We start from the raw sequence: 57,671 nt of genomic DNA, 5'->3' as shown, positions 1-57,671 counted from the left end.
CGCAAACAGCTGGGTGAAAAGGTCCTCTCGGCCCCCATCGAGCAGATCGAGCGCTACCGCAGCCATCGCCTGATCCCGGTGCTGACCCACGACGTCGATACCATCAGCGACTTCGCCTTCGCCTTCGCGCCACTGGCCATCTCGCTCACGGTGACCCTGGGCTGCATGGGTTACCTGGCCATCCTGTCGTGGCCGATGTTCCTGATCATGGTCGCCGCGATCCTGATCGGCACGGCGATCCAGGCTTATGCCCAGAGCAAGGGCGTGCAGGGTTTCATGGCTGCCCGCGATGCCGAGGACGAACTGCAAAAACACTACAACGCGATCGCCGAAGGCGCCAAGGAACTGCGCATCAACCGCCCGCGCCGCCAGCGCATGTACGTCTCGGGCATCAAGGCCACCGCTGAATTCATCTGCAATACCCAAGTGCGTTCAATCAACACCTTCGTCATTGCCAAGACCTTCGGCTCGATGTTGTTCTTCGTGGTCATCGGCCTGGCGCTGGCGCTGCAAACTTTCTGGCCCAGTGCCGACAAGACTGTAATGAGCGGCTTTGTGCTGGTGCTGCTGTACATGAAAGGCCCGCTGGAACACCTGATCAGCACCTTGCCGATCGTCAGTCGCGCGCAAATTGCTTTCCGCCGCATCGCCGAGCTGTCCGAGCAATTTTCCACCCCCGAACCGCACTTGCTGTTGAGCGATCAGTGCCAGGTCAAACAGGCGGTGCACGAGCTGAAACTGGCCGATGTGCGCTTCGCCTTCCCGGCCGCCGAAGGAGCCGCGCCGTTCCAGCTCGGGCCGGTCAACCTGACGATCAAGCAAGGCGACATCACGTTCATCGTCGGCGAAAACGGTTGTGGCAAGACCACGCTGATCAAGTTGCTGCTGGGCCTGTACACCCCGCAACACGGCGAGATCCGCGTTAATGGCGAGGTCATCGACTCGCAGAATCGCGACGACTATCGCCAGCTGTTCACCACCATCTTTGCCGACTACTACCTGTTCGACGACGTGATCCAGGGCGACCAGCACATCCCCGAAGACGCCAACAAATACCTGCAACGCCTGGAGATCGCGCACAAGGTCAGCGTCAAGGATGGCAGTTTCACCACCACCGATCTGTCCACCGGCCAGCGCAAACGCCTGGCGCTGGTCAATGCCTGGCTCGAAGAGCGCCCGGTGCTGGTGTTCGACGAATGGGCCGCCGACCAGGACCCGACCTTCCGCCGAATCTTCTACACCGAGCTGCTGCCGGACCTCAAACGCCTGGGCAAGACCATCATCGTGATCTCCCACGACGACCGCTACTTCGACGTCGCCGATCAACTGGTGCGCATGGAAAGCGGCCGGGTGGTCACCGAGCTGGCAACCGCCTGACCAGGATCACCACCCTGTAGCAGCTGGCGAAGCCTGCGTGCGAGGGCGAAGCCGTCGCAAACCCATTCGATGCGGTGTGCCTGAAACTCCGCGTCGTGGCATCCAGCGAGCGCTTCGCCCTCGAACGCAGGCTTCGCCAGCTGCGACAAGGGCGTGGTGCCAGCGCATTTTCAGTGGCTGATTAGCCAATAAAAAGCAGTCATCCATTTATTTTCTCGATTTCTTTCCGGTTTTACCGCCGAGCCCCGTCTTAATAATCATTCTTATTAACAAAAAACTCTGCACAACACTTTTTCAGGAGCTCAGGTAAGTAATGCGACCTCTCACCCGCCGCACACCTCTCGCGCTGGCCGTACAGCGCCCGACTCTGCATCGCAGCCTGTTTACCAGCGTACTGCTGACCGCCACCTTGCTGGGGAGCTCGATGGCCAATGCTGCACCTGTAAAAGTAAGTATCCCGGTCCAGCCGCTGTCCAGCGCGCTGACCGAGTTGGGCATGCAGACCAACCTGCAAATCCTCTACAGCCCTGACCAGGTCGCCGGGATCAAATCCCGCGCGGTCTCCGGTTCGCTGGAACCGTCCCAGGCCCTGTCGGAACTGCTCAAGGGCACCGGCATCTCGTTCCAGATCAACGGCAACACCGTGACCCTGGTGTCCGGTGGCGGTTCGAGCCTGCAACTGGGCGCGACCACCATCTCCGGCCAGGCACTGGGTTTGACCACCGAAGACACCGGCTCCTACACCACTGGCGCCACGACTACCGCGACCAAGCTGCCATTGACCCTGCGCGAGACGCCGCAATCGGTGACCGTGGTGACTCGCCAGCAGATGGACGATCGGGGTGCGCAGAGCGTGGGCGACGTGCTGCGCAACACGCCCGGGGTGACTACGCAAAAGTACGACAGTGACCGTACCGAATTTTCCGCTCGCGGCTTTGCGATCACCAACTTTCAGTACGATGGCGTCAACCAGCCTTACGACGGTGTCTACGGCGAGAACCCGAACAACAGCGACGACTCGGCCAGCCTCGATCGGGTCGAAGTCATCAAGGGTGCCACTGGCCTGATGACCGGCGCGGGCGACCCGTCCGCCACCGTCAACCTGGTGCGCAAGAAGCCGACGAAGGACTTCAAGGCATCGGTCAGCGCCACTGCGGGCTCCTGGGATAACTATCGCACCGAAGGCGACATCTCGGGCTCGTTGAACGATTCCGGCACCGTGCGCGGCCGTTTCGTCGGCGCGCTGCAGGACAAAGACTCGTACATCGACCACTACAGCCAGAAGAAAGACCTGTACTACGGTGTGTTGGAAGCCGACCTGACCGACGACACCCTGCTGACCCTGGGTGTGGACAAGTCCAGCGCCACTCCGCGTGGCAGTTCCTGGACCGGTAACGCGCCCTACTTCACCGACGGCGGCCGCACCGATTTCTCTCGCAGTTTTAACCCCGGTGCAGACTGGAGCCGTCGCGATTTCGACAGCGTCACCTACTTCGCCTCGCTGGAACAGGCGCTGGCCAACGACTGGAAATTCAAGGCCAGCTTCGACCAGAAAACCACCGATCACGACACCCAGCTGGCCTCCGCCAGCGGTGGCTACGCCGACCGCGCCACGGGCGAAGGCAACTTCCTGTACTGGGGTCGCTGGGAAGGTCATCGCGTGCAGAACACCGCTGACGTGAGCGTTTCCGGTCCTTTTACCCTGGGCGGCCGCGAGCATGAACTGGTCGCCGGCTTCATGGCTGCCCACTCGCGCCAGACCGGGTCGACCTATGACACCAGCGCTTTTGAACTGGTACCCGGCAGCATCTACGACTGGAACGGCACCCTGCCGAAACAGGACTTTCCGAAAAACGGCAAGTACGAACGCACCCAAAGCCAGAACGGCCTGTACCTGGCCACCCGCCTGCGTCCGACCGACGACCTGTCGTTCATCCTCGGCAGCCGCCTGAGCACGTTCAAGTACAACGAAGATTATTCCTACTATCCGGGCGGCTCCCTGACCGACACCCATGCCAGCTACAAGGAGCATGGTGTGGTCACGCCTTACGCCGGTGTGGTCTACGACCTCAACGACACCTACTCGGTCTATGGCAGCTACACCAAGATCTACCAGCCGCAGATCAACAAGGACATCAACGGCTCGACCCTGGCACCGGTGGAAGGCGACAGCTACGAGACCGGCCTGAAGGCGGCTTACCTCGACGGCCAACTGAACGCCAGCCTGGCGTTCTTCCGCATCGAGCAAGACAACGTCGCGCAATCGGTCGGCACCGATCTGAACACCGGCGACGGCATTTTCGAAGCCACCGACGGCGCCACGACCAATGGCGTGGAACTGGAACTGGCGGGCGAACTGGCCCCCGACTGGAACATATCCGCCGGCTACACCTACGCCCGCACCCGCGACAAGGACCACCAACGCATCTACGGTTTCCCGCTGGCCACCAGTAAGCCGGAACACGTGATCCGCACGTTCACCACCTACCGTCTGCCCGGCGCGCTTAACCAGGTCACCGTCGGTGGTGGCATCAGTTGGCAGAGCGCGTTCTACGGCCAGAGCTACAGCCCGGACGTGGGCGGCGGCGAAGGCGGCGAAACCTCGCTCAAGCAAGGCGGCTACACCCTCGTCGACCTGATGACCCGCTACAACTACGACGATCACCTGAGCTTCACCGTCAATGCCAACAACGTGTTCGACAAGAAGTACCTGTCGGGGCTGGGCAACTTCGGCACCACGTTCTACGGCGAACCCCGCAACCTGCAGCTGACCGCGAAGTATGATTTCTGAGCGATGAGCTGAAATGAAAAATGCCCGCTTCGAAAGATGCGGGCATTTTTTTGGACGATGGTTGTGAGGCAAGATCACCTGCGCAATTACCAACAATGCGTTGCGCGAGCTGCCTTCCAGATGATCTACCAGATCGGTAGCCATTACATTGGCCGACGCTAGCGAGTCATAGGCATAAGCCAGCAAAGTTTCAGTATCGAATTCGAGGTTGACGCTGAACAGCGTGCAGATTTTGCGCGGGGTGGCTTTTATGTCGGCGATCGAGGGTGGGTGGTCGGCGGTGTTGTGGGGATGATTGGACTCGCAATTTTCAGCGACTGACGACTGCCAATAAAAGCGGAACAACCCCTCTCGCTCAACGCTTGAATGCTGTTGGATGCCCTCCTTCTTCAAACCCGAAAAAAATCCTACAGATCCAATCCTCCTCCATCTCGGACGCTTCCTACACGTCAATCAGAAGCATCCTATCTCAACCTTGGGCAGTTTGTTGAAAGCTGTCGCGCACCTGAATGCCGGTGGAAAACCAAGCCTTCCGGTAGGCCCCTCCACTGTGAAGGGCGCCTAAGCCAACTCATCGTGCTGAACAATCAGAGAAGAACGTCGCCTGGTTCGATTTTGGTTGCCGCGATCCCAAAAACTCAAGGACTGATATGAACGACGCCCTGCACCGTACGGACACACTCAACCCTTTCAAAGACTTTATTTGCGGCAAACAGATAGATTACTGGGTGGAATTCCAATTACTGGACGAACAGGGCGAGCCTGTCGCGAACATGCCCTATCGGGCGATTAATGAGGCCACCCGCACCGGATATGTGCCTGAATACGCTGGCCAGAGCGATGTTCAGGGCGTCATCCGCCTCGACGGCCTGCACCCGCTACCCATCACTCTCAAGATCGAGGCCGGTCCTCTGCTCGAGCAGATGCAGACACGCCGCCTGCGTGCCGAACGGCCCGAGCCATCCCGGCCAGGTCTGGGAAATCGCACTCCGCTGTATGGACCACAGCGTTCGGGATTTTCGCCAATCGAGGAACAGGCGCTTGCGGTTGGTCACAGCTACCACTATTTGCGTATTGGTCAGCTATGCGATCAAGAACCTACTTTAGATCTGCCCTTGGCTGATCCGAAGCAGCTTCCGGCCTTTCATTTTCCGGACCTGTCATTCGGCGGTTTTACCCTGGGCGATGATCAACTGGATCGTCGTCATGTGCTGGAGATCTGCCCATTTCGTGCCTGGTCGCTGACGTTGCACCACCAGGCTAAATACAGCCTCGCCAATGCTTACAACCTGGGGCTGATGAGTATTCTGGCTTACAGCAATCGGCCAGAAAACGAACTGGGTTCGGCCAAGGAACTGTTCCAGCAGCAGTGCCTGGACTTGTCGCGCACTCCTCGAGTTTGGGACAACGGCCAGGCGTGGCCTTGTTTGGTCAGCGATGTTCCCTTCAACGATCGCTATACGAAGGTCGAGTCCTTGGACACCGGCAAGGCAGACCAGCCGCAAGGTAACACCCAGCTGATTTACGCAATCAGTGGCTCTCAGGTGTTGGTGGCTTGGCGCGGTACAGAGATGGATGGTTTGGCTGACTTGAGCACGGATTTGACTTTTCGCCCGGTGAAACCGCAGGTCGCGGCCAATTGCGAACCCAAAGTGCCCTGTGCGGACCTGACTCCGGAGGGCAGTGTGCATTTGGGTTTTCGCGATGCGTTTGATACAGCCAGGAGGATATTTGGCACGGATCTAGGCGGCACGATTTCTGTACATTCCCGAGATAAAGAGCTTTTTATCTGCGGCCACAGTCTGGGTGGTGCCCTCGGATTGGTTCATGCCGCCTCACTGAAAGAGCGTAATCCCCTGCTTTATACCTACGGCATGCCACGCACGTTTACCCTCAAGGCCGTTCAGTCCTTGAGCGAACTATGGCATTTCCGCCATGTCAACGACACCGACCTCGTCCCCCGTGTGCCACCCGAAGCGGCACTGGACAATCATTTTTACGACGTCTACGGCTCAATCGGTACGGTAGTGGGTTTCAGTTGGTCTTCTGGCCGGGCACTGGCAAGTACGCTGTTCAAACACGGTGATCCGTTCAGCCATCACGGTGAACTCGCGATGTTTCTCAAGGCCGAGCAGCACCGGGGACAGCAAATCACTCCGTATCCTGCTTATGGCAAACCAGACGGTGCGCCCTATCGCAGCAACATCACGGTGAGCTTGCAGGAAAAGGCCAAGCTGTATCTGGTCCCCAGTCTGAGCGAGGCCGAAGACAATCACGCAGAGCAGGCTCAGAAACGATTGATCACGTCCTTGAGCGCCGACAGTCTTGCCCGATTTTTTCCGAGCCACGGTCACCCGGATATAAATCGCATACTGAGTATTGGCGATCACCTTATGTCGCAGTACCAACCTTATATCCACAATCAATTACTGGAGTCGATCAACCCAGAGCGCAATCCGTTGCTAGAACGCCAGGTACAACGGAACAAGTTCAAGCAGCAGATGAAGGACAACTACGCAACCATTCCTGCGGATGAATACGAGCGTAACAGCGTATTCCTGGAATTACAGAAGCTGGTTGACCAAGCGTTAACGGTAACGCAACTGGCCGAGGGCGGTTCAGAAGCGCTACAGCGCTTCGATGCCATCGCTGAACCGCTAGCCTATTACGAGAAAACCTACAGTTAAGCCTATGAACGCGACAAAGGACAAACCGATGCGCCACCGGACGCTCGTCGTTGTATTCACACTGTTTTTATGCCTCAGCGGTTGCAGTCAGGATTACAGCCTCGCGCCGCCAGCGGACAGCGAAAAAATCACCGTGACAGTGAAACTTCCCCAGGAACTGAAAACCGAAACCATGTGGGTAATGTATCGCTCTGCTACTTGCAAAAGTATCAGCCATGGAGCCAGCGGCCAACGCGTTGAGCAGGACGGTCGTCATTCCGTTTACAAGGAATTTCAGCGTCAGGGACAGAGTGATCTTTATCAAGTCGAGCTACCCAAAGATGGCGGCGGCGCATGCAAATGGCATCTGGCCAATGTGACTTTTGGCGTAGTGCATGTCGATCCGGCTCAATTTGGCGAGAACGTAACCAATGGAGGGGGCGGCGGCGTGGTCGTGATATTCGACCATAACAACTCACCACGAGGCGGAGCGGATATCAAGGTTGATGGAGATCTGACAATCAAGAAAGACTACTACCCTTGGATTGATGAGGAGTTTCTAGGACCGTACAAAAAAACTGTCCGCTTGGCAGGCGAGCGCAATACTTATCTCAAGTATCAGGCATTGGATGCGCAGCAAGTATATTTCGAACCTGTCTTGCATTCCGAGTACGTGATCTATTCGATCGGCCCGAAGGTAAAGAAAAACGGCAACTACACCGCTTTCACCTATCCCGACGGCACCACCGTGGCCGATGGAAAATGGCACCCTAACTTCTTGAGGCTCCAAACAATCCGCACCGGACGCGCCGCCGATTGCTTCTCACGTCGGGTTACGCCAACTGCCCAGACCGCCGCCCACAACTATTACCCGATTGGCTGCCCGAGCCCGAAAAACCGGGATTTGGACGCTAGCCCATGAACGCGACAAAGGACAAACCGAAGCGCCACCGGACGCCCGTCGTTTTATTCACACTGTTTTTCTGCCTCAGCGGTTGCAGTCAGGATTACAGCCTGGCGCCGCCAGCGGACAGCGAAAAAATAACCGTGACAGTGAAGCTTCCCCAGGAACTGAAAACCGAAACCATGTGGGTAATGTATCGCTCTGCTACTTGTAAAAGCATCAGCCATGGAGCCAGTGGCCAACGCGTTGAGCAGGACGGTCGTCATTCCGTTTACAAGGAATTTCAGCGTCAGGGACAGAGTGATCTTTATCAAGTCGAGCTACCCAAAGATGGCGGCGGCGCATGCAAATGGCATCTGGCCAATGTGACTTTTGGCGTAGTGCATGTCGATCCGGCTCAATTTGGCGAGAACGTAACCAATGGAGGGGGCGGCGGCGTGGTCGTGATATTCGACCATAACAACTCACCACGAGGCGGAGCGGATATCAAGGTTGATGGAGATCTGACAATTAAGAAGGATTATTATCCTTGGATAAAAGAGGCTTTTCTAGGTGGCTACAGTAAACGTATCAGCCTCACAGGCGAAGGCGGTATATATCTTAAATATCGGGCATTGAATGCTCAGCACGTATATTTCGAGCCCACCTTACATTCGCACTTTACGATTTACTCCGAACAACCGAAGCAGAAAAAAGAGGGCAACTACACCGCTTTCACCTATCCCGACGGCACCACCGTGGCCGATGGAAAATGGCACCCTAACTTCTTGAGGCTCCAAACTATCCGCACCGGACGCGCCGCCGATTGCTTCTCACTTCGGCGTTACGCCAACTGCCCAGACCGCCGCCCACAACTATTACCCGATTGGCTGCCCGAGCCAGGAAAACCGGGATTTGGACGCTACGTGATTGCGGACGAGTGGGGCACTGAATTGCCGTCGTACTCCTATCGACTGGTCGGCGCAGACGATCAGGTATTTCAAGACTTGAGCGAACCCAACGGGCGCACGAAGCTGTTGCCGGAAAGCGCGCATCCATTGCGCAAAGCCGAGTTCCCCAAGCGGGTATGGTGATGTCCATAGCTCAAAAATTGTATGGAGATAAGGTTTAGCGAAAACATCATTATTTGCTGCTCAGCTAAACAAGGAGCTAAATGCCCGCTTCGGAGAGAGGGCATTATGTTTTTGAGATGTTTTAAAGCCAGGATCAATAGACTTTAAATCCGCCAGCAGCTACTCAGAACATCCAAGCTGATCCAACGCCCGATTCACCGCCAACTCCCCCAACATGATCACCTGCGCAATCCCCAACAACGCGTTGCGCGAGCCGTCCTCCAGATGATCTACCAGATCGGTAGCCATGACATTGGCCGACGCCAGCGACTCGCAGGCATAGGCGAGCAAGGTTTCAATATCGAGTTCGGGGTGGACGGTGAACAGCGTGCAGATTTTGCGCGGGGTGGCTTTTATGTCGGCGATCGAGGGTGGGTGGTCGGCGGCTGACGTCGGATCAGTGTCGGGCGGGTTGGGCGTTACCTTGAACATAGATGGAACTCCTAATGCGAATACAAAAAGGAGCCATCACCCTCGCTACCAAACGAAGGGTGGCGGCCATACGCGGGTTGGTAGACCGGTCGCATTAGGAACCCGGCGCCCCCGAAGGAGCCCTGCGCATGGCCACCATATACGTAGTCCGGGAAATCGACTGCGTAAGGTGACGCTATGCGCCTAAAACGAAACGGGCTACCAAACCCGATCGCTGTTTTCCAGCGACCACACAACGATAGAGCCCGCATCCAAGGCGCACAAGCCGGCGGATTCTGGCGTACCTGTAGGCAACGACGCAAGGCGTTGTAGCTTGCAGGAAGTAATCATGGACACGATTAAACACGCAGCATCAATCGCTGTTTAAAGAACAAAGCTCTACTGGGTTAAATCTCAAGACATGCGCAATTTTGCTGCCGTCATCGCGGGCAAGCCTGGCTCCCACAGAGAGCTCAGTGTCGGGTACATAATCAAGGCTCGCACAGCACCTGACGGCAGGCCCCAACCAGCCCGAACACAAAAAATCCGATACTCCCCCTGTGGGAGCAAGGCTTGCCCGCGATGACAATAGTCGCCGCACCACACAAACTTGCCCTGAATACCGCAATCCCGTTTTAGCTATCACGAGTGCAACTCACAATCTCCCACGCACCCACCCCGCCACTTCCGCGTGAATCCCTTGCACCTCACTCAACAACCCGCCCATGCGCATGAAGTCATGGGTCATCCCCGGTTGTTCCAGCAGCGTCACTGCATTGCCCGCCTCCCGTAGCCGTTCGGCGTATGCCAGCCCTTCGTCGTGCAACGGGTCATACCCGGCGAGGTACACCAGGGCCGGTGCCAGGCCTGTCAGGTTTTGCGCCAGCAACGGCGAGCAGCGCCAGTCGGTGAGGTCGGCGGGGGTGCGGCTGTAGTGGCTGTAGAACCAGTCGAGCGTTGCGGTTTCGAGGAGGTAGCCTTCGGCGAAATCGCGGTGCGAGGGGCGTTGGGTGGTGGCGTCGGTGACCGGGTAGACCAGCACTTGGGCCTTGGGTTTGAGCTGTAGTTCTGCGGGGTCTTGGATGGCGATGATTGCGAGGACGGTGGCCAGGGTTGCGCCGACGCTGTCGCCGGCCAACGCTGCGCGGGTGGCGTCCAGGCCCCTTGCGGCGCCCTCCCGGACCAGCCAGTTGGCAGCGTCGCAGGCGTCTTGGACCGGGGTTGGGAATTGCCATTCCGGTGCCAGGCGGTAATCGACTGTCAGGAGGGCGAAGCCGCCTTGGGCGGTGAGGCGGCGGCACAGGGCGTCGTGGGAGTCGAGGCTGCCGACTACGTAGCCGCCGCCGTGGAAGTAGAGGATGACCGGTTGCAAGCCTTCCACCGGGTTGGCGTCGCGGTACAGGCGGGCTGGGAGGTTGTGGCCATCTCTGGCGGGGATGGTCAGGTTTTCGCAGGCGATGTGGGTCAGCGGGGTGTCGAGGAAGCTTGAGGAGGCTTCGAAGTCGCTGCGCGCTTGTGCCGGGGTCAAGTGGTGCATGGGGCGGCTTTTGCCGGTGAGACGGCCGAATTCGGCGAGTTCGAGGAAGGCTTCGAGTTCGGGTAGGACGGGCATGGGGGAATCCTTTGAATTTTGTGTGGCTGGGATGCCGGGTCGTCGAAACATTGAAGAGGGCGATATTCCTGTAGGAGCGAGCCTGCTCGCGATGATCGCCCGAGCACCGCGTTTATCCAGACAGCACGCGTTATCGTTAGCGACCATCGCGGGCAAGCCTTGCTCCCACAGAAAATCAAAAGCCTCAGCAGCTGGGCGACGGTCATGGGTTGCTCCCACAGAGAAGCAAAAGCCTCAGCAGTCAGGCGACGGTCATGGGTTGCTCCAGCAGGTTTTCCAGTTGATCCAGCAGTTCTTTACCGCGCAGGAGTTCGTAGTGTCCGCCGGACAGGTCGCGATCAACGGCCTTGAGGCCGACTTGAGCCTCAAACACTCGACGCTCGTCGTCACGCCCGGCCACCCACCAGCGCTGCGCCGTGACCTTGATGGCCGGCAGTTGTCGCTGGGCCAGGGCCAATTGCTTGAGGCGTGAACCGGTGTTGAAGATTTGCGTGAGTTCTCCCGCACCCAGTGCGGCTTGTTCATTGGAACAATGAAGCGCGGCTTCGATTACGGCAGCGGCGGCTTGAGGCTCAGGTAGACCTGCGGCGTGCAACGCAATCAATGCCTGTGCTTCTACAGACGGTTGACCGAGGACAAACTTCAGGAAATCCCCCAGGTCCTCGCGCCAGTCCCCCGCTTCGGCGGTGCCGGCCACGTAGCTGTCGACCAGGCCGGCGAACGCAACTGTCGCTCCCAGGCTTTCCAGTTCGTGGGCGACCAATTGCGTCAACGCGCCACCCAGCGACCAGCCCAGCAGGTAATACGGTCCCTCGGCCTGCTGTGCTCGGATGCGCTGGGTGTAGGCCTGGGCCATGGCCTGCAGCGACTGATCCTGCCAGTGCGGGTCGAGCAGCATGCGACATTGCAGACCGTAGACCGTACGCCGCCCTTCCAGGCGCCGTGCCAGCGGCTCGTAATCGAACACCGTACCGAACCCGGCATGCAGGCAGAACAGCGCCGGCACGTTCGGCAGCCGCGAGTTCAGGGCCAGCAACGGGTCCGGCGCAGCATTGGCCGGCTCGCCAGTCTGATAGCCACTGAGTTCGGCGATACAGGGTTTCTGCATCAGGTCGCGCAGTTTCAGTTCGAAGCCCAATTCGGGTTGGCTGCGCACCCGCGAGATGACTTTGAGCACTTGCAACGAGTCGCCGCCCAGCTCAAAAAAGTTGTCATCGATACCCACTTGCGGCACGCCGAGCACTTCCTGCCAGATCGCGGTCAATGCGCTTTCCAGGGCATTGCGCGGTGCGCGATACCCGCCCAGGGCCCATTCCGGCACCGGTAATGCGCGCCGATCGAGCTTGCCGTTGGCCGACAGCGGGAAGCGTTCCAGCACCATGATTCGCGCAGGCACCATGTAGTCCGGCAGTTGCGCCTGCAATTGCGATTTCAGACGGCGGTCGAGTCCGACAGAGCCCGGCGCCACAACGTAGCCCACCAGCTGTTTGCCGGTCGGCGTGTCGTGCACCACCACCGCCGCATCCTGCACCCCGGCACACTCACGCAAGCGCGCTTCGATTTCGCCCAATTCGATGCGGAAACCACGGATCTTCACTTGCTGGTCAAGCCGCCCCAGATAGTCGATCAAGCCGCACTCGCGCTGGCGCACCAGGTCGCCGGTGCGGTACATGCGGCCACCGGCCTCGAACGGATCGGGGATAAAACGCTCGGCACTCATGCCGGAGCGCTGGTGGTAGCCGCGCGCCAGGCATTCGCCGCCCAAGTACAACTCGCCGCTGACCCCGACCGGCAACGGATTGAGGTCAGCATCCAGCACATACAAACCACGCCCGGCCACGCCGCGCCCGATCGGCGCATAGGCCGCGTCGCAGGTTTCGCTGACCTCGGCACGCCACAACAAAGGCGTGACTACGGTTTCGGTCGGGCCGTAACCGTTGACCAGACGCTGCGGACGCAAGGCGCGCTTGACCTGCTCGAAACTGGCCTGCGGCACCGCATCGCCGCCAAAGCAATACACCTCGACCGCCGGCGGATTGCCCAGATGCTCGGCCACTTCGGCCATCTGTTGCAGGTAAGCCGGCGGGAAGCAGGCGACGGTGACGCCATGCCGCTGCAGCACTTCCAGGGTTTGTTCCGGGGTCCACAGGTTGTCATCGCGGATCACCAGGCTGCCACCGGCCAACATCACACTCAGCCAGCGCTCCTGCGCACCGTCGAAAGCGAACGACATGAAGTGCAACTCGCGGCTGCGCGGTGCCAGTTCATAGAGCTCGATGATGCCGCGGCAATGCCGGGCAATCGGACCGCGCGCCACGGCCACGCCTTTCGGTTGGCCCGTGGAACCGGAGGTGTAAATCAGGTACGCCAAGTGCCCAGGCAACGGGCTGGTTACCGGACACGCAGCGTTGTCGGCAACGTTCAGTTGATCCAGCAACAGACGTGGCGGGCTGTCGGCCAGGGTCAGTCGCTCACCCAGGTCGCTGTCGCACAGCAACAGGCTGGCTGCCGAATCGCTCAACATGTAGGCCAGTCGTTCGGCCGGGTACGCCAGGTCCAGAGGCAGGTAAGCCGCCCCTGCTTTCAGCACCGCAAGGAACGCGACAATCGTGCGTTCGGAACGCGGCAACGCGACCGCCACCAGGCTTTCCGGGCCGATACCACGACCAATCAGTTGCTGCGCCAACCCATGAGCCTGCGCCTCAAGCTGTGCATAACTGACTTCCCGATCCTCACAGATCAAGGCAATTTTCTGCGGCTGAGTCCGCACATGCTGATCGAACGCATACAGCAAATCGGCGTTGTCGTCGGATACCTGCGGCAGACTGAAACGCGCCTCAGGCAAGCCGATATTGCCGAGCAGACGGGACGCATCCTCCGGCAACGCCCGCAACAACCCCTCGAGCTGCGCACGAATGCGCTCGACTTCCACTTCACTGAAGCGATCACGCAGGAACAGGTATTCGACCTCCAGGCCTTCTTCGTTGGCGCTGACCATCAGGTCCATCGGGAAGTTGGTGACCCCGCCGCTGCCGACTTCGGCAAAGCGCAATTCACCTTCCTCACCGCCTTTCAAGGCGCGGTCCACCGGATGGTTTTCAAACACAATGATGCTATCGAACAGCCCCTGGCCGCCCTGCCCGGCCCAGCGCTGAATATCCGACAACGGCGTGTGCTCGTAGTCGCGAACCATCAGGTTGTAGTCCTGCAAGTCGCGCAGCCACTCGCCCAACGGCTGTTGCGGATCGAGGGTCTGGATCACCGGCAAGGTATTGATGAACAGGCCGAGCATGTCCTGGGCACCGGCCAAGCCGGTCGGACGCCCCGCCACCGTGGCGCCGAACGCGACGCTACGCTGGCCGCTGTGACGTTGCAGCAACAACAGCCACGCGCCTTGCACCAGCGTGTTGAGGGTCACGCGTTGACGCTTGGCGAAAGTGTGCAGTTGACGCGTCGCGTCGGCGTCGAGGTTGCTGTACATCACGCCGTGCCCGGAACCTGCGGCACCGGAAGCCTTGGCCAGAATGGTCGGCTCTTCAAGCAGCGCCAGGCGTTCACGCCAGAAACCTTCGGCCTGCGCACCATCCTGGCGTTGCAGCCAGGCAATGTAGTCGGCGTAGCGACCGGTCAGGGCCGGCAGGCTGTCGTTGTGATACAGGCGCAACATGTCGGCCAACAGGCGCGAAGCACTCCAGCCATCCAGCAACAGGTGATGGTAGATCCAGATCATCTGGTAACGGTCATCACCCAGACGCACCAGGATGAAACGCATCAACGGCGGGCAGCTCAGGTCGAAGCCCTTGGCCTGTTCCGCAGCCGCCAGTTCGCCCAGCGCCTGTTCGGTGTCGCAGCGGTCGCGCCAGTCGAGTTCTTCGATCGGCAACTCGACTTCGGTGAACACCGCTTGCAGCGGATCGGCCAGGCCATCGCGCCAACGGAACGCGGCGCGCAGCACTTCATGACGCTCGACCAAGGTCTGCCAAGCCGCACGGAAACGCGGCACCTGCAAGCCGTCCACCGCCACGCTCAACTGGTTGACGTAGGGGTTGAGCTCCGGTGAATCGAGGCAATGGAACAGCATGCCCTGCTGCATCGGCGACAGCGGATACAGGTCTTGCAGCCCTTCACGGGCCGCAATGTCGATGTGCGGCACCAGCGAGAACGCCTCGACTTTTGGCGCTTCGACCAACACCGCTGCACGGCTGCTGGATACGGCAGCCAAGGCACGAATGGTCTGCTGCTCGAACAGTTGCTTGGGACTGAACACCAGCCCGTGCTGCCCGGCACGGCTCACCGCTTGCAGCGAGATGATCGAGTCACCGCCCAGTTCGAAGAAGTTCTCGGTGACCCCCACCGACTCCAGCCCCAGCAGTTCTTGCCAGATATCCACCAGCAAGGCTTCGGCGGGCGACGCGGCGGCCACCTGATCCTGATTCTGTCGGCTGGCTTCGGGTGCCGGCAGGCCCTGACGGTCGAGCTTGCCGTTCGGCGTCAGCGGCAACGCGGCCAGGCACATCAAATGCGCCGGCAGCATGTGCGCCGGCAGACGGCTGCGCAGGTGGGCCGTCAGCGCTTCACGCAGATCCTGCTCGTCGGCGAGCGGATCGCGCGGCACCACGTAGCCGACCAACTGGCGGCTCACCGGGCCTTCGCGATCGATCACAAAGGCTTCACGCACGCCTTCGTGCTCCAGCAGGCAGGCTTCGATTTCGCCGAGTTCGATACGGAATCCGCGAATCTTCACTTGCTGGTCAATGCGGCCGAGGTATTCAACGACGCCGTCGGCACGGAACCGCGCGAGGTCGCCACTACGATAAAGACGCGCGCCCGGCACGAACGGATCCGGCACGAAGCGTTCAGCGGTCAGGTCCGGACGCTGATGGTAACCCCGAGCGACGCCCTCGCCGCCCAGGTACAACTCGCCTGCCACGCCCACCGGCAACGGCTGCAGACCGCCATCAAGAATATAGGCGCTGCGGTTGCCCACCGGCCGCCCGATCGGCATGAATGCCGAGTCGAATTCGGTATCCGGATACGCCAGCCAGATCAGCGGGGTGATCACCGTTTCGGTCGGGCCGTAGCCGTTGATCAGGCGCTTGGGTTGCAGCACCTGCTGGACCTCGTCGAACGCATGCTTGGCCATGCCTTCACCGCACGGGGTGTAGGAACGGATTGGCAAGTCACGCCCGGCTTCGCCCATGAATTCGGCGATCTGCCCCAGGTAGGTCGGGGTGAAGCAGGCGATGGTGATGCCGTGCTTTTCGATCTCGGCGCAGGTGCGCTCCACGCTCCACAACTCGTCGTCGCGCGGCATCACTGCCGAACCGAACAACAGCGGCGTCAGCCAGCGCTCGTGGGCACCGTCGAAGCTGATCGAGGCGAATTGCAACTCGCGATCGTCCGGGGTCATCCCGTACAACTCGCCGATCGCCAGGCAATGCATGGCCAGCGGACCGTGGGCCACACTGACACCTTTTGGCCGCCCGGTGGAGCCCGAGGTGTAAATCAGGTAGGCGAGGTTTTCGCCGCAGGTAAGGTTGACCGGGTTGCTGTCCGCCATGCAGTCCAACGGTTCACGGTCGATTTCCAGCACCGGCAGGCCTTCGGGCAATGGCAGTTTTTCCCGCAGCCACGACTGGCTGATCATCAGCGCAATGCCGCTGTCTTGCATCAGGTAACGCAGGCGTTCGGTCGGGTACGCCGGGTCCAGCGGCACGTAGGCGCCGCCGGCCTTGAGGATCGCCAGCAGGCCGATGATCATTTCCGGCGAACGCTGCATGGCCAGGCCCACCCGCACTTCCGGGCCAATACCCAGATCGCGAAGACGATGGGCCAATTGGTTGGCGCGACGGTTGAGTTGGTCGAAGCTCAATTGCAGATCGCTGAAGATCAGCGCCGTGGCGTGCGGACGGATATCCGCTTGGGCCTCGATCAACTGATGCACGCACAGCGGGTTTTGCGCGGCGGTAAATGCCGGATTCCACTCCACCAACTGTTGCGCGCGCTCCGGTGCGGTCAGCAGGTCCAGCTCACTCAATGCCGCCTGTGGCGCGGCGACCATTGCCGCCAGCAACGCGGCCAGATGTTCGCTCATGCGCGCAATGGCGGCGCTGCTGAAATGCGCGCACTGGTAGCTCCAGTTCAGGCTCAACTGACGCTCGGCGGTGGCCGCCAGGGTCAGCGGGAAGTTGGTGCGTTCATGGTTCTGCGCAATCGAGAAACTCAAACCGGCCGGAGCGCCCTGTTGCAGTGCTTCGGCCACCGGGAAGTTTTCGAACACCAGCAGGCTGTCGAACAGCGGCTCGCCGGCACGTCCGGCCCAGCGCTGAATGTCGCCCAGTGCAGTGAATTCATGCTCACGCAATTCCAGGTTCTGCGCCTGCAAACGGGCCAGCCACTGGCCGACGCTTTCCACCGAGTCCGGGCTGCTGATGACAGGCAAGGTGTTGATGAACAGGCCGAGCTGGCTTTCAGCCCCCGGCAAATCCACCGGGCGCCCAGCCACGGTCGCGCCAAACGCGACGCTGCGTTGGCCGCTGTAGCGTTGCAGCAGCAGCGCCCAGGCACCTTGCACCAAGGTGTTGAGGGTGACTTTTTGCTGACGCGCAAATTCGCTGAAGCGCTGGCTGGTGGCAACGTCAAAGGTCTGGAGATGGTCGCCAAACTCAGCCGGCGACAGGTTTTTACTGTCGCCTTGGGCCCGGCTCTGCGCCAGCAGGGTCGGGTTGTCGAGGGTCGCCAGTTGCTCGCGCCAGAACAGTTCATCAGCCTGCGCATCCTGACGTTGCAGCCAGCCAATGTAATCGGCAAAACGCCCGGTCGGCGCCTGCACCTTTTGTCCCGCGTAACGCTGCAAGACTTCGCTCAACAGCAGTGAATTACTCCAGCCATCCAGCAACAGGTGATGGTGGGTGTAGATCAGTTGCTGGCGCTCATCGTCGAGGCGCACCAGGGTCAAGCGCATCAGCGGTGCGCGGGTGGCATCGAGTTGCAGGCGTTCGCTGTCGATCAGCTGCGCCAGTGCTTCGGCGTGGTCGCTGCGGCCGCGCCAGTCGAGGCAAGTCAGCGGCAATTGCAGATGACGATGGACCAGTTGCACCGGGGCTTCGAAGCCATCGGGGAAGTGGAAGCTGCTGCGCAGGATTGGATGGGTGTCGAGCACCGCTTGCCAGGCGCGGCCCAGCCGTTCTGCATCGAGGCCTCGGGCTTCGACGCTGAGCTGGTTCACATACGCGCCGGCCTGCGACTCGTACAAGCTGTGGAACAACAGACCGGCCTGCATTGGCGACAGCGGATACAGGTCTTCGATCTGCGCCGGCGGCACCGGCAGAGCGTCGAGTTGCGCCTGGGTCAGGCGCGCCAGTGGGAAGTCCGCCGGGGTCACGCCGCCCGCGCCGTCGCTCAGACAATGGGCGATCAGCGCCAGCAACTCGCGGTGATAATCCGCGGCCAGCGCTTCGATTTCACCCCGGTCGAAGCATTCGCGGCTGAAGGTCCAGTCGAGTTTCAGTTCACCGCCATACACCTGGCCGTCCACCGACAGCCAGTTCGGCAACGGTGCATCCGCCGATTGCGCGGCGCCGCTGGACTCCGTGGCCAGTTTGAACAGGGCGTCTTCGGCAAAGCTCTGGTCGAACTGGCCGAGGTAGTTGAACGTCACCCGCGCTTGCGGCAATGCGGCCAGCGCCGCTTGGGTCGAGGCATCGCCCATGTAACGCAACAGGCCGTAGCCCATGCCTTTGCCGGGGATTTCGCGCAGTTGCTGCTTGATTGCCTTGATCGAGCCCGCAAGGTCGGCGGTCGGCGTCAGGCGCACCGGGAACAGGCTGGAGAACCAGCCGACGGTGCGGGTCAGGTCGATGTCATCAAACAGCTCTTCGCGGCCATGACCTTCGAGCTGGATCAGCGCCGAGGCGTCGCCGGTCCAGCGGCTGAGGGTGCGGGCCAGCGCGGTCAGCAGCAGGTCGTTGACCTGGGTGCGGTAGATCGCCGGCGCCTGTTGCAGCAGCTTGCGGGTTTGGTCGCGGTCCAGGCCGATGCTGACGCCCTGGCGCAGATGCCCGGCCTGACTTGCCTGGGCGCTGGCGGCTGGCAGTAAATCATTGGCGAGGCTCAGTTGCGCCTGCCACCAGTTCAGTTCGCTGGCAACGGCTGCGGAACGTGCATAGGCCTCGAGTTTGTCGGCCCAGGCCTGGAACGCGCTAGTCTTCGGCGGCAGGTCTTGACCAAGGTAGGCGGCTTGCAAATCTTCCAGCAACACCCGCCACGACACACCGTCCACCGCCAGGTGATGGATCACCAACAGCAACCGCTGGGAACCATCAGCCTGGGCAATCAACGCCACGCGCAACAACGGCCCGTCTTGCAGGCTGAGGCTGCGCTGCGCTTCGTCGCACACCGATTCCAGCGAGGCCTGGTTGGCGACGCGAGCAGTCCAGAGCATGTCGATCACGTCGGCACTGTCGGCTCCGACATACCGCGCCGACCATCGTGTAGGAGTGAGCCTGCTCGCGATGAGGCCAGCAGCGGCAACATGGATGTCGCTTGTCCCACCGCCATCGCGAGCAGGCTCACTCCCACAGGGCGTCTGCTGGCTGAAGCGCAAACGCAACGCATCGTGCTGCTTGAGCAGGCGTTGCAGCGCCGCTTGCAGGCGCGGCAATTCGAGGGTTTCGCGCGGTGTCAGCAGCAACGCCTGGTTCCAGTGCGCCCGTTGCGGGATCGGCTCGTCGAAGAACCAACGCTGGATCGGTGTGAGTTTTTGCACACCTTCCACCGGCCCTTGTTGCGCCAGCGGTGCGGCCTGTTCCTTGACCACGGCAGCCAGTGCTTGCAAGGTCTGCTGCTGGAACAGGTCGCGCGGTTGCAGGCTCAGCCCGGCTCGACGGGCACGGCTGACCACCTGAATCGAAATGATCGAGTCACCGCCCAGTTCAAAGAAGTTGTCCTGGCGCCCGACCTGCTCCACGCCCAACACGTCCTGCCAGATCTGCGCCAGCAGCTGCTCATGTTCGGTTCGAGGAGGTTCGAAAGCACGCAGGCTGACTTGCGCAGTCGGCGCCGGCAGGCGTTTGCGCTCGAGTTTGCCGTTGGGGCTCAGGGGCATTTGCTCGATCAGCACGGTCTGCACCGGCACCATGTAATCCGGCAGGCTGGCGAGCAGATGGCTTTTCAGGGTTTCACGCCAGGCGCCCTGCTGCTCGGCATCGGCGCTGACCAAAGAACGCTCCAGCGGCACGATGTACGCCACCAGTTGTTTGCCACTTGGACCGTCGAGGGCCAGCACCACGGCTTCCTGCACGTCGGTATGTTCTTGCAGGCGCGCTTCGATTTCGCCCAGTTCGATGCGCAAACCGCGAATCTTCACTTGGTGGTCGATACGTCCGCAGTAGTCGATGGCGCCATCGGCGCGATAGCGCGCCAGATCGCCGGTGCGGTACAGCCGCTCGCCGCTGCCGAACGGATCGACCACAAAACGCTCGGCGGTCAACGCAGCACGCCGGTGATAACCGCGGGCCAGGCCGACACCACCGAGGTACAACTCGCCCACCGCGCCCAGCGGCAATGGCTGAAGTTCGCTGTCGAGGATGCAGGTGCGCAGGTTGTCAATCGGACGACCGATCGGCACGCTGTCGCGCCCCTCCTCCACGCAAGTCCAGTGGGTCACGTCGATGGCCGCTTCGGTGGGGCCATAAAGGTTGTAGAGACTGGCTTGCGGCAGGCTGAGCAAGGTCTGGCGTTGCAGCTCCATGGGCAGCGCCTCACCACTGCAGATGATGCGTTGCAGTGAAGTGCAGGCCCGCGCCTCGTCGACCGAGATAAAAGCCGAAAGCATCGAGGGTACAAAGTGCAGCGTGGTGATTTGCTGCTCAACGATCAACGCGGCCAGGCGTTGTGGATCGCGGTGCTCGCCCGGCGCCGCGATCACCAGGGTGGCGCCCTTCATCAGCGGCCAGAAAAACTCCCATACCGACACATCAAAACTGAACGGCGTCTTTTGCAGCACGCGGTCGCTCGGCTGCAAGTTGTAGGCTTGCTGCATCCACTCCAGGCGGTTATGCAGCGCCACATGGCGGTTGCCCGCACCTTTGGGTTTGCCGGTGGAACCGGAGGTGTAAATCACGTAGGCGAGGTTTTCTGCGACAGCCCGGCTCTTTAAATCAGAAGCATGCAGATCAGTGCCCGGCAAATCGCTCAGCCAATCGGCCTCGGCATGCAGGCACAAAGTGCGCACGTTGTCCGGGGTCGGCAATTGCGCCAGCAGATGTTCCTGGGTCAGCAACAGCGAAATCCCGCTGTCTTCGATCATGTAGCTCAGGCGATCCAGCGGATATTCCGGGTCCAGCGGCACATAGGCGCCGCCCGCCTTGAGAATGGCCAGCAGGCCGACGACCATTTCAAACGAACGCTCGCAGGCAATCCCCACCAGCACTTCCGGGCCGACGCCCTGGGCGCGCAGGTGGTGGGCGAGGCGGTTGGCCCGCAGGTTCAGCTCGGCGTAACTCAGGGACTCGCCCTGGAACACCAGCGCCGTCGCTTCACCGTGTTCAACCACGCGCTCTTCGAAATGGCGCTGCACGCAGACTTCGCCCGGATAGGCCTGGGCGGTGTCGTTGAGGTCGGCAAGGATGCGCAGACGCTCGTCGGCCTCCAGCAACGGCAACTCGGCGAGCGCGCATTGCGGGTCCGCCAGCACGCCGGCCAACAGGTTGCGCCAGTGCCGCGCAAGGTGTTCGATGCGCTCGGCGTCGAACAAGTCGGTGGCATAGGTCAGGCTGGCGAACAGCTGCTCGCCCTCTTCTTGAGTGTCCAGTTGCAGGTCAAACTGCGTAGTGTGCGCCGTGGCGTTCAGCGCCTCGACGCGCAGGCCGGCGAGCAAGCCGCTGACCGCCGCCGGTTTGGCTTGCTGGTGGTTGAACATCACCTGGAACAGCGGGCTGTGGCTGAGGCTACGCTCACCTTGCAGCGCCTGCACCAGACGCTCGAACGGCAAGTCCTGATAATCCTGGGCATCCAGCGCGGCGGCGCGGGTCTGGTCGAGCAATTGGTTGAACGGCAGACGCCCGTCCAGTTCGGCACGCATCACCTGGGTGTTGACGAAAAAGCCGATCAGGCCACGGGTTTCCGCACGATTGCGGTTGGCGATCGGCACGCCAACGCGCAGGTCGGACTGGCCGCTGTAGCGATAGAGCAGCGCCTGGAAACTCGCCAGCAACAGCATGAACGGCGTCACACCGCGCTGTTCGGCCAGGGTCATCAGGCCGCTGGCCAGGGTCGGGTCGAGGGCGAAATCCAGACGCGCACCGCGTTGGCTCGGTTGAGCGGGGCGTGGGCGGTCAGTCGGTAATTCGAGCAGCGGTTGTTCGCTGCCCAACGTGTCACGCCACCAATTGAGTTGACGCTCCAGTTCGCCCGCTTCCATCCAGCGGCGTTGCCACAGCGCGTAGTCGGAATATTGGATCGGCAAGGCTTCCAGCGCAGTGTTCCGGCCTTGGCAATGCGCGGCGTAGAGCCGGGAAAACTCTTCGACCAGCACACCCATCGACCAGCCATCGGTGACGATGTGGTGCAGGGTCAGCAATAGCACGTGATCTTCGGTGTCGAGTTGCAACAGAGTCACGCGCAACAACGGACCGTGTTGCAGATCAAAAGGCCGGGCGATGTCCTGTTCGACGCTGTTCATCGCCTGATCGAAGCGCAAATCCTGAGGCTCGCCACGCAGGTCGATCTGCTCGATGGGCAGCGAGGTGAACTCGGCCAGTGTCTGCACGACCTTCCCGTCGTCCTCGACGAAACGGCTGCGCAGGCTCTGATGCCGCTCCAGCAGCACGTCAAAACTCTGCTGCAACGCCACGATATTCAGCGGCCCATGTAACCGCAACGCAGCCGGAATGTTGTAGGCCGAGCTGTGCGGATCAAGCTGCCAGAGGAACCATTGGCGTTGCTGCGCATACGACAGTTCGAAGGTGGTTTGCGGTTCGGCGGCAGGCGGAATCGGCAGCTGGCCGAAGCTCACGCCCTGCTCTTGCATGCGGGCCAAAAATTCGCGGCGCTTGTCGGCAGGCAGGCCGGCGAAGCGGCTGGCGATGCGCTGGGCAGTGGTGTGTTCCATCAGTTGATCTCCATCTCGTCGAGAAGCGACTCAAGCGCATCAAGACGTGCATCGTTGTCAGCCGGGGCGTGTTGCCCGGCCATGGCGGCATAAGCCTGAAGGTCGGTGGATTCGAACAGCGCGCGCAGCGGCAGCTCGATGCCCAGTTCCAGCTCCACACGGGCACTGGCCTGGGCGGCGAGCAGCGAATGCCCGCCCAATTCGAAGAAGTTGTCGCGCCGGCCGATTTGCACCACGCCCAGCACCTCGGCCCAAATCGCCGCCAGTTGCTGTTCGAGGTCACCTTCGGGGGCTTCGAATGGACGTTGCCATTCCTCGGCATCCGGCACCGGCAGCGCCTTGCGGTCGAGCTTGCCGTTGCCGGTCAGTGGCAAGGCATCCAGCAGCAGCCAGTGGCTCGGCACCATGTAATCCGGCAGATCGACCTTGAGCGCAGCGCGCAGGTTGTCGCGCCAGGCCATCGGGTCGGTCGGAGTTTGCTCGGCCACCACGTAGGCGCACAGTTGCGGCCCGCCGTCGCCGGCATGCACGCTCAACACGGCTTGGCGCACGCCCGGTTGAGCCAACAGTGCGGCTTCGATTTCACCCAGTTCGATACGGAAACCACGGATCTTCACTTGCTGGTCGATGCGGCCGAGATAGTCGATGCTGCCGTCGGCACGCTGGCGCGCCAGGTCGCCACTGCGATAGAGCCGCTGCGAGGCCTCGAACGGGCTCGGCACAAAACGCTCGGCAGTCAGGCCGAAACGCCCGTGATAACCCCGCGCCAGACCTGCACCGGCGATGTACAACTCGCCCGCCACACCCACCGGCACCGGCTGCAACTGGCTGTCGAGCAAGTACCAGCGCAGGTCGCGAATCGGCAGGCCAATCGGGCTTTGGGCCTTGCCGTCGAGGTCGGCCAGGCGGATGGCGCGATAGGTCACGTGCACCGTGGTTTCGGTGATGCCGTACATGTTGACCAGGGTGGGCTGCTGGTCGCCGAAGCGCTCGAACCAGGGACGCAGGCTCGCGACTTCGAGGGCTTCGCCGCCGAAAATCACCTGGCGCAACGCCATGTTTCGTCGGCTGGCGCAGCCAATCGGCAATAACTGGCGGAACGCGGTCGGGGTCTGGTTCAGCACCGTCACGCCTTCGTCGCACAGCAGGCGGTGGAATTCCTGCGGTTCGCGGCTGATGTAATACGGCACGATCACCAGGCGCCCGCCGGTGCACAGCGAACCAAACAGCTCCCACACCGAGAAGTCAAAGGCGTAGGAATGGAACAGCGTCCAGACATCGTCCGGGCCGAAGTTGAACTCGCCAGCGGTGGCCGTGAGCAGACGCCCGACGTTGCCATGGCTGAGCAAGGCGCCCTTCGGCCGACCGGTGGAACCGGAGGTGTAGATCACGTAGGCGAGGTTGTCTGGAGTCGCCAGCGCCGGCAGGTTGTCGTCGCTGAAAGCGCCCAGTTGCAACGACTCCAGGCTCAGCACCTGCACGCCGTCGCGGGCTGGCAAACCGTCGATCAGGTGTTGTTGAGTCAGCAGCAGCGTGATGCCGCTGTCTTCGATCATGTAGCTCAGGCGCTCGGCCGGGTATTGCGGATCCAGCGGCACATAGGCGCCGCCAGCCTTGAGAATCGCCAGCAAGCCAATCACCAGAGGCATCGCCCGCTCGGTGGCGATGCCGACCCGCACTTCAGGCCCGACGCCCTGCTCGCGCAGTTTGCGCGCCAGGCGGTTGGCCTGAGCGTTGAGCGCGGCGTACGTCAGTTGTTCGCCTGCGTAAGTCAGTGCGATGGCGTCCGGCCGTTGTGCGGCTTGCGCTTCGAACAACTGATGCAAGGTCGGCGACGTCGGTTGTGCCAGGAACGCAGGGTTCCAGTGCTGCACCAGGGCCTCTTGCTGCGAGCGGTCAATGAGTGGCAGTTCGGCAACCCGTTGCTGTGGATCGCTAACCACCGCACGCAACAGGCTCAGCCACTGCTCGGCGAGGCGCTGCATCGACGCCTCGTCGTACAGATCAGTGGCGTAGGTCAGGCTGGCATCGAGTGCTTCGCCCTGCTCCTGAGTGTCGAGCACCAGGTCGAACTGCGTGGTGTGTTGCTGCCAGTGCAGACGCTCGACATCCAAGCCTGCAACCGTGCGCTCGACGCTCGCGCCCAACTGTTGCTGATGGTTGTAGAGCACCTGGAACAACGGGCTGTGATTCAGGCTGCGGTCGGGTTGCAAGGCGTCGACCAACTGCTCGAACGGCAAGTCCTGATTAGCCTGTGCGCCCAATGCAGTTTGCTTGACCTGTTGCAGCAAGGTGCTGAACGGCTGCTGCCCATCGATCTCGGCACGCAGCACCTGGGTGTTGATGAAGAAGCCGATCAGGCCTTCGGTTTCGAGGCGCGAACGACCGGCGCTCGGTACGCCGACGCTGATGCTCGACTGCCCGCTCTGGCGATGCAGCAAGGTCTGGAAACTCGCCAGCAGCAGCATGAACAGGGTCACTTGCTGTTCCTGGGCGCGTTGACGCAAAGCGCCGAGCAAGTCGCGATCCACGTTGAGCATCAGGCTGGCACCGCGCTCGCTGCGACGGGCCGGACGGGTTAATTCGCTCGGCAATTCCAGCGGCGCCTGGCTGCCGGACAGTTGCTCGCGCCACCACGACAGTTGGCGTGCGCCCTCACCCGCCTCCAGCCAGTCGCGCTGCCAGCGGGCGTAGTCGCTGTAGTTCACCGGCAGGCTATTCAGATCGGCAGCGCGATCTTCCACGACCGCCTGATACAACGCGCTGAACTCATCGACCATGACCTGCATCGACCAGCCATCGGCGGCGATGTGGTGCACGGTCAGCACCAGTACGTGTTCGTCGGCGTTCACTTGCAGCAGCAACACCCGCCACAGCGGGCCGTTGCGCAGGTCGAATGGGCGGGCGATTTCTTCGGCCACGGCGGTATCGACCGACAGCTGATCGAGCGTGCGCTGTTCCAGTTGCAGCGCCAGAGTGTCGTGCAACACTGGTCGCGCCTGCAGGCCATCCTGTTCGAAGGTTGTGCGCAGGGTTTGATGGCGCGCCTGCAATTGCGCGAAAGCTTCGCGCAAGGCGTCGCGGTTCAGCGGGCCGTTGAGGCGCAACGCGGCGGGAATGTTGTAGGCCGGGCTTTGCGGGTCCAGCTGCCAGAGAATCCACTGGCGCTGCTGGGCGTACGACAGAATTTGCGGCTGATCGACCGCCGCTTGTTGCAGCACAGGCTGCCGACTGACGCTCGCCAGTGCAGCCCGCTCGGCAAACTCTGCCAGGTTCGCGGCGCAGAACAGGCTGCTCACCGACAGTTCGAGCTGCAACTGCTGACGCACTCGCGAGATCACTTGCAGCACCAGCAACGAATGCCCGCCCAGCTCGAAGAAGTTGTCGTCGCGGCCCACTTGCTCGACCTGCAACACGTCCTGCCAGATCAGCGCCAGTTGTCTTTCCAGCCCTTCGCCTGGGGCGACGAAAGCGCGTTGGCCATCGCTGCCCTCGACTCGCGGCAAGGCTCGGCGATCCAGTTTGCCGTTGTTGTTGAGCGGCAATTTCGGCAGCAAAACCAGGTGATTCGGCACCATGTATTCCGGCAGCGACTGACGCAGGACGGCTTTGAGGCTTTGCAGATATTCAGCTTCAGCAGCCACCGCGCCGCTGGCGACGATATACGCCACCAGCCACGTGCCGTCCTGGGCGATAACCGCCGCTTCACGCACTTCCTGACGGGCTTGCAGGCAAGCTTCGATCTCGCCCATTTCGATGCGCAAACCGCGGATCTTCACTTGATGGTCGATGCGGCCGACGTATTCCAGATCACCGTTGGCGTTGCAGCGCGCCAGATCGCCGCTGCGGTACAGGCGAGCGCCAGGTTCGCCGGCAAACGGGTCCGGCAGGAAACGCTCGGCGGTCAGCGCCGGACGATCAAAGTAGCTCTGAGCCAGGCAGGCCTGGGCGCCGATGTACAGCTCACCGACCCCGCCGTTGGGCAGCAGTTGCCCGGCGCTGTCCAGCACATACAGGGCCCGACCGGCGATGGCGCGCCCGATGGGAACGCCAAACGCGTCGCTGGCATCTTCCAGACGACATTCATGGATGCTCGACACCACGGTCGCCTCGGTCGGGCCGTAGGTATTGAGCAGTCGCACTTGGGACAGGCCGGCTTGATGCCAGAGGCGCAGGCCTTCCACCGACATGGCTTCGCCGCCGACGTGCACCTGGCGTAAAGCACCGAGACTCTGGATCACCCCGCTGGCGCATTCGCGGGCGAGCAGGTACCAGTAAGCGGCCGGCAGGTCTGCCACTGTCACGCCCTGCTGGACGATTTCGCTGGCCAGTCGGCCGGCGTCCCACAGGTCGTCCCCGCGCATGATCAGTGCCGCACCGACGCATAACGCCGGGAAGCACTGTTCGACGAAGCCATCGAAGCTGAAGGTGGCGAATTGCAGGACGCGGTCTGACGGGGACAATGCCGAGTAGTCGGCGGCGGTCTGGCAGAACTCGCGCAGCGCGCCGTGGGTGATGGCTACGCCTTTGGGTTGGCCGGTGGAGCCGGAGGTGTAGATGATGTAGGCCAGGTCTTGGGTGTCAGGGGTGGCGCTATCGCGAGCAAGCTTTGCTCCCACAGGGGTGTTGAGGTTTTGCAGCTGGTCGGGTTCGGACAGCAGTTGGTCCAGTCGGCTGTCTTCGATCATGTAGGCCAGGCGTTCGGCCGGGTATTTGGGGTCCAGCGGCACGTAGGCCGCACCGGTTTTCAGCACGGCCAGCAGGCTGACGATCAGTTGCGGCCCGCGGTGCAGCGCCACACCGACGCGGATGCCGGGGCCGGCACCGTTGGCGCGCAGGCGCTGGGCCAGGTCGTTGGCCTGAGTATCCAACTGGCCGTAGCTCAAGGACTGACCGTCCACCTGCAACGCCAGCGCGTGCGGGTTGGCAGTGGCCTGGGCGGCGATCTGTTCGTGAGCGAAAAGCGTTGTGGATAACTCGACGGCAGATGATCGATCAACCGCCAGCATCGCCTGGGTTTCGACCTCGTCAAGCAATTGCAGCGTGCCCAACGGTGCATCGGGCATCGCCACCAACTGCACCAGCAGGTGCTGCAGATTGGCTGCCAGTTGCCTGACTTGCGCGGCACTGAACCGCGCCGAGTCGTAGCTGAAATCCAGGCTCAGGCCTGCACCCAGTTCGATGCCCAGGGTCAGCGGATAATGGGTGCGTTCGTGGTTGTGCAAATTGCTGAACGACAATCCGGCCGGAGCCCCCTGTTTCAGCGCTTCGGCTACGGGGAAGTTTTCGAACACCAGCAGACTGTCGAACAGCGCCGAACCCTGCTGCCCCGCCCAGCCTTGAATGGCGTACAGCGGCACGTGTTCGAACTCGCGCATGACCAGGTTCAGCGCTTGCAGCTCGCCCAGCCATTGGCTGACGGTGCAATCGGGTTTCATCGCGCAGACCAGCGGCAGCGTGTTGATGAACAGCCCAAGTTGTTCTTCGATCCCCGGTAGCGGAGCCGAACGACCGGCGACCGTGGCCCCGAACACCACGCAATCCTGGCCGGTGTAGCGCTGCAGCAACAGGCTCCAGGCGGCTTGCAGCAAGGTGTTGAGGGTGACTTTCTGCTGACGGGCGAACTCTGCCAGACGCCGAGTCGCGCTGCTGTCGAGGGCGACGCGGAACTGCGCGCTGCCCGCGCCGCCAACCGGTGGCCGCAGTGCTTCGGCCAGCAACGTCGGTGCTTCCAGCGGCGCCAATGCGGCTTTCCAGAACTGCTCGCCAGCGGCAGCCGATTGCTGCTGCAACCAGCCCAGATAATCGCGGTATTGCCCCGTGGGTGCGGGCAACAACTGGCCAGCGGCGTAAAACTGGATCACTTCGGCGAGCAACTGCGCGTTGCTCCAGCCGTCCATCAAAATATGGTGGCTGGTGTAGATCAGGTGCCAGCCATCAGCGCCTGTACGCACCAGTTTCAAGCGGAACAGCGGCGCACTGCCCAACTCAAAACCTTGGGCACGTTCGGCGTCTGCCAGCGCATCGGTGTCAGTTGTTTCAAGCAGTTCGAGCGGCAACGCGACCTGACGGACAATCGCCTGATGCGCGGAGTCGAGACCTTGCCAGTGGAAGCTGCTGCGCAGGATGTCATGACGCTCCAGCGCGGTTTGCCAGGCGTGGGCAAAGCGCTGCGGGTCGAGGCCTTGAATGTCCAGGCGCAACTGGCTGATATAGGCGCCGACTTGCGGCTCATAGAGGGTGTGGAACAGCATGCCCTGCTGCATCGGCGACAGTGGATAAAGGTCTTCCAGGGTCGCGACTGACAATTCGTCGAGTTGCGCCTGACTGATGCGCGCCAGCGGGAAATCCGACGGCGTCGCCTGCGGCACTGCTACGTCGCAGCAGTGTTTGATCAGGGTGTTGAGTTCAACTGCAAAATCGTCCGCCAGACGCTGGACGGTTGCGGTGTCGAACATCTCGCGACTGAAACCCCAACTCAGCGCCAGTTCGCCGCCGTAGACCTGGCCTTCGACCGTCAGCCAGTTGCCCAAAGGGGCCGACGGATCCTGGGCCACGCCGCTGCCTTCGGTGGACGGCACAAACATCGCGGAGTCGTTGAACTGACGGTCGAACTGCCCCAGGTAGTTGAAGGTGATACGCGGTTGCGGCAGCGCGGCCAGTTCGGCGCGAATCGCCGGCGTACCGAGGTAACGCAGGGCACCATAGCCGAGGCCTTTGTCCGGCACCGCACGCAGTTGTTCCTTGATGGATTTGATCGACGCGCCGAGGTCTGCCGATGGCGTCAGGTTGACCGGGAACAGGCTGGTGAACCAACCCACGGTGCGGGTCAGGTCGATGTCGTCGAACAGGTCTTCGCGGCCATGGCCTTCGAGCTGAATCAGCGTGCTGCCCTGCCCGCTCCAGCGGCAAACCGCTCGGGCCAGCGCGGTCAGCAGCAGGTCGTTGACCTGGGTGCGATACGCCGCCGGGGCGTATTGCAGCAGTTTGCGGGTTTGCTCGGCGTCGAGTTTGATCTCGAGTTTTTCTTCGAAGCGGTTTTGCAGCGCGCCGTGCGGACGGTCGCAGGGCAAATCGTGCGGTGCGTTGCGCAGTTGGGTCTGCCAGTGAGCGAGGCTGTTTTCGAACGCGGGCAGATGATCTTGCAGACGGGCGACCCAACGCTGGTAGGTGCTGGTTTTTGCCAGCTTTACGCTGCCGCTGTAGAACTGCTGCAGGTCTTCCAGCAGCACGCGCCAGGAAACGCCGTCGACCGCCAGGTGATGGATGACCAGCAGCAAACGCTGAGTGCCGTCGGCCATCGCCACCAGTAACGCGCGCAGCAACGGGCCATGTTGCAGATCGAGGCTGCGTTGGGCTTCGTCGCACAGGGCGTTGAGGGCGTTGACCGACTGCGCCTGACGCTGCCACAGCAGCGACTCCGTGGTCGGCGCGGCGTAGGCTTGCTGCCAGCCTTCGGCAGTCTGCGCATAACGCAGGCGCAAGCTGTCGTGGTGGGTCAGCAATTGCTCAAGTGCGCGGTCCAGTGCCTCGACGTGCAACGCCTCGCGCGGCACCAGCAGCAGCGACTGGTTCCAATGCTGCCGCTCAGGGATCGCTTGTTCGAAGAACCACTGTTGCACCGGCGCCAACGCCACCGCGCCACTTGCCGGGCCTTGCTCGATCAGCGGTTGTTCGCCGCTGCGGGCAGCCTGGGCCAGGCTGCGAATGGTCTGGTGCTGGAACAGGTCCTTGGGGCTCAACACGATCCCGGCCTGACGGGCGCGGGTGACCACTTGCATGGAGACGATGGAGTCGCCGCCCAGTTCGAAGAAGTTGTCTTCAAGACCAATGTTGCCGACGGCCAGCACGTCCTGCCAGATCGCCGCGAGGTTTTTTTCCATCGCCGTGCTCGGTGCGACGTGTTCGCGCTGTTGCTGCGAACCGTCAATCGCCGGCAAGGCCTTGCGGTCGAGTTTGCCGTTAGGCGTCAGCGGCAGCTGCGCGAGGAACAGCAGGAACGCCGGAACCATGTAGTCCGGCAGATGCTGACGCAGTGCGGCTTTGAGGGATTCACGCAGGGTTGCCTGGGCGTTGCTGTCATTGAGCAATGCCGGATCGGTTGGCACGATGTAAGCGACCAGTTGTTGCCCGCTGGCACCCTCCTGCGCCAGCACCGCCAGCTCACGCACATCCTCCTGCTGCAACAGCCGCGCTTCGATTTCACCCAGCTCGATACGAAAGCCTCGGACCTTGACCTGGTGGTCGATGCGCCCGACGTATTGCAACACGCCGTCGGCCTGATAACGGGTCAGGTCGCCGGTGCGGTACAGGCGCTCGCCGTTGCTGGCGAACGGGTTTGGCACATACTTTTCGGCGGTCATGCCCGGACGCGCCAGGTAACCGCGGGTGATGCCCGCGCCGGACAGATACAGCTCGGCAGACACGCCTTGGGGCACCGGTTGCAGCTCGGCGTCCAGCACATAGCTGGCGGTGTGCTTGAGCGGTCGGCCGATGTTCGCGCGACCGTCCGCCTCGCGGCGAGTCCAGGTCGAGTAGGTAGTGTCTTCCGACGGGCCGTACAGGTCATAGACGTGCTCGACGGTCGGTTGCTGATACAGCGCCTCCACCAGGCTCTGCTTCAACGGCTCGCCGGCGAGGTTGATGATGCGCACGCTCGGCGGGATCTGCCCGTCGCGCTGCAAGGCATTGATTGCCGACGGCACGGTGTTGATCAGGCGCACCCGATCCCGGGCCGGCAGTTGCGGCAGTTCCAGGGCATTGCGGGCGATGATCAGCGAGCCGCCGTTGGCCAGGGTCACAAACAACTCCCACACCGACAGGTCGAAGCACACCGAGGTCGAGGCCAACACGCCTTGAATGTCTTCGCGGCTATAGACCGATTTCGACCAGTCGATCAGCGCCAGCACGTTGCGATGGGGGATGGCCACGCCTTTGGGTTTGCCGGTGGAGCCGGAGGTGTAGATCACGTAGGCCAGGTTATCCGGCGTGACGCAGGTGACCGGCGCGCTGGTCGGGTAATCGGCGCACGTCACTTCGTCCATCAGCAGCACTTGCGTTGCGGTGGCCACGGTCAACGTCGCGGCGACCGATTGCTCAGTCAGCAGCACCAAGGCGCGGCTGTCTTCGAGCATGTAGGCGACGCGCTCGGGCGGGTAATCCGGGTCCAGCGGCACGTAGGCGGCACCGGCCTTGAGCACGGCGAGCAGCGCGACCAGCAAGCTGTCGGAACGCTGCATGGCCACGCCTACACGCACTTCCGGGCCGACGCCCAGTTCGATCAGCTTGTGGGCCAGGCGGTTGGCGGCGCGGTCCAGTTCAGCGCAGGTCAGCTGCGTGGTGTTGAAAGTCACCGCCAGGGCATCGGGATGTTCGGCGGCGCGCTGGCTGATCACTTGGTGGATGCAGCGCTCGGCGGCAAAGCTTGAATCCGCGCGATTCCAGTCATGCACGATGCGTTGATATTCGGCGCTTTCCAGCAGCGGCAAAGCGCCGATCCGCTGGTGCGAATCGCTGACCATGCCGTGCAGTAAACGCGTCCAGTGTTGCGCCATGCGCGCGATGGTCGGGGCGTCGAACAGGTCGTTGGCGTAGGTCAGCGCGGCGTGCAGCTTTCCACCTTTTTCATAGGTATCGAGGGTCAGGTCGAACTGCGTGGTGCGCCCTTCCCACTCGATCACGCCCAGCGCCAGGCCGGAGGCGGTGCTGACCGTGGAGATGTCGGCGACCTGCGGCTGGTGGTTGTACATCACCTGGAACAACGGCGTGTGGCTGAGGCTGCGTTCGAGCTTGAGGGCTTCGACCAAGCGCTCGAACGGCAGGTCCTGATGGGCCTGGGCGCCAAGGGCGGTTTCCTTGATGGCGCGCAGCAAGTCGTCGACCCGAGTCTGGCCGTCCAGTTGAGTGCGCAGTACCTGGGTGTTGACGAAGAAGCCGATCAGGCCTTCGATTTCGCCGCGATTGCGGTTGGCAATCGGCACGCCGACGCGGATGTCAGTCTGTCCGGTGTAGCGATGCAGCAGCACGTTGAAGGCGCCAAGCAGTAGCATGAACAGGGTGATGTGGTGTTTCTGCGCCGTGGCCCGCAGCTGCTCGGCCAGTTGCGCGTCGACAGCGAACTCGTAACGGCGGCCACGATGGCTCGGCAGCGCCGGACGCGCGTGATCGGTGGGCAGTTCCAGCACCGGATGTTCGCTGCCCAATTGCGCCTGCCAGTAGGCGAGTTGGCGCGCCTGCTCGCCCGCTTCCAGCCAGCGGCGCTGCCACAGCGCGTAGTCGCTGTACTGGATCGGCAACGGCGACAACTGCGGCTGTGTGCCGGCTTCGAAAGCGTCGTAGCAGCGGATGAATTCGTCGATCAGCACGTTCATCGACCAGCCGTCGGAAACGATGTGGTGCAGGGTCAGCAGCAGGACGTGTTCCTGGTCGGCGAGCTTGAGCAAGGTGACGCGCAACAGCGGGCCGACCGCCAGATCAAACGGCAGCACCGACTGCTGCTCCGCCGCTTGAGCGACTGCCACTTCGCGCTCCGTGGCGGGTAGCTCGCTGAAATCCACCTGGTCGATGATCAACGGCGCGCCGGCCGGCACTTGCAACAAGGTGTCGTCGGCCTGGCGCTGGAACACCGTGCGCAAGGTTTCGTGACGCGCCACCAGGCTGGCGAAGGCCTGCTCCAGTGCCGGCAGGTGCAATCGCCCGGTCAGCCGCACCGCGCCGGGCAGGTTGTAGGCGCCGCTTTGCGGGTCCAGCTGCCAAAGAAACCACATGCGTTGCTGGGCGGACGACAGCGCCTGGCGATCTTCGGCTTCGACGCTGGCTGGAATCGGGAACCGGGCAAAATCAACACCTTCCTTGTGCAAGGCCGCGAGGAACATCTGGCGCTTTTCCAGAGGCAGCCCGATAAACCGGCGAGCGAGTTTCAAGGAGTCTTCAGCGTTCATTTATTGGTATCCGGATCAGTGGCGGGAAGCACAAAGGCACGTCGTCCCTATAAAACGAATGCAGACCGGAAAAATTAGCGAGTGAGAATAACTATCAGTGTAGGAGCGAGCCTGCTCGCGATAGCGGTAGGTCAATCGATAAGGGTGTCGACTGAACTAGCGCTATCGCGAGCAGGCTCACTCCTACAGGGGGGGATTTGCACAGGAATTTTGGGGGATGTTTTAGGGGGGGATCAGGCGCTTGCGGCCACGGCATGTCGGCGATGGTGCACGTCGAGTTGGTCCTTGATCACCCGTAGCACCTTGGCCTCATGCTCATGGATAAAGAAGTGACCGCCGGCCAGCATGTCCACGGAAAAACTGCCGTGGGTTTCCTTGCTCCAGCCGATCAATTGCTCGGTGCTGGCGCGATCGGCCTTGCCGCCGAGCACATGCACCGGACACCTGAGCGGCGCCCGCTCGATCGGTTCGAAGCGGCCACACAGCAGGAAGTCCGCGCGCAGCACTGGCAGGGTCAGGCTCATCAGCTCCTCGTTGGCCAGGACTTCCTCGCTGGTGCCATTGAGGTTGCGCAGTTGCTCGATCAACTCGGCATCGGATTTGGGCTCGGCGAAACCGCGGTCGTAGTCGGCGCGCATGGTCGGTGCGGCGGTGCCCGAGGCGAACAGTGCGACCGGCTCCGGGCTGCCCAGGGAACGCAAGGCGTGCGCCATTTCACAGGCCAGCAGCGCACCGAGGCTATGGCCGAACAAGGCGTACGGCGCCTTCAGGGTGACGAGTTGTTCCTCAGCCAATTGCCGCGCCAGGCGCCGCATGTCGGTGTGCAGCGGCTCGCCAAACCGCGCGCCGCGTCCCGGCAGTTCCACCGGTTGCAGCTTGATCCACTCCGGCAGTTTGCGCCGCCACCGGCTATAAACCATGGCGCTCGCGCCTGAATAGGGCAGGCACAGCAATGTCAGCTGGGTCACCGGGCTTACCTCAAGAAGTTGTCTGTTAAGAGAACGGATGAGGCTGGTCTTGAATTAGTCGAAGATCCAAATGTGGGAGCGGGCTTGCTCGCGAATGCGGTGGGTCAAACAACATCAACGTTGACTGACGCGCCGCATTCGCGAGCAAGCCCGCTCCCACATTTAGTCATCATTTCAAGTGGCGGAAGCTCTGGACTGCCGAACCGAGGACTATGGCACCCGCCGCAATCGCCACCCAGAACCCGCTGGGCGCGCCGAACGCATCCACCAGCCACCCCGAACTGGCCGCACCAATGGCCACGCCGATACTCAACCCGGTCACCAGCCAGGTCAGGCCTTCGGTCAGCTTGGCCGGGGGTACGATCTGTTCCACTAGCGCCATGGCGACGATCAGCGTCGGTGCAAAGAACAGCCCGGCGACAAATACCGCCAGCGACAATCCGAAGATGTTCGTCGCCAGTAACAACGGCAGCGTGGTCACCGCTGTCGCTACTCCGCCGTAGAGGAAAAGGCGCGGCAGTGGCACTTTCGAACGCAGGGCACCGAACGCGAGCCCGGCCATGCAGGAGCCGATGGCGTACACCGACAGCACAATGCTCGCCGCCGCCGGCTGGCCCTGATGCTGGGCAAACGCCACGCTGACCACGTCAATCACGCCAACGATGGTGCCCATGGCAACCATCAGCAGTACCAGCAACTGCAGCTCGCCGGAACGAATGATCGAGCCCTGGTGGTGCGCCTCATGGGGATGAATCGCCGGTTCGGTATCCCGCTGCAGGACAAAGGCAGTCACGCCGATCGCCAACATCAGCAAGGCCGCCAGCGGCCCGGCTTCGGGGAACACCACAACGCACAACCCCACGGACAACGGCGGCCCGACAATAAAACAGACTTCATCGAGCACCGATTCCAGGGCATAGGCGGTTTGCAGTTCGGGCTTGCCGCGATACACCTCGGTCCAGCGTGCCCGCACCATCGCCGACATGCTGGGCATGCAACCGGCCAGCGCGGCGAACAGGAACAGCGTCCAGTGCGGTGCCTGCAGGCGGGTGCAGAGCAGCACCAACAGCAGCGCTCCACCACCGATCAGCGCCGACACCGGGAGGATGCGGCGCTGGCCAAAACGGTCCACCAGGCGCGAAACCTGCGGCGCGCAAAAAGCGGTAGCGAGGGCAAAAGTCGCCGCCACGGCACCCGCCAGGGCGTAGCCACCCTGCAACTGCGAGAGCATGGTGATCAAACCGATGCCGGTCATGGAAATCGGCATGCGCGCGATCATGCCGGCCAGCACGAAGGCTCTGCTGCCTGGGGCCTTGAACAGTTCGCGGTAGGGGTTTGCCATGATTTTCCTGCCTCTGGATGGGTCTGCAAATTGCCACAGGGCGGGATGTGGGGAAAGCTCTGAATTGTTGGTTGAGTGTTAAGGCCCAGGCTGCGATCTTTTGATCTGCTTCTGAACTCTTGAACCTCGAAACCAGTCAGCTGATAAGGCCCTCAACTCAAGGCGCTAGCCCTTATGCTGATATCCCTGGACCAACAGGTCGCCCTCATCACTGGCGCCAGCTCAGGCATCGGTGCCGGCGCCGCCAAGGCCCTGGCCGCTGCCGGGGCTGCCGTGGTGCTCAACTACAACTCCCAGGCCGCCCCCGCCGAAGAACTCGCCCGGCAGATCAACGCCGAAGGCGGTCGCGCCATCGCCATCGGCGCGGACGTTGCCAAGGAGGAGGAAGTCGAACGCCTGTTCGCACAAACCCTCGAAGCGTTCGGTTCGCTGGACATCCTGGTGGCCAACTCCGGGTTGCAAAAAGACTCGCCGGCCGTGGACATGAGCCTCGCCGACTGGAACCAGGTGATCGGTGTGAACCTCACCGGGCAGTTCCTGTGTGCCCGCGCCGCATTGCGAATTTTCAATCGGCAGGGCATTCGCGAAGGCGTATCCCGGGCCGCCGGGAAAATCATTCACATGAGCTCGGTGCACCAGCGCATTCCCTGGGCCGGCCACGTCAACTACGCCGCGTCCAAAGGCGGGGTCGATATGCTGATGCAGACGCTCGCCCAGGAAGTCAGCCACCAGCGCATCCGCATCAACGGCATCGCCCCGGGAGCGATTCGCACCGCGATCAATCGCACTGCAACCGAGGGCGACGCCGCCCGGGAACTGCTCAAACTTATCCCCTATGGCCGCATCGGTGAGGTCGAGGACATTGCCAATGCAGTGGTCTTTCTCGCCTCCGATGCATCCGACTACATCGTCGGCACCACCCTGTTCATCGACGGTGGCATGAGCCTCTATCCGGAGTTTCGCGGCAATGGCTGATCATCATCCCGAACGACAAAGCGCGATCGACGCCCACGGTATCATTGGCGACATGCGCAGCGCGGCCCTGGTCAATGACCGCGGCAGCGTGGACTTTTTCTGCTGGCCGGAATTCGACAGCCCGTCGATCTTCTGCTCCCTGCTGGACACCCCCGACGCCGGGATTTTCCAGCTATCGCCCGACTTGCCGGATGCGCGCCGGGAACAGATTTACCTGCCAGACACCAACGTCTTGCAAACCCGCTGGTTGAGCGATCGCGCAGTGGTCGAAGTCACGGACATGCTGCCGATCGGCGACAGCGAGGACGATCTGCCGGTGTTGATGCGTCGGGTTCGAGTCGTCAGCGGTCAGGCGAGCTTTCATATGCGTTGCGCTGTGCGACATGACTACGCCCGCGCCAGCACCCGCGCGCAGATGGATGAGCAGGACGTACTGTTCGAGGCGCCCGGCCAGCCTGCCCTGCGCCTGGCATCAGACCAGATGCTGAGTATCGAGGCCGATGCAGCTGTGGCCCGGTTCACCCTGGAACAGGACCAAAGCGCGCAGTTCCTGCTCGGTGGCGTGGACGACCCGCGGTTCAAGCCGGGCGCTGCGGACATGTGCATGGAGCGCACCCTGAAATTCTGGCGTGACTGGAGCGGCCAGTCCAACTACCGCGGTCGCTGGCGGGAGATGGTCAATCGTTCAGCCCTGGCGCTGAAACTGCTGACCTCGCGCAAACATGGCGCGATCCTCGCGGCCGCGACCTTCGGCCTGCCGGAAACACCCGGCGGCGAGCGCAATTGGGACTACCGCTATACCTGGATCCGCGATGCGTCATTTACCGTCTACGCGTTCATGCGCCTGGGTTTTGTCGAAGAAGCCAACGCTTACATGGGCTGGTTGCGCGGACGGGTCAGCGACTGTTGTGGCCAGCCAATGAAGCTGAACATTCTTTACGCCATCGACGGCCGTCAGAAGCTGCCGGAATCCGAACTCCCGCACCTGGCCGGTCACGGTGGCGCGAAGCCGGTGCGGATCGGCAATCAGGCCTACGAGCAGGTCCAGTTGGATATCTTCGGCGAGCTAATGGACGCCGTGTACCTGGTGAATAAATACGGCGATGCGATCTCCCACGAGGGCTGGAAGCACGCGGTCGAAGTGGTCGATCAGGTCTGTGAAAACTGGCAGCACAAGGACGTCGGCATTTGGGAAATGCGCGGTGAACAGCATCACTTCCTGCACTCGCGACTGATGTGCTGGGTCGCGCTGGACCGGGCGATTCGCTTGGCTTCCAAACGCTCCCTGCCCGCCCCTTTTGCACGCTGGGATGAGACACGACAGGCGATCTACGCAGACATCTGGGACAACTTCTGGAATGAAGAGCGCGGGCATTTTGTCCAGCACATCGGCGGTACGGCCCTGGATGGCTCGATGCTGCTGATGCCGCTGGTGCGTTTCGTCAGCGCCAAGGATCCACGTTGGTTATCAACCTTGCGAGCGATCGAGAAAACCCTGGTGCGTGACGGCATGGTTTACCGCTATCGCAACGAGGACGCCGGAATTGATGGCCTGGAAGGCACCGAAGGCGCGTTCGCGGCCTGCTCGTTCTGGTATGTCGAGTGCCTGGCCCGGGCAGGCCAGGTCGAGAAGGCGCATCTGGAATTCGAGCAACTGCTGAGGTACGCCAACCCGCTGGGGTTGTACGCCGAAGAGTTCGACAGCCGAGGGCGCCATCTCGGCAATACGCCACAGGCCCTCACCCACCTGGCGCTGATCAGCGCGGCAAGTTTTCTCGACCGCAAGTTGAGTGGCGAGAAGAACTATTGGCAGCCATGATGACCGCGTGAATCTTCCGGGTTCACGCAATCCCGTGCAGGAGCTGCGGAGTTATCCAAAAATCATGGAGGTGCTGCATGACTGGCCATCCCATCCAGTTCACCCGAACATCAATGCTCACGCTCGCCTATGAAGAACACGGCCCTGCCAGTGGCGGACCGGTCATTCTGCTGCATGGCTTCCCCTACTCTCCGCGTGCTTTTGACGAGATAGCCCCAGTCCTGGCTGCACAAGGCTATCGGGTTATCGTGCCCTACCTGCGCGGATACGGTCCGACCCGTTTTATCAGTCCTGATACCCCGCGTTCCGGTCAGCAGGCAGCACTCGCCCAGGACTTGCTGGACTTGATGGACTCGCTCGACATTGAGCAGGCGGCGCTTTGCGGCTATGACTGGGGAGGAAGAGCGGCCTGCATCGTGGCGGCGCTGTGGCCCGAGCGGGTTCGTTGCCTCGTGACTGGCGACGGGTACAACCTCCAGGACATCCCCAACTCGGTGCAGCCACTGGACCCGCAAACCGAACACCGCCTCTGGTATCAGTATTACTTTCATACCCCCCGCGGGGTCGAAGGCCTGACCCGGAACCGGCGAGCGCTGTGCGAGCTGCTATGGCGTCTGTGGTCACCGACCTGGGCCAAGGGGCCGGCGCTGTATCCGCTGAGTGCACCGGCCTTTGATAATCCGGACTTCGTCGAGGTGGTGATTCACTCCTACCGACACCGATTCATGTATGCCGCCGGCGACCCGGCGCTGGAGTGGATGGAGCAGGCGCTCACCCGCCAGCCGCCGATCAGCGTACCCACGATCTCGCTATGCGGAGCCGACGATGGAGTCGGCCCTGCTACGTCAAACGACGAGGATCGCGAGCATTTCACCGGTGATTATGAGCGGTGGATTCTGCCGGGAGTTGGTCACAACATTCCTGAAGAAGCGCCCGAAGCAACGCTCAGAGCGATATTGGATCTGCTGCAGCGCTGATGCAGAAGCGCTCCCTGTATGCCTGGGGAGTTATTCCCATCGCCCGCAGGAAGCTGCGCCTGAGGGTTTCTTCGCTGCCGAACCCGCATTGCGTCGCCACTCGCTTGATTGGCAAACCAGTGTCGCTGAGCAACCGGCGCGCGGTTTCCACCCGGATCAATTCAATCGCCCGTGCGGGGGTCTGGCCGGTGTCGGCGCGATAATGGCGGACGAAGCTGCGTTCGCTCATGCCGGCTTGGGCGGCGAGTGTGGGAATGCCCAGGTCCAGGGTTAGATGTTCACTGATCCAGGCGTGAAGTTCGTCGAACCGGTTGCCTTGTTTTTGCAATGACAAGGTCACGCTGAATTGCGACTGGCCACCCGGGCGCTTGAGAAACACCACCAGCTGCCGGGCCACTTCCAGGGCTATTTCGCGGCCGAGGTCCTGTTCGACCATGGCCAGCGCCAAGTCGATGCCCGCCGTTACGCCTGCTGATGTCCAGACCGGGCCGTCGTTGATGAAGATCGGATTGGGTTCGACCCGCAGACGCGGGTGTTGCTGCGCCAGCTGTTCGCAACGGGTCCAGTGGGTGACCACGCGCCGGCCATCGAGCCAGCCACTGGCGGCCAGCAGAAAAGCCCCGGTACACACTGAGGACACTCGTCGGCATTGGGCTCCATGGGTGCGTATCCAACTCACCAGCGGCGGGTCCTGCGCCGCTTCATAGACGCCCCAGCCGCCAGCGATGATCAAGGTGTCGCTGGCCACCGCTGGTAAAGGTTCGGCCAGCATCGCCAATCCCGCCGAGGACATCACCGCCCCGCCACCGCTGGCGATTACCGTCGGCGCGTAAGGTGCCGGCTGGCCACGCTGACGAACGATGTCATTGGCCGAGGCGAACACCTGCAGCGGCCCGGTGACATCGAGCAGTTGGACCTGGGCGAACGCAAGCACGTGGATGACTTTGGGCATATTGGCGTAATTCGTGGGTTGATTGGCGTATGCGCCATATCCTGGACGCCTAGAGTGAAGTCGTCCACCCCACTTCATGAGAAAAACACCATGGCGTTGCAGATTGGTTTTCTGTTGTTCCCCCAAGTCCAGCAGCTGGACCTGACCGGGCCTTATGACGTGCTGGCTTCATTGCCGGATGTGCAGGTGCATCTGGTCTGGAAGGACCTGGCCCCCGTGACTGCCAGCACCGGCCTGGTGTTGCACCCCACGACGACGTTCGATGACTGTCCGGCGCTGGATGTGATTTGTATTCCCGGCGGCAGTGGGGTCGGGCCGCTGATGGAAGATGAGGTGACGCTGGCGTTCATCAAGGCCCAGGCCGCCACTGCACGTTATGTGACTTCGGTGTGCACCGGTTCGCTGGTACTCGGCGCAGCGGGCCTGCTCAAGGGCAAGCGCGCTACCACGCACTGGGCCTATCACCAGTTGCTCAAGCCTCTGGGAGCTATTGCGGTGCAGGATCGGGTAGTGCGCGACGGCAATCTGCTGACCGGCGGGGGAATCACGGCGGGGATCGATTTTGCCCTGACGCTGGCGGCTGAATTGTTCGGCGAGGACGTGGCACAACTGGTGCAGTTGCAGCTGGAATATGCTCCCGCACCGCCTTTTGCTTCGGGCAGCCCGGAGACAGCGCCGGCTGCCGTGCTGGAAGATGCCCGGCGGCGTGCAGCTCATTCGCTTGAACAACGGAGCCTGATTACCGAGCGGGCGGCGGCCAGGTTAAATCGTTAAACCCTGTAATCGCTGCCGAGGCCTGCGCTTGAGACTTGTAGCAGCTGCCGAAGGCTGCGCTTGAGACTTGTAGCAGCTGCCGAAGGCTGCGTTCGACTGCGAAGCAGGCGCCAGAAGCCAGCGCAAACTTCCAGATAATCACGCAATCGTCGATTAGCGACTGCTTCGCAGTCGAACGCAGCCTTCGGCAGCTGCTACAGATGTCCGGCGTGTATTTTTGGCAGCTGCTACGAATTTGGGTTTTTTGCGGGCGAAAAAAAACCCGCCGAAGCGGGTTTTCCCAAGACCATGTCGACTCCCTGTCGATAGCGTTCCGTGCTGATGGTCGATCGTCCCTGATCCCGGGGCACTTCCTGTGCTCCGGTTGATGTGTTCAGAATACGCATCGGATCCAATATGTAACAGACGATATCGCTACCATCGAGTGTAAGACATTCGCTATAGCTGCCTTCCGAAAACCCTTAGCTGCCTCAGGGCTGCTTCGACCTCGATTCGAACTTCAGGACAATTACTCTTGTTGGCTTTCGCGTGCCTTGTGACCGATCTTGAGGAATTCTTCGATATTGTTCATCTGCTCATCCCAGCCCCGACTGTCCATGCGAAAAGCCTTGAGCCGGCGTTCTTGGGGAATATGGTCGAAGCCGGACTCGGTGACCTTGAGCAACGTGCCGTCATCCATATCTTCCAGTTCGAACAACACCAGGGTGGTGGGCTCCTGGGAGTAATCGATGTCCTTATCCACGGCATAGGGGTGCCAGCGGAACGAAAACTTGCGCTCCGGCTCTACCCGCTCCACGAGGACGTTCCACAGCAGGTGTTCATAACCGGGATAGGTAATCTGCCCCTGGGTCCACTCACCGGCGACAAACCGCTTGCCTTCCAGTGCCACACCAAACCACTGACCGAAGGCTTCGGCGTGGGCGATTACGCGCCAGACTTGCGAGCGCGGCGTCTTGAGCAGGATTTTCCTTTCGATACGATCTGATGCTGGGTTCATATGTCACCTCCTGTAATGAACAGTAGGCCTGTAAGACCACAAGACCAACCCTAAAGTTGTACCAAGCGGGTATCGTAATCAACCCTTGGCGGATGATTCGCTGGCAATCGCACTCGCCAGGTTCACTAAACTGCCCTTCACCTATCGAACTCATAGCGAGAAATCCCATGTATTCACGCGTTCTCCTGGCGCTGACGCCCTTGCTGTTCACCCACCTGGCCCTGGCTGTGGATTGTGATAACGCCACCGACCAGGCGACGATGAACCAGTGCGCTGTTCAGCAGAACCAGTTGGCGGACAAGGAATTGAATGCGCTGTACCAGCAGATTACCGGTCGGCTGAAGAGTGATCCGGATCGCAAAAAGCTGCTGATCGGTGCGCAGCGCTCGTGGATTGCGTTTCGGGATGCAGAGTGCAAGTTTTCCGCATCGGGGGTTGATGGCGGGAGTGTTTATCCGTTGATCTACGGGAACTGCATCACCGAATTGACCCGGGCGCGGGTGGAGACCTTCAAGAATTATTTGAAGTGCCAGGAGGGAGATATGGGATGTCCGGTGCCCGGGCAGTGAGTTTTTGCTTGTATTCAAGAGCCCTATCGCGAGCAGGCTCACTCCTACAGAACCTGTGGGAGCGGGCTTGCCCGCGATAGCGGTGGATCAGGCAGCGCGGTTACCGGGTAAATATCTGCGCCGTGGTAATTGCCATATCCCCACCCGGCAACTTGATACTGCCGATCTGCTTCATGCTGTCGGGGTCGAAGATCGCCACATCATTGAACGTTCCCGCCAGGTAAATCTTGCTGCCATCCTTATTGAAAGAAATGCAGTAGTACGAGTGATCAAGCGTCGCTGCCTGGAGCATTTTCTTCTCCTTGATATCGTACTTGGCCAAACGATTGAGCACGCCGAACATCAGGTTGGGGTCCTTGGGTGAGCGCATGCCGCTGAAGTAGATTTCGGTCAGCGGGCCGAAGTCGGTGGTTTCTGTCTTCCCGGTCTTCAGATCGACGCTGAATAGCCCGTAGAGGTACTCGGCGGTCGCCGGGTCCTGCTTCTTGTCCTTGAATTTCGCTGCGGTGTAGAGCAGCGAGAAGTCATGGCGATACGTTTGCTGGTTCCACACATACAGCACGTCGGGCGCGCTGTAGTTGGCGCGTTTCCAGTGGCGGCTGGGGATCAGCACGTCGAACTTGCCGCTGTTCACATCCACCTTGTAGACATCCGCCCCGGCCACGTACAGCGTGGAATCGTCGCCGCTTTGCATGATGGTGAGCTGGCGCGGCGCCGGGAAGCTGCGCACGGGCTTGGCCGCCATTCCTCCATCAGTGGCGTACACATCCAGCCGCGGCTGCTGCACCTCGTAGCGATCGTTGAGCATCAAGGTCGGGTTGGCGATAGCGAACAATTCCTTGCCATCGTGACTGAGGGTGAAGGCAAACATCGACTTCGCTTTCTCGCCTGGCTTTTGGGTGATGCTGGCGTGGAATACCTGTTTGCAGCTGTCCAGTTCGACGCCGTAGATATCCGCGTAGTGGTTGTTGAGCACATAGGCGGTCTTGCGGTCCGGCGACAGCTGCACAGTGCCGGGACCGAAAGCGTCGGGCATCTTGCAGGTCTTGAGCAGGGTGTCGGTAGCCAGGTCGATGACGTGCAGGTTGTTCGGGTAATTGGTGGTCACCATGTATTCGTGACCGGCCTGGAGGGCGGTGGTGTCATCGGCCAGGACTGTGAACGTCAAAGCGTTCAGGATGGCGAATGCGGCCAGGCCGCAGGCATTGATGCGAGGCATGCTGAAATCCTTCTGTAGGCCGATCACTTGTCTTTTGGAAAGACAGTCCCGAGATTGCGCCAGTTGTCGTTGGACGCCTGGGCATCTTTGTTCCAGTCCGGGTAGGTGCTCATCATGTCGGGCACCTGGGCCGGCCACCAGCACGGGTCGGAACAGCCGTAGAGGTCCGCCTCCATCGGCTGGCACAGCGACGACACTCCGCCGAATGCGTCGATTTCCCAGCCCGGGTCCGTGGTCGAGGCGCAACCGGCGACGGAACTCATCGCGACCACTTCCTCGATGCGGTTTTCTGCCGCGGCTTCGTCGAGTTTCAGCGCTTTATTATTGATTGCCTTTAGATGCTTCATATCAGTGAGCCTTGCGCGGAGTGATGTAGCTGCTGATAAACGCAGGGTTGTGGGCCATGATCCGGGTGTAGACCTCGATGCCAAAGTCGACCCAGTCACGCATCAGTTCGCAGTAGTGATAGGTCGGATGTGTCGGGTCGCCATAACGGGCATAGCTCTCGTGGTAGCAGCCGCCGGAGCAGAGGTTGCGGATCTGGCAGTCTTCGCAGCCGGTGTTGGTACGGTCCAGGCGCTGGGAAAGGAAGTCGTTCAACTCCACCTGCTTCACGCCGCTGTGGACGTTGCCGAAGGTCGGCAAACTTGAACCGGTGAAGCGGTGACACAGGTTCAGTTCACCCTTGTGATCCACCGCCAGCATCTTCAGACCGGCGCCGCATGGCAGGGCTTTCTTGTGGCCTTCGTGAATGTCGGTGATCAACTGGTGCAGGTTGGAGAAACCGATATTGCGATGCTCCAGCGCCGCCTCCAGGTAACGCCGGCCGAGCTTCTTCATGTTGGCGAAGACTTCGATCAGTTCCTCGCTGCTCAGGTTGAAGGTGCTGATGTCGCCAGAGGTCACCGGGGCGAAGCCGACTTCGGCAAAACCCAGTTCGTTGAACAGGTGATCCCAGATGGTTTCAACGTCGGTGACGCCCGTGGTCAGGGTCACTCGAGCGCCGACCGGGCGGCTGTTGTAGCGTGACAGCAGCATTTCGGCCTTGCGCCGCACCACGTCATAGGTGCCCTGCCCGCCAACCGTAATGCGGTTGCGGTCGTGCACGGTTTTCGGACCGTCGATACTTACCGACAAACCGAAACGGTGGGCATTGAGATAGTCCACGGTCTCTTCGGTGAGCAGCGTGGCATTGGTGGTCATGACGAACTCGACGAATTTGCCCGCCTCGCGAAAGCGCTTTTCACAGTAGTCGACCATGTACTCGATCAGCTTGCGATTGCTCAGGGGTTCGCCACCAAAAAACACCACGGTGAAACGTTCTTCGTCCGGAGATTCACGCAGCAGCATTTCCACGGAGGCGATGGCGGTTTCCACGTCCATTTTCTTGCCGGCCGACGGCTTGTCGAGGTCCTCCTTGTAGCAGTAGGTACAGCTCAGGTTGCAGCCGGTGTTGACGTTGAGCACCACGGTATTGATCGCTGTGCGCTCGACGCGCTTGGTGCCGATGTCCGGAGTCAGCGGCGAGCCGTCGCTGACCAGCTCCAGGGACATCAACTCACGCAAGGTCTCGGTAACTTCTTCGCCATTGAAGCGCGAAGCCAAACGCTGGATCAGGTCCTCCGACGAACAGCCGGGACCGCGCAAGGTATCGATGATGGTGCCCGTCAGCTCATCGCTGGCGAACAGCGAACTGCTGGGGATGTGAAACAGCATGCGGTCAGCGTCGACGTGCACTTCGTGCAGGTTTCGTTCGACCAGATTCAAGATAGCGCCCATTGCAACCTCCTGTGCAAACCGCCGCTTGGCGGGGTCTGCGGTCATTCCAAAAAAGTGTCTGAAGCCTTGGGTATCAGCCAACTCATGGAATGGGTGGATTGTTCCAGCGTTGCACGGTGACGATCATCTGGCCCTCGCCGGTCAGGGATTTACCCGAGTCGTCGACGGCGGCGATCACCTTGAGATTGCCGGCATTGTTGGTGGACATTTTGCGCTGCGGGTTCGGCCCGGCATCGCCTGGGGTGAACACACCACTGTCGGCCTGCATGGTGCCGGCGAACTTGACGTCTTCGTCTTCCCTGGCGCGATCATCGAAGGGCTCGACCTTCCACTGCGCCGGGAACACCCCGATGCGATACGGCTTGCCATCCGCACCTTTGCCCCACGCTTCAGCATCGAAACGCCCTTGGACTTTCGGCGTCGAACCGCCGCCATCACCGACCCGCGCCACCGAGAACGCGGGTACGACCTTGACTTGGGCGATGGTGCTGTAGACCGACAGGGTCGGGCCTTTCAGGGAGCCCAGCGCGACGCTGCGCAGGCCCGGCTGGGCATTGGCGGCAGCCTTGAGTCTGAGCTTGATTCGCTCAGGACTCTGCTCGACGACTTCGAGCACTTCCACGCCTTTGCCGAAGTTCGGTTTGCCGCTGAGGCCGCTGCCGATCAAGGTTACTTCGGTCTCGGTGCCAGCCTTGAGGTAGCCCGGCTGCACTGCGAGCAAACGGTTGCTGCCGTGCTTGGCGGCGATGAAATCGAGACCGCGTTCATCATGCTCGGCTTCGAACATCCGGCCTTGCATGGCATTGCCTTGCGCGGTGAACACCTGGCGCATGGTCACGCCGTCGATGGTCACGTTGCCGCGCCATTCATAACCGGTGTAGAGGATCGCGCTGCCGTCGCCGTTGAACGGACTGCCATCGGCGTATTGGCCTTTGACACTGACTTTGAACGTGTCGCTGGCGTCGGCCGTCACGCTCATGACGCCGGCCAGTTCACCCTTGCCGGGCAGGTGGCCGCTAAAGCTCCAGTCGCCGACAAACGCCTCGGCCTTAGGCGCAACGGCCTGCCATTGTTTCCAGGCCGGGTTGTCCAGCGCATAACGCTTGGCCAACAACGGCACCATTTCCTTGCGCGCCAGGTCGAACCAGTCGCGATCCCGGGACAGGGCCTGGTACTCCAGCGACGGCCATTGGCCGAGGTGGAAGTTGACCAGGCGCTCCCATTCCTGAGCCGGACGGCGTTGCAGCGCGACCCGTGCACCGGAGTGGCAACGGCCGCACATCTGGCTGGTCTGGTCGTCGAATTTCTCGACCGTGTTAAGTCGCCGCTCCAGCGCATAACGCACGCCGTCGGTCTCGCTCGGCGCCAGGCCCTGGGTGTCGGCCAGGTACTTGACCAAGGTGCGACGGTCGTCATCGCTGATCTGCAGACCGTGCATGGTTTGCATCCGGGCGATACTCATCAGCCAGCCTTCGGGGGTCTTGCGCTGGTGGCTGATACGGCTCAGGGCATTATCGGCTTCGGGGGTGTGACAGCCCTGACAGGTTTCCTTGAGGATGGTCGGGGCGTCGCGAGCTGCCAGGCTTTGCGGCGAGTGCAGCGCCATACAGGCGGCTACGGCTAGCAAGCTGGCGCTCATGCCTGATCGGAGTTTTCTCTTCATCAACGTCGAACCTCGCACGGTGCTTTCTTATTTTTGTGGCTTATCGTTTTTATGGTTTCTGCCGTCGGCGCTGAGCGCGTTCGGGGGCAGGAGAAACGTCTGCGATGAGCAATACACGGAGCGTGCCAGCTTATGAATAGTGTTTTTTATCAAATGGTTATGGGAAATATCGGCTGATTGGCGACTGCTGAACCGGCTGGCCTGCGTCTAATATCGAGACATCTGTTGCACTCTGAGACAAGCATAGAACCAGGATCAAAAGTCTTCGAATGTCTCACCGCGTCGCAATTTGCGACGCCAGCGCTCCTCGCGGGGACTGGTAAATAACCAACAACCCGCACTGAATCAGGCCTTTCACCCAGACAGGCACAGCTGGCACAACCGTTGCGAAGGACCTCGCCACACGAACAAGACGAGGTTTCATCATGTCGCTTCCTGATCTGCTTCCTGCCACTTCGGCGTTCATCCAGCGTACTCCGCGCATGCTCATTGGGGGTGACTGGGTCGAGGCCGCTGACGGCCAGACCATGCCCTTGCACAACCCGGCCACTGGCGAGGTGTTGTGCGTGGTGCCCCGGGCGACGCCTGAAGACGTCGACCGCGCCGTACTCGCTGCCCGCCATGCCTTCGACGATTCGACCTGGACTCGCACTCGCCCTCGGGAGCGGCAGAACCTGTTGTGGAAGCTGGCTGACCTGATGCAGCGAGACGCCCAACTGCTGGCGCAGCTGGAATGCCTGAACAACGGCAAGAGCGCCGCCGTGGCCCAGGTGATGGACGTGCAACTGGCCATCGACTTCCTGCGCTACATGGCCGGCTGGGCGACCAAGATCGAAGGGTCCAGCGTTGAAGTGTCGTTGCCGTTAATGCCTGACGATCAATTCCACAGTTTCATTCGCCGCGAAGCGGTGGGTGTGGTTGGCGCTATCGTCGCCTGGAACTTCCCGCTATTGCTGGCCTGCTGGAAACTCGGCCCAGCCCTGGCCACCGGCTGCACCGTCGTGCTCAAGCCTGCGGACGAAACCCCGCTGACCGCACTGAAGCTCGCCGAGTTGGTGCTGGAGGCAGGTTACCCCGAGGGCGTGTTCAATGTGGTGACCGGCACCGGCATCACCGCAGGTTCAGCGCTGACGCATAATCCGCTGGTGGACAAGCTGACCTTCACCGGCTCTACCGCAGTGGGCAAGCAGATCGGCAAGATTGCCATGGACTCGATGACCCGGGTCACCCTGGAACTGGGCGGCAAATCACCGACCATCGTGATGGCCGATGCCGATCTGCAGACGGCCGCTGCCGGGGCGGCCGGTGCGATTTTTTTCAACCAGGGCCAGGTGTGCTGCGCCGGCTCGCGGCTGTATGTGCAGCGCAAGCACTTCGATAACGTGGTGGCGGACATCGCCGCCATTGCCAATGGCATGAAGCTGGGCAACGGCCTTGATCCGTCGGTGGACATGGGCCCGCTGATCTCGGCACGTCAGCAGGAACGGGTGTACGGCTACATCGAAAAAGGCCGGCAAAGTGGCGCGACGATTGCCTGCGGCGGCGAACAGTTCGGGCCGGGGTTTTTCGTCAAGCCGACGGTGATTGTCGACGTGGATCAGCAGCACTCACTGGTGCAGGAGGAAATTTTCGGCCCGGTGCTGGTGGCGATTCCATTCGATGACGAAGCTGATGCGCTGCGCATGGCCAATGACAGTCCCTATGGCCTGGGGGCGAGCATCTGGTCAAACGACCTGGCGGCGGTGCACCGGATGATTCCGCGGATCAAGTCCGGCTCGGTGTGGGTCAATTGCCACAGCGCGCTGGACCCGGCATTGCCGTTTGGTGGATACAAGATGTCTGGGGTCGGGAGGGAGATGGGGTATGCGGCGATCGAGCATTACACCGAGTTGAAGTCGGTGTTGATCAAGCTTTGATTTGTGGTGGCCTGTCTGGCCTCTTCGCGAGCAAGCCCGCTCCCACATTGGAATGCATTCTCCCTGTGGGAGCGGGCTCGCTCGCGAAGAGGCCAGCGAGGGCACCGCCAATATTAGGGCTTGAAGCCCTGGGCCAATAACCATCCGCGCACCACCCGCCCCTGCTCCGCCGACAACCCCGCCAGCGCCTGCCCGGCTGGCTCGACCCACAATCGGCGCAGCAACGGCGCCAGCTCAACCCCCTGCACATGCCAGATCCCCAACGGCTGATCTGGCGTGATCACTACCTCGGCCTCATCGACAAAACCATCCTTGAGCACCGGCGCACGCGCAATTTTCAGCGCCCTGAAATCCGCCTGCGCATGAGCCACCTGCGCATCTGGCCAAGCGCGCCGTGCCTGCCAGAATGGCTGGTCCAGCCAGCGTTGCTCATCGGCGTAAAAATCCCGGCCGATTCGCGCAAAGCGCAGGAACAACTGCTCTACCCGCTGCTGATGAAACTGCTGGGCCAGCGCTGCCCGCTCGGATTTGCGCAGCAGCGTGTTGATCACCGTCGGCGCTTGCAAAGCCGAGGACAGCGACTGAAAAATCCCGTTGCCCGACAACGGATCCACCGCCATCGCCGCATCACCCACGCGTATCCAGTTATCGCCACACGCCTGCGGGCTGAGAATCGCGGTGCTGCTGCGCGCGTGCAGCTGCAGATCGAGCTGCGGCCCGGAGCCGAAAAAACCCTTGGCCAATTCTGAAGATTCACGCACTTGCCGACAGTAATCGAGCAACTGCGCCTTGATCGGCAAATTGGCACTGGCGACGTCAACCGTCCATTGCCAGTAACACTGACCGTCCACCCGCCGCGCCATCCAGGCCCAGCCATCCCTGAGGCTTTCCACAGCGCTGGCGGTTTGACCCGGCGCGTCCTGCCAGCGGTTAAGCAGGCTGACTGTCTCGGGACCGCGCAGCCCCTTGCCCAGGGCTGGCGCCTGACGTCCGCGGGCTTCCACCAGGAAGTCGGCAACCAATGCCTCGCGTCCTGCAATCTCGATTCGATGTCCGCTGGTCGATGACTGCACTGTCAGCACCCGCCCCTCGATCAGCTCGACTCCGCCGAAGCGCAAGTCTTCGCGCAATCCGCGATCGAAGGCTGGACGGTCCAAGAGAAACTCGATGTTCTGCGCATGTTGCTCGCCGTTCCACGATACCTGCCGCTGGGAGGGTAAAGCCGCCTCGACCAGGGCCCGCTGCAGCCCCGCGCCACGCAAAGCGTCGAGCACCCTGGTGGACACGCCTTCCAACGCCGCGAAACGTCGCCATTCACTGACCAGGGTTACCGGATAACCGAGGCGGCGCAGCCCCAGTGCCACGGCGGCCCCCGCCGGCCCGGCGCCGAGCACGACGATCGCGTTCATGCCCTGCCGCGCCGTTCAGGGCCACGATACCGGGCGTTGTCTTGCAGCCACTGGACAACCTGCCGGTTACTGGCCTGGGGCTGCTGCTGCAGATACCCGGCAATGTGCCCGCTCAATGCCGCACATCCCAGGCTGGCGCCGGATTGCCCCGGGTAAGTGCCGTGCACACAGGCGGCGAAATCCGCCTTGGCACTATCGAGCCAGGACCACTGCTGCTCGGCACAGCGCGCATCGCCCGTCACTCGCAACACCTGCGGATAATTCGCCGGAAACACGCCCTCGCCCTGGGCCGGGCTGGACGCGCAGAGCAAAATACCGCGCCCAACCGCCGCAGTGCAGGCCTGGCGTAGCAGGCTGCGGTCCTGGCGCAGACCCAGGCTCAGGTTGATCAATCGCACGTCCTGCTCGACCAGCCAGTCAATGGCGGTGGCGATCTGCAAGGCGCTGGTGACTCCGCGCTGGTCGAACACCTGGGCCACACAGAACACTGCCGACGGTGCGCGGCGGCCGATGGCCTCCACGACTGCGCTGCCATGCCCCAGGGCATCGTCGCGTAGTTCGCCCTCGACCAGCGCATCGTCGAGCAGCGAAAAGCGCCGTCCGGCAATCACCTGCGCCCGCTGTGCCGCCGAATGCCCGCTGTCGACCACGCCGATCCGCAGCTCAGGCTTCATGTGGCACCGGTTTCGACTTCAGCACGCCGTCCAGCAGTTCGAAGCGCAGATCGGCATCGGCCAGGGTTGATGGGCGATGGCTGATGAGGATGCGCGTGCGCCCGGCAAACAGCCGGTCGATGGCTTCGATGACCTCGCGCTCGGTGGCTTCATCCACCGCCGAGGTCGCTTCGTCCAGCACCAGGATCAGCGGGTCCTGCAACAAAGCGCGGGCAATGGCGATGCGCTGTTTTTGCCCACCGGACAATTGCTGGCCGCGTTCGCCCAAGGGACTGTCGAGGCCTTCGGGCAAGGCGGCGATCAGGCTGTCGAGCTGTGCCAGGCGGGCCACTTCGGCGATCGCTTCGCGACTGGCGTCCGGCACTGCGTACGCCAGGTTGTCGGCGAGGCTGCCGCGAAACAGCACGATATCCTGGCTGACCACGGCAATGCGCCGGCGCAGCTGGAACAGGTCCAGTTCGCGCAAGTCGACCTCCCCCAGCAGCACCCGGCCAGCCTGTGGGTCGTGATGCCGCTGCAGCAGGTCGATGAGGGTCGATTTGCCCACGCCTGACCCACCGCCCAGGGCGACTTTGAGGCCGTAGGGAATGCAGGCCTCGATGCCGCGCAAGGTCGACGGCCGCCCCGGGTAAGTGAAGTGCACGTTGTCAAAACGCAGATCGCCGCAGGCCGGCATCGGCTTTGGTGCAACCGGAGTGAGGACAGTGGGTTGTTCGCCGCGCAATTCCATCACCCGTCCAAGGCTGACGGTCATGCGTTGAATCGCGACGTACAGGCCAAGCAGGCTTTGCACGGGACCGACCGCCATGCCCAGATAGGTGGAAAACGCGATCAGTGCGCCCAGCTGCCAGGTACCCTGGACCACCCAATAACCACCAATCAGAAATGCACAGGCGCGAGACAGTGAAGTCAGGGTTCCGGGCACCGCCTGGGTGAAGAACTCGGTGACTTGCAGGCGCAGCAACTGGCTCATGTAGCCCTGGCCGAGCGTTTCCAGGCGACGGGACTCGCGCTGTTGCTGGCCTGCAGACTGGATGAACTTCATGACCGGCAGCGTTTCGACCATGAATGAAGACATGTCCGCCGAACGCTCGCGCAGTTGCCGTACATCACGTTCGACCTTGCGCCGCATCCAGCGTAACCAGAGCACGTCCAGGGGAATCAGCACCAACGCCAGCAGCGAAAGCTTCCACGACAGAGTCAACAACATGGCCACGGCGCACACGAGACCGATCACACTCGACACCGCCGAGAACAACGAGTCGACAGCGAAGCGCTGGATCTCCGCGACATCTCCGTCAAGGCGCGACATCAGGTCGCCGATGCGCCGCTGGCCGTAGAAGCTTGGCGAGAGGGTCTGCAAATGCCGATACAGGTCATCGCGCAGGGCAAATAGAATCCGCCCGGACAACCGCGTGTGCAGGTAGCGGTTGATCCCCGAAAGTGCCGTCCCCAGCAACCCGGCGACGATCATCAGACCCGCGATCAGCACCAACATGGAGAAATCCCGGGCCAGCAGTCCATCGTCGATCAGCAGTTTGGTCAGCCACGGCTGCACCAGTACCAGCAACGAGGCGCACACTGACAGGCCAAGCAAGCCGGCGATGGCCAGGCGGTGGGGGCGAACAAAACTGTAGAGCCAACGCAGGGCGGTTTGCAGGGCTTCGGGGTTGGGGCTGTCGATCAGCCGCACGATCAGGCGCTGCATCACGGGCGCAACTGTTTGAGCTTGCGATACAGGGTCGCGCGGCTGATGCCCAGGGCGTCCGCTGCCGCCGAGACGTTGCCCTGGTGCTGATCCAGGGACTGGCGAATCAACTCCAGTTCGTTTTGGCGAATACTCCCCGAGGCCGGCCGCTCGCTGGCGCTCAATTCATCGAGCATGCTGTCGGGCAAGTGGTCGAGGGTGAGTACGCTGTCGCCCGTTTCGCGCATGGCCAATGCCGTGCGCAGGACCATCTCCAGCTGGCGAATGTTTCCCGGCCAGTGATACCCGGCGAGCAAGCGAATCAGGTCGTCATGCAAGACCATGCCGGGGGCGTCGAGTTTGCTCAGCAGGCGCTCGACCAGCGCGCTGAAATCCTCCCGCTCACGCAAGGCGGGGAGCATGACGCTGATGCCGTTGACCCGGTAGAACAAGTCTTCGCGAAAGTGCTTTTCTTCCACCAGACGCTTGAGGTCACGGTGCGTCGCGCAGATCAGCGCGACGTCGATGTCCTGTTCTTCACCAGCGCCTAGCGGCGCTACCTTGCGGTCCTGCAGCACACGCAGCAGACGGGCTTGCAGGGCCAGCGGCATGTCGCCGATTTCGTCGAGAAACAGCGTACCGCCGTGGGCCTGCTGCAGGCGCCCGATCATGCCGCCGCGACGTGAGCCGGTGAATGCGCCTTCACGGTAGCCGAACAATTCCGACTCGATCAGGCCTTCGGGAATCGCCGCGCAATTGACCGCCACGAAGGGTTTGTCGCATCGACTTCCAGCCATGTGCAAAGCCCGGGCGATGACTTCCTTGCCGGTGCCGGTTTCGCCCAGCAGCAAGACTGGAAGCTCATTGGCCAGGCCCTGTCGAGCCATGCGCAGGGCCCGGGCATAACGCGTATTGCTGCCGGCCAAGGCGTCCAGATCCGGTTGTGACTTGGCAGTCTTGGGCGTGCTGCGCGCAGGTGTGCTGACGTTGATTGAACGTTGCGGAGCGCGCAGGGTTTTATAGAAAAATTCACCCTTGGCGGTCTGCAAGCTTCCGACACCACCCTGGTGCAAACGGGACAACAGTTGCAGGCCGTCCACTCCAAGAAATTCTTCGCAGCGACGACCCACCAGGGCCGAGCGGTCGGCATGCAGCAACTGGCAGGCCTGGGCACTGACCGCGAGGATTTGCCCACCCAGACTGACGGCCAGCAGGCCTTGCCACGGGGATTCGAGGTACTGGCGCCGGCTGTGGAACGCCAGGACTATTTCGTCCGGGTAGCTGGCGTTGAATACTCGGCTTTCGATCTGGCTGACGGCCATTGCCAGCAGTGCGGTGCTGTCGTGAACCCGGCCCAACGGACCTTCGCGGGTGAGGTCGAGCACGCCGAGGATGTCGCCTTGCGGGCAGTGAATGGGCACCGAGGTACAGGAAAAATCAGTCAGTCGATCGAGGTAGTGTTCACCGCAGTCGATCATCGTCGGCCGGGCTTCAACCAGGGCTGTGCCCAGCGCATTGGTGCCGCGGGCGGCTTCGCTCCAGCAGGCGCCCAGGGTGATGTCCTGCAGGCCGCTGCCCTTCAAGCGATCGGCGCGGCCTTCGACGGCGAGGATGGTCGCGTCGGAATTGGCCAGGATGATCAGCCCTTCCTTGCCTTGGCGTTCGGCCAGGTAATCAATGGCCGGCAGCGCAGCATCGATCAGCAAGCGGTTGCTGGCCAGCAGCACGTCGAGGCTGGCGCTCGATTCGAGCGCAAGCTCATGCTTGGCATTAAAATGCACGCCATGGCCCAGGCTGCGGCGCCAGGATGCATCGATCTCGGCACGCAACACGCCATCCGGTACTTCGCCTTCAAGATGCAGTTTCTCCCGGGCGAGCCGGGCTTCGCGATGCAGCTTGGGAGATGTTGTTTTTATTAGCGTCATCAAGCGCTCCGATTCGGTCCGCTTTGCGCCTTTTTTCAGTTCAGCGCCCTGACGTCATCTTTACGTTAACGTCAGGGCGCTGGCAAGTGCCTTATGGCGCTTGCAAGTCAGACATGAGGATCGCTTGGGACTTTGCTCGGCGTTGCGTATTGCGGCTTCAGATGGCCGTCCTGATCGAGCAGCCAGGCGTCCATGATCTGGCGCACCACGGGACCGGCAACTCGCCCACCCGCCTCGCCATTCTCGATCATCACCGAGATGACGATCTTCGGGTGTTCCGCCGGTGCAAAGCCGACGAACAAGGCATTGTCGCGATTGCGTTCAAGGGTCTTCGCCCGGTTGTAGCGCTCGCCCTGTTTGATCGCGACCACCTGCGCCGTGCCGCTCTTGCCGGCGATGCGGTATTGCGCACCGGCAGCAGCTGCCCGGGCAATGCCTCGCGCATCGTGCATGACCATCTGCATGCCGTGGTTGACCTGCTCCCAGTCCTTGGGATCCTTGAGCAGGATATTCGGCATCGGGTGTTCGTCTACAGGGGCAACACCGTCCACGGTTCGTGCCAGATGCGGGCGATTCCACACCCCTTTGTTGGCGATCAGCGCAGTGGCCTGGGCCAGTTGCAGCGGCGTGACCTGCATGTAGCCCTGGCCGATGCCGAGGATCACTGTTTCTCCCGGGAACCAGGGCTGGCGTCGCGTGGCGCGCTTCCAGGCTTGGGAAGGCATCAGCCCGGCCGACTCCTCGAACATGTCCAGCGAGACCTTTTCGCCAAGTCCGAACATCGCCATGTAATCGTGCAGCCGATCGATGCCCAGCTTGTGGGCCAGGTCGTAGAAGTAGGTATCGTTGGAGCGCATGATCGCGGCGTCCATGTCGACCCAGCCGTCACCGCTGTGATTCCAGTTGCGGTACTTGTGATCGAAGTCCGGGAGCTGATAGTAGCCAGGGTCGAAGACGCGGGTCTGGGGGGTGACTACCCCGGCATCAAGCCCGGCGATCGCCACTTCCGGCTTGATGGTGGAACCGGGGGCGTAGAGGCCGCGTAAAACGCGGTTGAACAGCGGCCGGTCGATGGAGTCGTGCAGTGCGGCGTATTCCTTGAAACTGATGCCGGTGACAAACAGGTTGGGATCGAAGCTGGGTTTGCTGACCATGGCCAGCACTTCGCCGGTTGCCGGATCAAGCGCAACCACGGAACCGCGGCGATCTCCCAACGCTTGTTCGGCGGCCTCCTGCAGTTTGACGTCAAGGCTCAGGACGATGTTTTTACCGGGGACCGGGTCCGTGTGCTTGAGCACCCGCAAGACTCGCCCCTGGGCATTGGTTTCGACTTCTTCGTAACCTACGTGGCCGTGGAGCTGCGACTCGTAGAATTTCTCGATGCCGGTTTTACCCATCGACTGGGTGCCACGGTACTCAACCGAGTCGAGCGCCTTGGATTCCTTTTCGTTGATTCGTCCCACGTAGCCGATGGAGTGGGCGAAATGGGCGCCCATGGGGTAATGACGAACGAACTGTGGTTCGACATCGATGCCGGGCAAGCGGAATTCATTCACCGCGAGGATGGCGATCTGTTCTTCAGTGAGTTCATAGAACAGCGTGACGGGCACGAATGGATGCCGCGCCTGCTTCATCGCCTTGTCAAACAACCCGCGATCTTCAGGCGGCAGGTGCAGGAGGTCGATCACCTGATCCAACTCGTCTTTGACGTCTGTGGCACGTTCACGGGTAATGGTCAGGTTGAAGCTGGGGCGATTGTCCGCGAGGACCACGCCGTTGCGGTCGTAGATCAAGCCACGGGTCGGCGTGATCGGGAGGACATGGACTCGATTGTTTTCCGAGATCGTGGAGTGGTAATCGAACTCGAGCACTTGCAGCACATACAGCCGCACCACCAGTGCGCAGGTGATCGCTGCAACGAACAAGGCGCAAGCCAGCAGTCTCTTGTTGACCAGGCGCGTCTCTTTTTCGTGGTCTTTGATCGGTATCGGTTCGGGCATTTCTGCAGGAGCTCTATGGATTTGAAAAGAAGTGCCGGTCCATAGGCCTTGATAGCAGTCCCTTGAAAAACGAGGTGCACCATACCAAAAAGTGCCGATGA

28 protein-coding genes and 1 pseudogene (1 of these 29 running past the window's edge) are annotated in these 57,671 nt (G+C 61.7%); 11 read left to right on the top strand and 18 right to left on the bottom strand.

Going from position 1 to position 57,671, the window contains the following annotated elements:
* Together ORL50_RS19775 and ORL50_RS19770 are read left to right on the top strand one after the other, a co-directional pair.
* Positions 1–1,377 carry the 3' portion of a cyclic peptide export ABC transporter gene (locus ORL50_RS19775; RefSeq protein WP_266017423.1) on the top strand. It extends 273 nt beyond the left edge of the window, so the window shows 1,377 of its 1,650 coding nt (coding positions 274–1,650); its start codon lies off the left edge, out of view; it ends in the stop codon at positions 1,375–1,377.
* 313 nt (positions 1,378–1,690) lie between these two features.
* Positions 1,691–4,168, top strand: a complete 2,478-nt coding sequence (locus ORL50_RS19770; protein ID WP_266017422.1) for a TonB-dependent siderophore receptor — start codon at positions 1,691–1,693, stop codon at positions 4,166–4,168.
* Between the two features lie 84 nt (positions 4,169–4,252).
* Here the strand turns inward: ORL50_RS19770 and ORL50_RS19765 are convergent.
* Positions 4,253–4,513: pseudogene (locus ORL50_RS19765) on the bottom strand (DUF6124 family protein); the annotation flags it as partial.
* A 305-nt stretch (positions 4,514–4,818) separates the two neighbouring features.
* On the opposite strand from ORL50_RS19765, the gene ORL50_RS19760 reads away from it, so the two are divergent.
* Genes ORL50_RS19760 through ORL50_RS19750 form a run of 3 tightly spaced genes read left to right on the top strand, consistent with a single transcriptional unit; the run spans position 4,819 to position 8,811 of the window.
* Positions 4,819–6,855, top strand: coding sequence for a lipase family protein (locus ORL50_RS19760; RefSeq protein WP_266017420.1), 2,037 nt, complete (start codon positions 4,819–4,821; stop codon positions 6,853–6,855).
* A 4-nt stretch (positions 6,856–6,859) separates the two neighbouring features.
* Complete coding sequence (locus ORL50_RS19755) at positions 6,860–7,756, top strand: hypothetical protein (RefSeq protein WP_266017418.1); 897 nt, start codon at positions 6,860–6,862, stop codon at positions 7,754–7,756.
* Positions 7,753–8,811 carry a hypothetical protein gene (locus ORL50_RS19750; RefSeq protein WP_266017417.1) on the top strand — a complete coding sequence of 353 codons (1,059 nt, stop codon included), beginning with the start codon at positions 7,753–7,755 and terminating at the stop codon, positions 8,809–8,811. Before ORL50_RS19755 ends, ORL50_RS19750 begins: the two co-directional genes overlap by 4 nt.
* Positions 8,812–8,970: 159 nt before the next feature.
* Here ORL50_RS19750 and ORL50_RS19745 read toward each other — a convergent pair whose 3' ends face one another.
* The 6 genes from ORL50_RS19745 to ORL50_RS19720 all read right to left on the bottom strand — a co-directional run bounded on the left by ORL50_RS19745 (position 8,971) and on the right by ORL50_RS19720 (position 36,235).
* Complete coding sequence (locus tag ORL50_RS19745) at positions 8,971–9,282, bottom strand: DUF6124 family protein (RefSeq protein ID WP_266017415.1); 312 nt, start codon at positions 9,280–9,282, stop codon at positions 8,971–8,973.
* 634 nt (positions 9,283–9,916) lie between these two features.
* On the bottom strand, positions 9,917–10,873 hold the full coding sequence (locus ORL50_RS19740) for an alpha/beta hydrolase (protein WP_266017414.1): 957 nt from the start codon (positions 10,871–10,873) through the stop codon (positions 9,917–9,919).
* 241 nt (positions 10,874–11,114) lie between these two features.
* Positions 11,115–22,985 carry a non-ribosomal peptide synthetase gene (locus ORL50_RS19735; protein WP_266017412.1) on the bottom strand — a complete coding sequence of 3,957 codons (11,871 nt, stop codon included), beginning with the start codon at positions 22,983–22,985 and terminating at the stop codon, positions 11,115–11,117.
* Entirely contained in the window at positions 22,985–33,925 is a 10,941-nt protein-coding gene (locus tag ORL50_RS19730; RefSeq protein ID WP_266017410.1) for a non-ribosomal peptide synthetase, read from the bottom strand. Before ORL50_RS19730 ends, ORL50_RS19735 begins: the two co-directional genes overlap by 1 nt.
* Before the next feature lie 233 nt (positions 33,926–34,158).
* Positions 34,159–34,893, bottom strand: coding sequence for a thioesterase II family protein (locus ORL50_RS19725; RefSeq protein WP_266017408.1), 735 nt, complete (start codon positions 34,891–34,893; stop codon positions 34,159–34,161).
* 169 nt (positions 34,894–35,062) lie between these two features.
* On the bottom strand, positions 35,063–36,235 hold the full coding sequence (locus ORL50_RS19720) for an MFS transporter (RefSeq protein WP_266017406.1): 1,173 nt from the start codon (positions 36,233–36,235) through the stop codon (positions 35,063–35,065).
* Positions 36,236–36,409: 174 nt separating this feature from the next.
* On the opposite strand from ORL50_RS19720, the gene ORL50_RS19715 reads away from it, so the two are divergent.
* From ORL50_RS19715 to ORL50_RS19705, 3 genes are all read left to right on the top strand, one after another.
* Complete coding sequence (locus tag ORL50_RS19715) at positions 36,410–37,210, top strand: glucose 1-dehydrogenase (protein WP_266017405.1); 801 nt, start codon at positions 36,410–36,412, stop codon at positions 37,208–37,210.
* On the top strand, positions 37,203–39,029 hold the full coding sequence (locus ORL50_RS19710) for a glycoside hydrolase family 15 protein (RefSeq protein ID WP_266017403.1): 1,827 nt from the start codon (positions 37,203–37,205) through the stop codon (positions 39,027–39,029). Before ORL50_RS19715 ends, ORL50_RS19710 begins: the two co-directional genes overlap by 8 nt.
* A gap of 77 nt (positions 39,030–39,106) precedes the next feature.
* Positions 39,107–40,006 (top strand): alpha/beta fold hydrolase, encoded by a 900-nt coding sequence (locus tag ORL50_RS19705; protein ID WP_266017402.1) that lies wholly within the window; start codon positions 39,107–39,109, stop codon positions 40,004–40,006.
* Here ORL50_RS19705 and ORL50_RS19700 read toward each other — a convergent pair.
* Positions 39,975–40,958 (bottom strand): GlxA family transcriptional regulator, encoded by a 984-nt coding sequence (locus ORL50_RS19700; protein ID WP_266017400.1) that lies wholly within the window; start codon positions 40,956–40,958, stop codon positions 39,975–39,977. The genes ORL50_RS19705 and ORL50_RS19700 overlap by 32 nt on opposite strands.
* Positions 40,959–41,048: 90 nt before the next feature.
* On the opposite strand from ORL50_RS19700, the gene inhA reads away from it, so the two are divergent.
* Positions 41,049–41,732, top strand: a complete 684-nt coding sequence (inhA, locus tag ORL50_RS19695; RefSeq protein ID WP_266017548.1) for an isonitrile hydratase — start codon at positions 41,049–41,051, stop codon at positions 41,730–41,732.
* A gap of 508 nt (positions 41,733–42,240) precedes the next feature.
* Here the strand turns inward: inhA and ORL50_RS19690 are convergent.
* Entirely contained in the window at positions 42,241–42,729 is a 489-nt protein-coding gene (locus ORL50_RS19690) for an SRPBCC family protein (RefSeq protein ID WP_266017398.1), read from the bottom strand.
* Between the two features lie 167 nt (positions 42,730–42,896).
* On the opposite strand from ORL50_RS19690, the gene ORL50_RS19685 reads away from it, so the two are divergent.
* On the top strand, positions 42,897–43,298 hold the full coding sequence (locus tag ORL50_RS19685) for a lysozyme inhibitor LprI family protein (RefSeq protein WP_266017396.1): 402 nt from the start codon (positions 42,897–42,899) through the stop codon (positions 43,296–43,298).
* Between the two features lie 100 nt (positions 43,299–43,398).
* On the opposite strand, the gene peaD is transcribed toward ORL50_RS19685, so the two are convergent.
* The 4 genes from peaD to peaA form a co-directional block, all read right to left on the bottom strand.
* Entirely contained in the window at positions 43,399–44,517 is a 1,119-nt protein-coding gene (gene peaD, locus ORL50_RS19680; protein ID WP_266017394.1) for a quinohemoprotein amine dehydrogenase subunit beta, read from the bottom strand.
* A gap of 23 nt (positions 44,518–44,540) precedes the next feature.
* Positions 44,541–44,864, bottom strand: a complete 324-nt coding sequence (gene qhpC / locus ORL50_RS19675) for a quinohemoprotein amine dehydrogenase subunit gamma (protein ID WP_008027961.1) — start codon at positions 44,862–44,864, stop codon at positions 44,541–44,543.
* 1 nt (position 44,865) lies between these two features.
* Positions 44,866–46,296, bottom strand: coding sequence for a quinohemoprotein amine dehydrogenase maturation protein (peaB, locus tag ORL50_RS19670; RefSeq protein WP_266017385.1), 1,431 nt, complete (start codon positions 46,294–46,296; stop codon positions 44,866–44,868).
* Between the two features lie 82 nt (positions 46,297–46,378).
* Positions 46,379–47,959, bottom strand: a complete 1,581-nt coding sequence (gene peaA / locus ORL50_RS19665) for a quinohemoprotein amine dehydrogenase subunit alpha (RefSeq protein WP_266017383.1) — start codon at positions 47,957–47,959, stop codon at positions 46,379–46,381.
* A 425-nt stretch (positions 47,960–48,384) separates the two neighbouring features.
* Here peaA and ORL50_RS19660 point away from each other — a divergent pair, with 425 nt between their 5' ends.
* A complete protein-coding gene (locus tag ORL50_RS19660; protein ID WP_266017382.1) occupies positions 48,385–49,875 on the top strand; it encodes an aldehyde dehydrogenase family protein in 1,491 nt (496 codons plus the stop codon).
* A 113-nt stretch (positions 49,876–49,988) separates the two neighbouring features.
* On the opposite strand, the gene qhpG is transcribed toward ORL50_RS19660, so the two are convergent.
* From qhpG to mrdA, 5 genes are all read right to left on the bottom strand, one after another.
* Positions 49,989–51,284: a flavin-dependent monooxygenase QhpG gene (qhpG, locus tag ORL50_RS19655; RefSeq protein WP_266017381.1), complete on the bottom strand. Its 1,296-nt coding sequence runs from the start codon at positions 51,282–51,284 to the stop codon at positions 49,989–49,991.
* Positions 51,281–51,958, bottom strand: coding sequence for a subtilisin-like serine protease QhpE (qhpE, locus tag ORL50_RS19650; RefSeq protein WP_266017380.1), 678 nt, complete (start codon positions 51,956–51,958; stop codon positions 51,281–51,283). The genes qhpG and qhpE overlap by 4 nt, the downstream gene beginning before the upstream one ends.
* Entirely contained in the window at positions 51,948–53,666 is a 1,719-nt protein-coding gene (locus tag ORL50_RS19645; RefSeq protein WP_266017378.1) for an ABC transporter ATP-binding protein, read from the bottom strand. The genes qhpE and ORL50_RS19645 overlap by 11 nt, the downstream gene beginning before the upstream one ends.
* Entirely contained in the window at positions 53,666–55,570 is a 1,905-nt protein-coding gene (locus ORL50_RS19640; protein WP_266017377.1) for a sigma-54-dependent Fis family transcriptional regulator, read from the bottom strand. The genes ORL50_RS19645 and ORL50_RS19640 overlap by 1 nt, the downstream gene beginning before the upstream one ends.
* A gap of 107 nt (positions 55,571–55,677) precedes the next feature.
* A complete protein-coding gene (gene mrdA / locus ORL50_RS19635) occupies positions 55,678–57,570 on the bottom strand; it encodes a penicillin-binding protein 2 (protein ID WP_266017376.1) in 1,893 nt (630 codons plus the stop codon).
* Positions 57,571–57,671: the final 101 nt, after the last annotated feature.

It is taken from the genome of Pseudomonas sp. RIT-562 (assembly GCF_026241895.1).
Lineage (GTDB): Bacteria > Pseudomonadota > Gammaproteobacteria > Pseudomonadales > Pseudomonadaceae > Aquipseudomonas > Aquipseudomonas mandelii_F.
The sequence above is the reverse complement of the archived record's forward strand: the minus strand, read 5'-3'. Positions and strand labels throughout refer to the sequence as shown.

What these genes read in the sequence shown, in the direction of transcription:
- ORL50_RS19755 (WP_266017418.1), top strand. Translation starts at nt 6,860, where the DNA reads ATGAACGCGACAAAGGACAAACCGATGCGCCACCGGACGCTCGTCGTT.
- ORL50_RS19660 (WP_266017382.1), top strand. Translation starts at nt 48,385, where the DNA reads ATGTCGCTTCCTGATCTGCTTCCTGCCACTTCGGCGTTCATCCAGCGT.
- mrdA (WP_266017376.1), bottom strand. Translation starts at nt 57,570, where the DNA reads ATGCCCGAACCGATACCGATCAAAGACCACGAAAAAGAGACGCGCCTG.
- ORL50_RS19760 (WP_266017420.1), top strand. Translation starts at nt 4,819, where the DNA reads ATGAACGACGCCCTGCACCGTACGGACACACTCAACCCTTTCAAAGAC.
- qhpG (WP_266017381.1), bottom strand. Translation starts at nt 51,284, where the DNA reads ATGAACGCGATCGTCGTGCTCGGCGCCGGGCCGGCGGGGGCCGCCGTG.
- ORL50_RS19720 (WP_266017406.1), bottom strand. Translation starts at nt 36,235, where the DNA reads ATGGCAAACCCCTACCGCGAACTGTTCAAGGCCCCAGGCAGCAGAGCC.
- ORL50_RS19700 (WP_266017400.1), bottom strand. Translation starts at nt 40,958, where the DNA reads ATGCCCAAAGTCATCCACGTGCTTGCGTTCGCCCAGGTCCAACTGCTC.
- ORL50_RS19715 (WP_266017405.1), top strand. Translation starts at nt 36,410, where the DNA reads ATGCTGATATCCCTGGACCAACAGGTCGCCCTCATCACTGGCGCCAGC.
- ORL50_RS19750 (WP_266017417.1), top strand. Translation starts at nt 7,753, where the DNA reads ATGAACGCGACAAAGGACAAACCGAAGCGCCACCGGACGCCCGTCGTT.
- ORL50_RS19690 (WP_266017398.1), bottom strand. Translation starts at nt 42,729, where the DNA reads ATGAACCCAGCATCAGATCGTATCGAAAGGAAAATCCTGCTCAAGACG.
- ORL50_RS19705 (WP_266017402.1), top strand. Translation starts at nt 39,107, where the DNA reads ATGACTGGCCATCCCATCCAGTTCACCCGAACATCAATGCTCACGCTC.
- peaB (WP_266017385.1), bottom strand. Translation starts at nt 46,296, where the DNA reads ATGGGCGCTATCTTGAATCTGGTCGAACGAAACCTGCACGAAGTGCAC.
- ORL50_RS19730 (WP_266017410.1), bottom strand. Translation starts at nt 33,925, where the DNA reads ATGAACGCTGAAGACTCCTTGAAACTCGCTCGCCGGTTTATCGGGCTG.
- ORL50_RS19645 (WP_266017378.1), bottom strand. Translation starts at nt 53,666, where the DNA reads ATGCAGCGCCTGATCGTGCGGCTGATCGACAGCCCCAACCCCGAAGCC.
- peaD (WP_266017394.1), bottom strand. Translation starts at nt 44,517, where the DNA reads ATGCCTCGCATCAATGCCTGCGGCCTGGCCGCATTCGCCATCCTGAAC.
- ORL50_RS19735 (WP_266017412.1), bottom strand. Translation starts at nt 22,985, where the DNA reads ATGGAACACACCACTGCCCAGCGCATCGCCAGCCGCTTCGCCGGCCTG.
- ORL50_RS19770 (WP_266017422.1), top strand. Translation starts at nt 1,691, where the DNA reads ATGCGACCTCTCACCCGCCGCACACCTCTCGCGCTGGCCGTACAGCGC.
- ORL50_RS19685 (WP_266017396.1), top strand. Translation starts at nt 42,897, where the DNA reads ATGTATTCACGCGTTCTCCTGGCGCTGACGCCCTTGCTGTTCACCCAC.
- inhA (WP_266017548.1), top strand. Translation starts at nt 41,049, where the DNA reads ATGGCGTTGCAGATTGGTTTTCTGTTGTTCCCCCAAGTCCAGCAGCTG.
- ORL50_RS19640 (WP_266017377.1), bottom strand. Translation starts at nt 55,570, where the DNA reads ATGACGCTAATAAAAACAACATCTCCCAAGCTGCATCGCGAAGCCCGG.
- qhpE (WP_266017380.1), bottom strand. Translation starts at nt 51,958, where the DNA reads ATGAAGCCTGAGCTGCGGATCGGCGTGGTCGACAGCGGGCATTCGGCG.
- ORL50_RS19740 (WP_266017414.1), bottom strand. Translation starts at nt 10,873, where the DNA reads ATGCCCGTCCTACCCGAACTCGAAGCCTTCCTCGAACTCGCCGAATTC.
- peaA (WP_266017383.1), bottom strand. Translation starts at nt 47,959, where the DNA reads ATGAAGAGAAAACTCCGATCAGGCATGAGCGCCAGCTTGCTAGCCGTA.
- qhpC (WP_008027961.1), bottom strand. Translation starts at nt 44,864, where the DNA reads ATGAAGCATCTAAAGGCAATCAATAATAAAGCGCTGAAACTCGACGAA.
- ORL50_RS19710 (WP_266017403.1), top strand. Translation starts at nt 37,203, where the DNA reads ATGGCTGATCATCATCCCGAACGACAAAGCGCGATCGACGCCCACGGT.
- ORL50_RS19745 (WP_266017415.1), bottom strand. Translation starts at nt 9,282, where the DNA reads ATGTTCAAGGTAACGCCCAACCCGCCCGACACTGATCCGACGTCAGCC.